Source organism: Deltaproteobacteria bacterium, assembly GCA_026388415.1.
Classification (GTDB): domain Bacteria; phylum Desulfobacterota; class Syntrophia; order Syntrophales; family JACQWR01; genus JAPLJV01.
This window is the reverse complement of the sequence record JAPLJV010000021.1, coordinates 1-40,870: the sequence shown is the minus strand read 5'-3', so window position 1 is coordinate 40,870 and position 40,870 is coordinate 1. Positions and strand designations below refer to the sequence as shown.

Below are 40,870 nucleotides of genomic sequence, written 5' to 3'. Positions count from 1 at the left end.
GTCGTCAGATTTGCTGACAGCAAAATTCAATCACCGGCCCGGAGGTGTTCCTGCAGATAAACCTTCAGTTTATCGTAGTCGTTGTCAATGGGGAGGGCCACTCCCGTTTTACTTTCCAGCTCCTGCATACTGGGTGGGAGCTCGGGCAGGATATTCAGCAGTGACTTGATTTCTTCGGGGAACTTGGCCGGATGGGCGGTCTCCAGGGAGACGCAAGGCGATTCACCGCCGTATGCGGCCAGATAAAGTTCCAATCCCTTCCAACCCACGGCGCCATGGGGTTCCAGAATAGTGCCGTAACTTTCATAAATCCTTTTTATGGTTTTCCTTGTTTCCTCATCCGAGATGCCCGCGGAGAAGATGTGCCTCCGCATCTCATCGAGATCGGGGTATTTATGAACCTTACCCAGCCGGTCCACGGTGCCGCCGAATAAATCAAAAAAACGTGCCAGGTTGCTCGGATGGCCCACATTCATCGCATTGGAAAGACAGGCGCGGGAAGGGGATACCTTTTCGTAAACGCCGGTCTGCAAAAAGCGCGGGAATTCGTCATTTTCATTGGTGGGCATGATAAGCTTTTTGACCGGCAAGCCCATCCGTCGGGCGTACTCGCAACCCAGGGCATCGCCGAAATTTCCGGAGGGAACGGAAAAAATTATCTCTTCCCCGGCCTCGGCAAGCTGGGCATAGGCATAGACGTAGTAGATGATCTGAGGCATAATACGGCCGAAATTGATTGAATTGGCAGAAGAAACATTCATCCCGGCAAAGTCCGGATCGGCAAATACCCGTTTGACAAGGTTCTGACAGTCATCGAATTTTCCTGCGACCGACAGGGCCCGCACGTTGTCGCCGATGGTGTCAAGCTGCTTTTTCTGCATGCCGCTTACCTCTTCATCGGGATAAAGAATGTAAACATCCACGCCCGGTACGCCATGAAAGGCATCTCCTACAGCGCCGCCCGTGTCGCCCGAGGTGGCGACGAGGATGTTCAACCGCTCCCCGGGGTTCAGGAAATGACTCATCAGGCGGGCCATCAGGCGGGCGGCAAAATCCTTGAAAGAGGCCGTCGGTCCCTGATCCAGGCGCATGATATATTGCCTCTTCCGCACCAATTCGAGGGGCACAGCGAAATTATAAGAATCGTCAACAATTCTGCGTAAATCCTCTTTGGTTATTTCGTCTTTCAAAAATGACTCGGCGATCAGCATGGCCGTATCGGCATAGGGAGCGCCTTGCAGTGACTTGAGATCGGGCAGCGATAAGTGCGGGATTTGATCAGGCATAAAAAGACCCTCATCGGGCGCTTGTCCCATCAGCAGCGCCTCCTGAAAGGAAACCAGCTTTTGAAATGGTTCAATGCCGGAAGAGGCGTCCAAGTTTCTGTTTGTACTGTAGTAACGGATCATTGTCATTATATTCGCTCACCAATTTTATATGAAAATCCCCCCCATCCCCCCTTTACCAAAGGGGGGTTAAGGGGGGATTTTCATGTTTCGTTGTGCCCGCGCCGAGCATGGGCGTTATTTGATATTTGAAGACGCTCTTGCAAATACTACAATTTCCGGATACGATCAACCAAATTAAACGAAGGGTGAATATTCCATGATCGAGAACGTTACGAAACGTCTGACAGAAACAGTGCACGGCGCTGGTTGAGCATGCAAGATAGGTCCGGGCGACCTGAAGGAAGCATTGCGCGACTTGCCGCTAATTGCTGATCCGAATCTGATTGTCGGTATGGAGCATGCCGAAGATGCGGGCGTCTACAAACTCCGCGATGACCTTGCAATTGTGCAAACGATTGATTTTTTTACACCTATTGTTGATGACCCCTTTACTTTCGGCCAGATTGCCGTGACTAATGCGCTCAGCGACGTCTATGCCATGGGTGGCAAACCCCTGACCGCCATGAATGTGGTCTGCTTCCCCATCGGCAAGATGGACATTTCGATTCTGCGCGATATATTGCGCGGCGGGTTGGAAAAAATGCGGGAAGCCGGAGTATTACTGGTCGGTGGTCATAGTGTGGATGATGCTGAACTGAAATACGGCCTTTCTGTTACCGGTGTGATTCATCCGGACAAGGTCTTGCTGAACAGGGGAGCGAAAGCAGGGGATAAGCTGATTCTTACCAAGGCCCTGGGGACGGGCATTGTTTCTACGGCGCTGAAGCGGGGTATGGTCGAGGATGAATTGGCGGCTATATCGGTAAGCTCCATGACACGATTGAATAAACAGGCGGCCGAGCTGATGATTGAAGCCGGCAATGTCCATGCCGCCACAGACATCACTGGTTTTGGCTTCCTCGGTCATGCCTGCGAGATGATGGAGGGGAGCGGTCTTTCGATGATTATATCCGCCTCCCAAGTCCCATTTTTCCCCGGGGTACAGAGGCTGGCGGAAAGCGGCATCGTACCGGGCGGTCTCCACCGCAATAAACAGTTCCGCTTACCGATGATCGCTGTTGATTCCGCCTGTCCTCCCTGGTTGCTGGATATCCTTTTTGACCCGCAGACGGCAGGAGGATTGCTTATCGCTTTGCCTGCAGATGACGCGGAGCAATTGCTTGAAAAAATGCATCAGAAAGGCATCACAGAAGCCGCCATTGTCGGGGAAGTCGTCGCTGCGGCGGACGGGGTCATAAGAGTCCTCGCTTAGCTGACATTCCGACAAGATAATAAAAATCTCCCCGAACCCCTCTTTGTCAAAGAGGGGAATAATAATAAAACTCTTCCCTCTGCCGAAGAGGGGAATAATTATGAAATTCTTCCCTCTGTCGAAGAGGGGGATAATTATGAAATTCCCCCTTTAGTAAAGGGGGATTAAGGGGGATTTGTGCATGATAATCTTGTAGAATCAAGCGGCCTTGGCTTTATTGTCCGTCGCTGTCGCTGTAGTCGCGGCAGATGCAGCAGGAGTGGCTGTGGAATCGGTGCTTGCTGGTTTGGAATCTGCGGCGACCGTCTCTTTTTTACCTTCACTTACGCCGGACTTGTCATCTCTTACATTAGGTTTTTTCCCAGCATAATCAGTTACATACCAGCCTGATCCCTGGAGCTGGAAGGAGGAAAGAGACATTAGTTTATTGACGGGACCGTGACAAAACTTGCAGCTCTTGGCATCGGCCTCAGTAATCTTTTGGAAAACCTCAAATTCACTCCCGCATTTCTTGCACTTATATTCATAAATCGGCATATTAGCCCTCCCGTAATAATATCAATTCAAGAGATCGTCCAAACGATGGCGATCGCTAAAGCAATCCATAACTATTTTTAAATCGGGAAATGATATTGAAGACAGCATCTCCCCCGTAATGGCACGTACCCGTTGTTCCTCCTGGTCTTTTTCTGCGGGCGACGCCTCAAAATTTTCATCACCCGCAACAAAGCGGATTACATGAACGATTTCGTGGGCGGCAATGTAAAGCAACAAAGGCGGCAACTTAATGAAGGCCGCTGTTCTTTCCACCGCATCCAGTATCCGGTCGTCCTGCAGGCATATCCGGTAAAAATAGAAGCCGGTTTCATCCTCGGCGCTGCGCTCAGTTCGATAATGATAGCGGCACAAATGGGCGAACGCGTGTTCATTTATCTCATGCTGGTCAAGATGGGCCAGAGTTTTTACATCGTAGCGCAGGCCCTTCAGCTGGTCGCCGCTCAGGCGATAATGCCGGGCCGCCATTTTCTCCGCCTGGTCGAAGGCCCGGGTTGCCAGAGATATCTGGGACGCATCAAAATACATATAACCCGCAACTCCCATTGTTATCAACGCCGTGCCTAATATAGTGATATTTATCCTTCTGTCAATAATAAAATGCTGTCCGGTGTGACATTTCGTGAGATGGCGGGCGGCTGCGGGGAACAATTGCCGTTGACAATTGGTTTGCTAATGAATATATACAACAAGGCATTGCAGCTTCGCGAGAGTGGCGGAAATGGCAGACGCACTGGACTTAGGATCCAGCCCGCGCGAGCGGTTAGGGGTTCAACTCCCCTCTCTCGCACCAGAATAGTGTTTTTTACCGGGATCAGGAAAATTATATGACGAGGAGTGAGATATTGTGAGTGAGACGATAATGGCGGTGAAGGTGGAAGATGTCAATCCTGTTAAAAAGAAGTTGTCTTTTGACGTTCCCTGGGATGATGTAAAAAAGGAAATGGACGCGGTTTATCGGGAGGTCAGCAGGACGGCCAAGGTTAAAGGGTTCAGAAAGGGCAAGGTTCCCCGCAATATTTTAGAAACTCTCTATAAAGAATATGCTGAGACTGAGACGATTACCAAGCTCATAGAAAGATTATACTTTGAGGCTTTGCAGGCTAACGCCATAATGGCCGTCAACCATCCGGATATTGAACAGGGGCAGGGCATTGAACACGAGAAAAACTTTACCTTTGTGGCCACGGTGGAAGTGGCGCCCGTTATCGAGCCCAGAGGTTATACCGATCTGGCTTTGGAAAAAATTGAGCGGGACGTGACCGAGAAAGATGTGGAAGCCAAGCTGGAAGAGTACCGCCGCATGTTTGCCACCATGGATGAGATTCAGGAAGACAGGGGCATCAAAGAGGGTGATTTTATCACCCTGGATTTTGCTGGTAAAATTGATGGCGTAAGCAAGAAGGAACTGTCTGCGGAAGGTTTTTTTCTCGAAGTCGGCGCGAAAAGATTTATCCCTGGCTTTGAGGAGCAGTTGATCGGTGTGGTGAGAGGTGAACCAAAAGAGATTAACCTGAAGTTCCCCGACGATTATTATGCCAAGGATGTGGCCGGAAAAGATGCTGTCTTCAACTTTACGGTAAAAAATATCAAGGAGCAGAAGCTTCCGCCGTTAGACTCCAGTTTCATAGAAAATTTCGATACATTCGGTTCTATTGAGGAACTTAAAGATGATATCCGTCAGAAACTGACGGAACAAAACAAGGCCAGATCGCAAAATGACCTGCGCAATCTGACCGTTACTGAACTCCTGAAAGTAAATGAATTCGAGGTTCCGGAGTGCTATGTGGAACGTGAGTACCAGTATATGATGGCTGATACAAAAAGAAGGATGGCCATGGAGGGATTGGATAAGGACGCGGCAGCCGGATTACAAGCGAAATTTCAGGATCAATACCGGCAGGGAGCTATCCGGATGGTGAAGGTGGCCAGTTTATTAGACAGCATTGCCCGCAAGGAAGGTATTACAGTTGAAGATAGCGAGCTTCAGGCCAGGATTGACGAGATGGCCACGCAGTCACGGAATTATGACACTACGAAAAAGTATCTGGAAAAAGAGGAAATTAAAGCTAACCTCTCCAGAGAGATATTGCATAACAAGATATTCAAATTTATAGAAGATCATGCGCAAATTAAAGTAGTCAAGGAAGATAAGGACATGGATACGAAAGGGGTTGAAACAACATGACGCTCATTCCGATGGTGGTGGAACAGGATGGCCGGGGAGAGCGTGCCTATGATATATATTCGCGGCTTTTAAAGGATCGCATTATCTTTCTCGGAACGGCCATAGACGACAACGTGTCCAATCTGGTTGTGGCCCAGATGCTTTTTCTCGAGGCGGAAGACCCGGACCGGGAAATCTTCTTCTACATCAACAGCCCCGGCGGGCATGTAAGTTCCGGGCTGGCCATTTATGACACGATGCAATACATCAGATCGCCGATCTCTACGTTCTGCATGGGTCAGGCGGCCAGTATGGGGGCGCTGCTGCTTTGCGCCGGTAATAAAGGCAAGCGGTTCGCCTTGCCCCATGCCCGCATTCTCATCCACCAACCCCTGGGCGGCTTTCAGGGACAGGCGACCGACATTGATATTCAGGCGCGCGAGATATTGAGATTAAAGGACGAATTGAACCGCATTCTGGCCAATTTGACCGATCAATCCCTGGAGAAGATTCAATCGGATACGGAACGGGATTATTACATGACCAGCGAACAAGCTAAGGCCTATGGATTGATAGACGAGATTATCGTAAAAAAACCATTAAAGACTTCAACATAAGTATATGAACAAACAAAGAGGTATTGCTGATGACAAAGAAATTTGACAATCACAGAGACATACAGGGAATGCTGTTTTGTTCTTTTTGTGGCAAGTCGCAGGAGGAAGTCAGAAAACTTGTGGCTGGTCCTTCCGCCTATATTTGTGACGAATGTATAGATCTGTGCAAGTCTATCGTTGAGGAGCAAAATATACCCTCCGTGAACGAAGGCGTCAAGAGGGGCACACCGGAGCCTAAGGATATAAAGTTATTTTTAGATCAGTACGTTATAAGTCAGGAGCGCACCAAGAAAGTCCTTTCGGTAGCCGTTTATAATCACTATAGCCGTCTATTTTCCGGAGTAAAAAATGATGATGTAGAAATTCAGAAGAGCAACGTATTGCTGATCGGTCCCACGGGATCGGGTAAGACATTGCTGGCGAAAACTCTGGCCAAACTATTGAAGGTTCCCTTTACCATAGCCGATGCTACGACCTTGACGGAGGCCGGATATGTGGGCGAGGATGTCGAAAATATCATCCTGAGCCTGTTGCAGAACGCCGATTATGACGCGGAAAAGGCCTCCCGCGGGATCGTGTATATTGATGAAATTGACAAAATTGCCAAGAAATCCGGGAACCCTTCTATTACCCGGGATGTATCTGGTGAGGGCGTGCAACAGGCGCTGTTGAAAATTATGGAAGGCACCATAGCCAACGTTCCCCCCAAGGGAGGAAGAAAACATCCCCAGCAGGAATTTATTCAAGTCAACACAAATAATATTTTATTCATTTGCGGGGGGGCCTTCAATGACCTGGACAAGATTATTGCCCAGCGCGTGGGACATAACAGCATGGGGTTTGGCGCCGATATAATAAGTAAAAAGGAGAAAAATGTTGGTGAACTACTTTCAAAAATCCAATCCGAGGATCTTCTGAAATATGGCCTGATCCCGGAGTTTGTGGGCCGCCTGCCCGTGATAACGACCTTGAACGAGTTGGAAGAGGAGGAGATGGTAAGGATTCTGATAGAACCCAAGGATGCCATTATCAAGCAATACAAGAAGCTTTTTGAACTCATCAAGGTGAAATTGAAATTTACCGATGGCGCCCTGACCGCGATAGCCAAGTTGTCGGTGGAACGGAAATCAGGCGCCCGGGGGCTGCGTTCCATCATTGAAAACACGATGCTGGACATAATGTATGACCTGCCATCGCGCCATGATGTGCGAGAATGCGTGATTACGGAGGATGTCGTTATTAACGGCGCCCAGCCGATTTTACTTTTCGAACCGCAATCAGAAACGGCATAAGACAATGCTGAATTAGTAAGTTAAAAATTTGCCCGTTTATTAGGGGTCAGGATACAGGTAGGAAACTATGGTTGATTTCATTAACAAAGATGAACAGGATAAGATTACAGCTATGCCACTTTTACCTTTAAGGGACGTGGTTGTATTTCCCCACATGATTGTGCCGCTTTTCGTAGGCCGCGAGAGATCCATTTTCGCGCTGGAATCGGCCATGAAGTTTGAAAAAAGCATTTTTTTAGTGGCCCAGAAAAATGCCAAGAAGGATGAGCCGCACGAGGAAGATATTTACAATGTTGGTACCATTGGCACAATAATTCAGTTATTGCGCCTGCCTGATAGAACAGTCAAGGTTCTTGTTGAAGGACGTGTCCGGGGCGTAATTAAGGAATATCTACACGATGAAGAATTTTTCTATGCCAATGTGGAAGAGATTGCCGAGCTGCCGGATCCCGACCTGCAAATGACCGACGCCCTGATGAGGAGCATCAAGGAGGCCTTCGAGGCCTATTTGAAGCTGAGCAAGAAGGTGCATGTCGAAATATCGGGCACCGTTGCGGCCATGGATAATCCTTCCAAATTTGCGGATATCGTAATTTCCAACATTAACGTCAAACTCGAGGACAGGCAGAAAATACTCGAGATATTCAATATCAATGAGCGGATGGAAGCCATCTATGCCATGATCGTTGCGGAGAACGAAATCCTGCAGGTGGAGGAAAAGATCAAGCGCCGCGTCAAAAAGCAGATGGAAAAGACGCAGAAGGACTATTATCTAAACGAGCAGATGCGCGCCATCCAGAAAGAGATGGGGGATAAGGATGATATTAAAAATGAAATAGCCGAACTGGAAAAACGTCTAAAAGCGAAGAAATTATCAGAAGAGGCGAGTAAAAAGGTCAAGCAGGAAATAAAAAAGCTGCAGATGATGGCTCCCATGTCGGCTGAATCCACGGTGGTCAGAAACTATATAGAATGGCTGCTGGATATGCCCTGGGAGGAGAAAACCGAAAATACGCATAACTTGCTGGAATCGGAAGCCATGCTTGAGGAAGATCATCATGGTCTGAAGAAGGTGAAGGAGCGGATAATAGAATATCTGGCCGTACAGAGTCTGGTCAAAAAGAATAAAAGTTCCATCCTCTGCCTGGTAGGACCGCCGGGTGTTGGCAAGACCTCCATCGCGAAATCTGTCGCTCGCGCCACCAATAGAAAATTTGTCCGCATGTCGCTCGGGGGTGTCCGGGACGAGGCCGAGATCAGGGGGCACCGGCGAACTTACATCGGCGCTATGCCGGGCAAGATCATTCAGTTATTAAAAAAAGCCGGTTCCAATAACCCCGTTTTCTGCCTGGACGAGGTTGATAAATTAACCTCTGATTTCCGCGGTGATCCATCCTCCGCGCTGTTGGAGGTTCTTGATCCGGAGCAGAATAATGCCTTCAATGACAACTACCTGGAGGTAGATTATGACCTTTCCGACGTAATGTTTATCACGACGGCCAATGTCCTGCAAACCATACCGGCGCCATTGCAGGACCGGATGGAAGTGATCCGTATTGCGGGATATACGGAACCGGAAAAATTGAGTATTGCCCAGCGGTTTCTGGTGGCCAAGGAATTGGAAGCCAATGGCTTGACCAGCGCCAATCTGGTGTTTACAGATGGCGCCCTCCTGGCCATTATCCGCCAGTATACCCGGGAGGCTGGCGTCAGAAATCTGGAGCGGGAAATTGCCTCCATTTGTCGCAAAATTGCCCGCGAGATTGTTGCCAATGGTTTTCAAAATCAGTTTAAAATATCATCCAAATCTGTGGCGAAATATCTGGGCGTGCCGAAGCACCGGCATGGTGAAACAGAAGGCAAGGACGAAATTGGCTTGACGATAGGTCTGGCCTGGACGGAAGTAGGAGGTGAATTGCTGGTAGTGGAAACCTCCGTCATGAAGGGTAACGGGAAGATGACCCTGACGGGCAAACTGGGCGACGTGATGCAGGAATCGGCTCAGGCGGCTTTGACTTATGTGCGGGCCAGGGCGGAGCAGTTTGGCTTGGAGGACAATTTTTACAAGGAAATGGACATCCACGTCCATGTTCCCGAAGGCGCGATACCAAAGGATGGTCCCTCGGCGGGGATTGCTATTGCCACCTCCATTGCTTCGGTACTTACCAAAAGAAAGGTTCGCGCCGACCTGGCCATGACCGGGGAAATTACCCTGCGTGGCAGAGTCCTCCCGATCGGAGGATTAAAGGAGAAGCTGCTGGCGGCGCATCGCGGCAATATTAAAACGGTTATAATTCCCGAGGATAACGAAAAGGATCTGGCGGATGTTCCGGCCAATATATTAAAGGCCTTGAATATAGTTTTTGTTGGCAACGTGGACGATGTGCTAAAGGTCGCCTTGCTACCTGCGGCCGGAGAAATTGCCCGGAAGGAAACAGGCGCCGATGAATTACCGCTGATTGTTTTGCCAGCCGCGCAGGGTGCTACCCAGTTGCAAATAAATCATTAAATGGTATCTCGCCGCGATATTATTTCATTTATTGCTTGACAAAAAAGGGCGTAATTGTTAGACAGGCGCCCGTGAGGAAGGTTGATGGGGGCGGGTAGCTCAGCCGGGAGAGCGCCACGCTTACACCGTGGATGTCACAGGTTCAAGTCCTGTTCCGCCTACCAGGAAAGACAAGGTCGGACTGTCCTGTCAGCAAAGGGAGAGTTTTTGCATAAGAGTATTGCGGGGTCGTAGTTAAGTTGGTTATAACGCCGGCCTGTCACGTCGGAGGGCGTGGGTTCAAGTCCCATCGGCCCCGCCATTAATAAGAAAAAGGGGTTACGGTTAAATTCGTGACCCCTTTTTCTTTGCCTTAAAATCCATTTCCAATCCTGCGAAAGCGTCAAACGGTCGCGCAAACAATACGCTTTTAATATTGGTCATTATTGTGATATTCATTACAATCGTCAGCTATCAATGTTGGTCATTTTTTTCATAAAATAGTACCATGGGGAGGTGGAACCTGCATTATAAAAAGAGATTATTATTGGCATTTATTTCGGGTGGCTTGCTCTTTCTTTCCTTTCCCAAATACGGGGTAGGCAATGTTGCCTGGATTGCTTTGGTTCCTCTTTTATTGGCCCTGCAAAAGGAGTCAGTTAAGTCCGCCTTAATAACAGGTTTCGGCGCGGGTCTGGTATTCAATGTAGGGCTTATATACTGGATATCCTTAGTCATTGTAAACTACGGTTATTTACCTTTGGCGGCAGGTTTGGTCGCCATGTTGTTTTTGGCTGCCTACTTGAGCATTTATGTAGCCCTTTTTGCCGGCGGTATAGCATACTTGAGAGAGAAGGGCATCAACCAGATTATTGCCGCCCCTCTTTTATGGACTTGCCTGGAATATCTCAAGTCTCACCTGCTGACCGGTTTTCCCTGGGAAAATCTGGCCTACTCACAGTATCTTAATCTGCACGTTATCCAGATAGCAGATATTGCAGGCATCTACGGAATTACTTTTGTTATTGTTTTCATCAATGTCGTAATTGGCAACCTCCTTAATTACTTGCTGCCCGGCGATGATGGCAGGCGTTGGCAGCGTCCCGTCATGGAGGTTACCGGCGCCCTGCTGTTGCTGATTGCCATTTTTGTTTACGGCGAGCTGCGCATCAAAGAAGTCCGGGCACAACTCAAAACCGCGCCGTATATGGATGTTGCGCTTATTCAGGGTAACATTGATCAGAGCATCAAATGGAATCCACAAAATCAGCAGGAAACCTTGACGACTTATAAATCCCTTTCCAATCTGAAGCCGGCGTCAGGTTCCAGGCTTATTGTCTGGCCGGAAACGGCCGTGCCTTTCTACTTCCAGGATATGGATGACCGGTCCCGACAGGTTTACCAGGTGGCCAAAGAGACGGGCAATTGGCTTTTATTTGGCAGCCCCAGTTACATAAAGGAGCCGGGCGGCAGTGCTTCCTATTTAAACAGCGCCTTTCTCATCTCGCCTGCGGGGGCTGTTGCGGGACGTTACGATAAGGTGCATCTGGTGCCCTATGGCGAATATGTCCCCTTGCGGAGCTTGTTTCCCTTTATCGGCAAATTAGTCGTAGGCGTCGGAGACTTCCGTGCCGGGGAGGGCTATCATCCCCTGGCGATGAATAATCGTCAGCTTGGCGTGCTCATCTGTTATGAGGCAATTTTACCGGAGGCAAGTCGTATTTATAAGAGCAAGGGTGCAGAATTACTGGTAAATATTACGAACGATGCCTGGTTCGGCTTTTCGTCGGCGCCTTATCAGCATTTATCCATGACGGCGTTCCGGGCTGTGGAAAACAGGCTCTATGTTGTTCGTGCGGCCAATACAGGTATCAGCGCCATTGTTGATCCGGCCGGTAAAATAGTTGCCCGGACGGCATTATTCGTCGAGACGTCACTGTCAGGGCAGGTAAGATTTATTGACACCAGGACATTTTATATGGCATATGGTGACGCCTTTGTCTACCTGTGCCTTATTTCCCTGGCAGCGATATTGCTTAATTTCCGGAGGGGGAGAAAATTATGATCGAAGATTTAGCAGTAGCCGTAAAAGACCTGCAGAACAGGATTGCACAACTCAAGGACTATCTTTGACATAGCTAATAAAGAATATGTCATAAAAGAGCTGGAAAAGACCTCACTTAAGGATGATTTCTGGGGCGACGCCGATAAGGCCAGGGATACTCTGAAAGAAAAGAACAAGCTCCTAAATGAGGTGCATAGTTGGAGGCAGTATAAAAAGCTTATAGATGATCTCGTGCAGCTTTATGAGTTGGCGATAGAAGAAACGGATAATAATACCATAGAGGTCATCAGGGAAGAACTGTCTGATCTCGACAAGTCGGTCCGGGAAATGGAAATGAAAAGGATGCTGGGCAGCGACCAGGATCCTTTGAATGCCATAATATCCATTCATGCGGGCGCCGGCGGCACTGAAGCCCAGGACTGGGCGGAGATGCTGTTGCGTATGTATCTCCGGTGGGTGGACAGGAGGGGGTTTAAGGCAACCATCATAGATTATCAGCCCGGTGATGAGGCCGGTATCAAGAGTGTTTCTCTGACGATAGAAGGTACTTATGTTTACGGGTATAGCAAGGCGGAGATCGGTATCCACCGTCTCGTCCGCATCTCGCCTTTTGATGCCGCGGCCCGCCGGCACACTTCCTTTGCTTCCGTTTTTGTTTATCCGCAGATAGATGATAGTATCGTAATCGAAATAGATGAAAAGGATTTGCGCATTGATACCTTCAGATCGAGCGGCGCCGGCGGACAGCATGTCAATAAAACGGACTCTGCCGTGCGGATTACCCACTTGCCGACGGGAATTGTCGTGCAATGTCAGAACGAACGCTCCCAGCACAAGAACAAGTCTATGGCCATGAAGTACCTGAAATCACGTCTTTATGAGAAGAAACTGCGGGAACAGAATGAAACGCTGGCAGAGATAAATAAGTCGAAAAAAGACATTGCCTGGGGCAGCCAGATCCGTTCTTATGTCCTGCACCCCTATAAAATGGTGAAAGATCATCGCACCAATTTGGAGGTAGGAAACGTGACCCGTGTTCTGGATGGGGACATAGATGATTTCATTGAGTCCTACCTTTTGCAGGCTCAGAAGTGATAATCGCTGGAGAGTATAGAGGTGAAACGAGCCTGACGGTGCGCCGTCACAAACGATAACGAAAATCTCCCCTAACCCCTCTTTGCCAAAGAGGGGAACAACAAATTCCCCCTTTAGAAAAGGGGGATGAAGGGGGATTTGAAGAGCATTTTCGAGTGAAAGGTGGCGTTGAAAATCATAGGGGAAAAGGCAAAATTATGGTATGGGACGAAACGATTGTGATAATTTCCTGAAAATATGAAGTCAGTGAAAAAGGAGCCCAGGCAAATGATAAGACGAGGAAGCTTTATTGGACTGGTATCACCTTTAATTTTTATTATTTTATTGGCCGTTTTCATCCCCGGTAAATCTGCGGTTGCAGCGGAAAGTGAAAGTCAAACCAATGATATCCAATCCCAGGAAAAACTCGACAGCAAGCTGGCAGGGGAACAGGATATCATGGAGAAGGCCTTGGAATTGCTAAACAGTTCTCATGAATTCTGGGTCAAAGGCGACATAGAATACGCTCTGGAGGCATTAGATCAGGCCTATGCCATTCTTTTGGATACCAATGGCGATGCCGATATTGCCCGTCAAAAAGATGATCTGCGTCTCTTGATATCCAAGAAAATCTTGGCCATCTATACGTCCCGGCAATCGGTCACCACCGGTCGGCGCGGCGAAATACCCCTGGTGATGAATACTGAAGTAGAGAGAGAAATCCATAGCTTTCAAACAATAGAAAGGGATTTCTTCATCTCGTCTTATCAGCGGGCTGCATTTTTCCGTCCTGTTGTTGTGACGGCCTTGAAGAAAGCCGGCTTGCCTGAGGAACTATCCTGGCTTCCTCTCGTGGAAAGCGGCTTCAAGATTCGCGCTCTTTCGCGGGCACGGGCTTTGGGCTTATGGCAATTCATCCCCTCGACGGGTTACAAATATGGTTTGAATCGCGATGACTGGGTGGACGAAAGGATGGATGTAGAAAAATCTACCCAGGGGGCTATCGGCTACCTGAAAGACCTGCATGATATGTTTGGCGACTGGCTGACGGTTCTGGCCGGTTATAATTGCGGCGAAGGTCGGGTGCTGAGGATTATATCGGGACAGCACATTAATTATCTGGATCGCTTCTGGGATTTGTACAACCAGTTGCCCAGAGAAACTGCGCGTTATGTCCCGCGTTTTTTAGCAACCCTGCATATTATTAAAGATCCTAAAAAATACGGTATGGACCTTGAGGTTATCCAGGCAGAAAAGCAACCAGCTTTTGTCTATGCGAAAGTTAAAACCTCCAAAGTAATGAATTTGCAAGATATTGCTTCACGTCTGGACATTTCGGAAGAGCATTTGAGCACTCTGAATGCCGAGCTGAGGCATAAAAAAACACCTGATAAGGACTATATACTCAAAGTACCACCGGAATCGTTGGAGAAATTCGTTCAGGTGATAGATGAAATCCCTCAGGCGGAGAAGCCGCGGAACACCGAATCGCGTCGTCCCGCGACCATCAAGCATAAGGTAAAGGCAGGCGAAACGATAGCCTCCATTGCCAATAGATACAGAACCACCTCCGGCGCCATCAGGAAGCAAAACCGGTTTCTGGCCAAAAGTAACCTTAAGGCCGGTCAGACGCTGGCAATCGCCGTTCGCGACTCCCAGCCGGTGAAAACTTCCGGAAACAGGGAAAAGAGCGCCGATGTGTCGGGCGGGTCAAATGCTACTGTAATGTACAGGGTAAAAAAGGGCGATAGCATATTCGCCTTGGCAAAACGTTTTGACACCAGTGTTGATGAAATTAAAAAAACGAATAATTTGAAAAGTTTAACCCTGAAAGTTGGCCAGAAACTGAAATTGGAGAAGAAAGCTGTCACGCAAGATGAGGGCAAGCAGAAAGGGGAAAACCGTTCCGCCAAGAAGTCGTCAAAGGGGCGAACGGTTAAAAAGCAGTGAACCAGAATCAGGGGAGGGTAAAAAGAACTATTGTAAAAAATCGGCAAGTGAGCTAAAGATGACGCAAAGTGTGTTAATATTTCAAGTTACCATATAAAACATACAGGTGATTTTTTTGATAGACATGTATATATGCAAAAAAAGGGGGCAACGGATCGCTGATATTTGCGAAGATGTAGCCTGTGAGTGGCGTCTGAGAAATGAAAATTTTCTTAACTGCACCTGGGTAGCCTGTAATTACGGTCCCTTTACGTTGGAAGAAGTGGGAGAGATGATGGGGGTGACGAGGGAACGGATAAGGCAGATAGAGGCAAAGGCGTTGAAGAAACTACAGCATAAAAAGAGAAGAGATCAACTGCGGGATTTTGCTTCCCCTGATACGGACTGGGAAAAACAGAATTTTATATAGACCTGTTCTTCTTATTTTTTTTCAATTCATCCAGGTACTCAGTCATATGTTCCCGCTGCTCGGTTCTGGTAAAAAGCTGGGCCGTTAAGCCGCATTCAATATCCAACAGCGACGCCGTATCCATTTTCTGGCTGAGATGGGAAATCTTCTTGACGGCTTCAAGCGCTCGCACCGATCTCTTTGAAAGTTCTTCTGCCATAATTATGGCCTCGGTCATCAATTTGTCCGGTGAAACCACTTTGTTAGCCAGGCCGATACGCAGGGCCTCCTTGGCGGCGATAGGCTCGCCAAACATGGAGATTTCTTTTGCCTTGGCGGTACCGACAAGCTCCTTTAAGGGTGCGAAGAGAGGATTCATTCCAAACTTTAGTTCGGGGTGACTGAAAATCGCGCTTTCCGAGGCGATAATAATATCGCAGACAGTTGCCATGTTAAAGCCGCCGCCTAACGCTATACCGCCCACGGCGGCGATAACAGGTTTATTGAAGTTGTATATTTGTTTAAAGTACTCGCTGAGTGCCTTGAAATAGTCATCAACAGCATCGCTGGTCAGAAGCATCATTTCTTTGATGTCCATGCCGGCCGAAAAGATGTAATCTCCTCCCGTCAGAATGACTGCCGAGATCTCCCTATCGGAGGCGAGTGAGGCAAAACAGCCCTGAATCTCCAGACGCATTTCCCGGGAAAGAGCATTCATTTCGCGGGGGCGATTCATGGTTATGATTGTATAGCCCTGTCGTTGCTCTACAATAATAGTCTTATAATCCATATTCATAAATTAAATTAAGCCCTTGGGGCATAGTGGGAACATTGTTTTTCAGGGCGGTCGCGAAAGAGGCGGCCGTACTCTGCAGGATGAAATCCCAGAAAGTTACATCCTTTTTCTTGGGATAGACAAAGTCGGGAGTCCCTTTTATGCCGGCCATTTTCCCTGCCAGTTGCAGTGCGAATGACTTGTCTCCCAAAAAATCAACCAGTTTTTGCTGGAGAGCTTGTCTACCGGAAAAAACCCGGCCATCGGCTATTTTCTTCACCTCTTCCAGGGGAATTTTTCTGTCCTGGGCGATAACATCTATAAATTGAAAATAAATATCATCAACGAGGACCTGAAGGATCTGTTTTTCTTCGTCCGACATGCCCCTCGTCGGTGAGCCGATATCCTTGTATTTGCCGCTTTTAATGACGGAGGGTTTAAGGCCGATTTTCTTCAGCAGGTCTTCAGCGTTGGCAAAGTACATAATTGCCGAAATACTGCCCGTAACCGTACCGGGGTTGGCCACAATTTTATTGGCGGCACAGGCAACCATATACCCTCCGGAAGCGGCAACGGAGCCGAGAGAGGCGACAACTATTTTATTTTTTCGTATTCTCTTCACGGCGGCATAGATTTCCTGAGAGGCGGCGACGCCACCGCCGGGGGAATCTATGCGCACGACAACAGCTTTAATGTTGCTATCCTTGCCGAATTCATCAAGTTGCTCGACTGCCTCCTGCGAACTCGAGATGACGCCGCGGATGCTGACAATTCCAACCTTCTCCGGGCTGTTAAATAATTTAGCGTCGCCCGTTAAAGCATTGAAGCCATATAAAAGGATGATGGATCCCAAGCCTAATAGAAAAATCAGGCAGAAACCATATATGACGGGATGCTTTCTCATGACAGGCCATTTGCCGCTTTCAATTCTCGGCGCTTATAATCCTGATATCAGCCAAGGCTTTGCCAAGATTTGAACCCACACTCTCCCGGTTGTTGATATAGTGGTTGGCCGAGTGTCCTTCCGTTTCCGCCTCGCCATCCTTTAAACTCAGCCGGATTTTCTTGTTCTTGACGTCAATATTTTTAATCGTGGCCGTGACCGTATCTCCGACTGAGAAAAGTTCGGTCGTTGATTTTACCCTTTTGTTACTAAGCTCAGAAATGTGAACCAACCCTTCAATGCCATCCTCTATCTCCACGAACATACCGAAATCGGTGATATTCGTCACTTTTCCCGAGACAATGGCGCCCGGAGCATATTTGGAACTGAGCTGCTCCCAGGGATTTGGTTCGATCTGCTTCAAACCCAGCGAAAATTTTTCATTCTCCACATCCACATGGAGCACCATGGCCTCTACTTCTTGACCCTTGACATAAAGCTCCGCCGGATTAGTCACCCGCTGTTTCCAGGAAATATCGGACACATGTATCAAGCCGTCAATGCCTTCCTCAACGCCCACAAAGATGCCAAAGTTGGTAATATTTCTAATGACGCCTCTTATGACGGTTCCTTCGGGGTATTTTTCTTTAATGGCTTCCCATGGATTGGGTGTTGTTTGCTTTAAACCAAGAGAAATGCGCTTGTTCTCCTGATTTATGTCAATGACCATAACCTTGATAGTATTCCCGACTGACAAGAGTTTGGAAGGATGTTTAATCTCTCTGGTCCAGAACATTTCCGAGACGTGGATCAGACCCTCTACCCCTGGTTCGATCTCGATAAAAGCGCCGTAATCGGCAATGCTGACAATTTTCCCTTCTATAATTGAGCCGATGGGATATTTTTCGGCAATGGAGAGCCAGGGATTGTCGGCCAGTTGCTTGAGCCCTAAGGAAACTCTTTCCTTTTCCCGATCGAAGGAAAGCACAACGACCTTGATCTTGCTGCCCTTGGTAAAGTGATCAGCGGGACGGGTAATTCTTCCCCACGATATGTCTGTTACATGGAGCAAACCGTCAATACCGCCCAAATCAATAAATATGCCGTAATCAGTGATATTTTTGACTATTCCCTCAACTATCTTGCCTTCCGCGAGGTTCTCCAGCGTATTCGTCTTTTCCATTTCCCGTTCTTTTTCCAGGATAGTCCGCCTGGATAAGACAATATTGCTTCTTCTGCGGTCGTATTTGAGGACGTGAAAAAGCATCGTTTTACCGACAAACTTGTCCAGGTCTCGGACTGGCCTAAGGTCAACCTGAGAACCGGGTAGAAACGCGGGCACGCCGACGTCAACGGAAAGCCCACCCTTTACCCTCTCCTTGACCAGGCCCTTGATGGCCTCATTTTGTTCGCAGGCTATTTTTATATCATCCCATACCCTTATTTTGGCGGCCTTATCTCTGGATAAAACGAGGCTGCCTTCTTCGTCCTTCCTGTCAATAAAAACCTCGATGTTATCAGCGACTGAAAAAGTAACTATGCCATTTTCATCTCTCAGTTCCCTGATCGGGATGTAGCCTTCCGTTTTCCAGCCCACATCTACCATGGCGACGTCATTAGTTATTTGCACGATCTTCCCCGTAACAATTTCGCCAAACTGCACATTCTGAAGACTTTGCTCATAAAGATCTTTAAAACAAAAATCCGCATCCCTCGCCGGTGAGGGATGGTTCGACAGTTCCTTTGCCAGGAAATTACTGTCTGCATCCGGTTCTGAAACATGGTTATCATCGTTGACCATTAAACAAGTACCCCCTAAAAAATTGTAAATGCTTGATAAATTCAGTCGCGAATAACACATCAATCACGAAATATCAAGATAATAAAAGCTCGGAATTGACACAGGGGAATGATTATTTTGTCAGTCTATGACATAACCCCGATAAACGGGATAAGTAAGTTTACGACATTATTTTCTGCCAGAAATATGCAGGAAATAATGTCTAACTTACTAAAATTAACCCGGCCATTTTATCCACGACATCCTGGACCGTCATATTGGTGGAATCAATAATATAGGCATCAGCAGCGGGTTTAAGCGGCGCTGTCTCGCGTTCTCTGTCCTGCCTGTCTCTGAGCAGGAGAGCGCTTGCCACTTTTTCGTAGTTCCCATCAGCGTCAGCGTTCCTGGCAAAAAGCTCCTGATAGCGCCGTTGGGCACGTTCCGAAGTCGTTGCATCTAAGTAAAACTTAAAATCAGCCTCGGGAAAGACGACTGTTCCCATGTCTCGGCCTTCGGCAACGATTCCTCCTGGGGATCCCACTTTTCTTTGAATTTCAAGCAGGGCTTGCCTGACACAGGGGCGCGCCGATATGGTGGAAGCAAGGATGCTGATTTCCTCCGTCCGGATTTTTTCCGTTACATCCTCGCCATCCACAAAGACAAGAAAAATGCCCCCCCTGTTCTCGGTGTGGATTTTTATGCTTCGGCCTATCTGGGCTAATTGTTCATCATTTTCGGGTAATATGCCATTTTGTTTTGCCTGATAGGCGTAAGCTCGGTAATAGGCGCCGGTGTCCAGGTATAGATAGCCAAGTTTTGCCGCTAAGGCTTTACTCACCGTGCTTTTCCCTGCCCCACCAGGGCCGTCTATCGTGACTACCAGCTTTTTCTCCATCATGTGGCCTCCGCAGTTATCGCATTGATAACAGTAAATATAAGTTACTCATCTGGCGAGCATGCTATCACAACTGCCGGAGGTCCACAACAGTAAACCGCAGCATTAACTACTTGTATTAATATGGCAAAATGGTTATTTTATCGAAGTCGTGATCGGCGACTGATGCGCTTGTATAGCAGCTTTCTTTTGGTAATAATCGAGAAGTCCTTCAGAAGAATATAGATGTACCCGAAAATGTCTCCACGAGTCAGCACCTTTGAGTTCAGAATTGACGAGATGATTACCACTTCAACTAATGGATTTTGCTCTGCCATCGAAACATCGTTCCGTCACGGGGATGTGCCAATGGGGATGAATTCCAGGAAATCGCCGAACGTTCGCATGGCGATGAAGGCTCCGGGCATGTATTTGTTCCGCGGAACCGCCTCCTGGATAAAGACCTTCCTCAGCCTTTCCAGATATATAGGTCTTGATGAAACACCTATTAACCTTCGGACGTTGTTTGTACGTAACGGGAAAAACAGTGCAGGAGCCTTCACACAGGGTCAGGCGGCGGCATTTTCTTCCGGTTCGATCCAGACGATATGGTTCTTGTTGACGATCATGACCTTGCTTTCCCCGCTCTGGCTAAATACGTCAGACAGAACGATGAAAGTATTGAGCGATTTGGTAAAGATATCGGACACCCTATTTTCATCCCCCAGATTGATCTTTCCTCGCAGCAGAGAACCGTCAACGGTTTTAATGGACACCATGCTTTCTGTGATTTTTTTTACGGTATTCTTCGCACTGGATTGCATGACTAACCTCCTTTTTTTTAAATGCTTGATAAAAGTTCACCCAAGTATTTCAGACCTTTTAAGATGCAGTAAAGCCCTTTCCAAATCACTCATTTCCATTCGAAATCCAGCATTTTCTTCAAGGGCGACGTTTTACTGCAGGAAGCGCACCTGCACTCTACAGAACTGGAAATCCGCTGTCAAGCATTTCCACCTTTCATCCCGAGTGAATGAATCAACGAACCCTCTTGTTGTAACGACGATCAGAGATTTGTTGTTTGGAAACATTTCCAGTAAGGTTTCAGGATGTTCTTAATTTGAGCTGCAACCAGTTTGATCCGATCAAAAGCGGGATCTTTGCCGGATGCTTGTGACGCGGTTCCAATATCTTCAACATCAATATTCCAGCCTGCAAGGCCTGATATCAATGCAAGCCAGCAGTAAGGAAGGATGTGTTCGTTATAGCCGGAGGCAATCAGGTCTAATTCCCTGCCCTGACACATTTCGTCCGCCAGGCACCTGACCTTCTCGCCGATCATCCGGAAACCGCGTATGGGAAGGTCAAGGTTGGTCAGACTATCATCGCGGTGTGGATCGGAACCGCCATTACGGATAATGAACTGGGGTTTAAATGCCCGTACCAGTGGCTCGACGATTTCATCGAAAATGTGGCAATAGGAATCGTATCCCGCATCTGGCGGTAGGGGAACGTTGACGGTATATCCCTTCCCGTTACCGGTACCGATATCTTCGGCGAAGCCGGTACCCGGGTAGAGTGTACGAGGGTCCTGGTGCAGGTCTATGAAAAGCACTCTGGGGTCATCGTAGAAATAATCGCAAGTGCCGTTGCCGGCATGGGCATCCGTATCTATGATCAGTACGCGCTCGAGCTTGTAGGCGCTTATCAGGTAACGCGCTGCATAGGCAACATCATTATAAAGACAAAACCCCTCACCATAAGAGGCTGTTGCGTGATGTACGCCACCTCCAATAGAAACCGCTTTCTGATAAGCGCCTTGCTGAATAAGATCGCATCCGAGTTTGGCTTGGCCGATGATGAGCCTGGCCGCCTCTTCCAATTTTCCGGGAGTATCAAACGGCATATTGTCCATGCTCTGGTAGCGGCCAAAATCACCGTGAAATGTCGTTCCTGCATGGGCAGCCTTGTAGAACTCACGGGTAAAATCTATGTAGTTTTTGCTACAGATTAGGAGAAGATCACTGTCGGTTGCAGGTATTGCCTTTATTATTCGGTAATTGTCTTCTTCCGGGACTCTTTCCTTGAGAAAGTTGGGGAATATTTCATATCGGTCACCGCGAAAGGGATGGCCAGGTCCAAAATCATATTCCCGCAACTCATCGCGGTATAGTATGGCAATAGTCATAGCTGGTTCCTTATCCCTTCTATTTCCCGACTCATGGCTTGCCAATGGGTGCCTTGCCAGTAGAGGCGGCGGCAGGCCGGGCATTCGGCAAAATACTCTTGGGTTTGGTACACATAGGGCGGCACACGGCCCTTGATCGCTTCTTTAAATCGTTCCTCTAACCTCTGGTTGCATTCGAGGCAAATGGTAAAAGGGCGGAAGCGGCTTTTATCCAATCTCAGGGTGCTGATGACCTGCTGCACCTGTGCCTTGAAACGGTCACTCTCAATGAGGATAGCTTTAATACGGCCACCGACGATATCACGACGTTTCATAATCCGTCGGTCGCGGGTCAGCAGGATGCGATTTTCGGCCAAGGCAGCGGCAATTATCGCGGCATCGTCAGCACCCGTAAATAGTTGGGCATCAAAGCCTGCCATGCGCAGCCACTTCGCCATTTTGCCCACATTATGGTCAATAATAAATTTAAGCTCTGTGTATCTCATGGCTTTCTAATCACGGGAACAAACCTGACTGGGACTAAAACTACACCACTACATTGTCATTTCAACTGGTGAAATATGCCGTCGTCTGTGTCACAGCTTTAATTCCCACCGATATTTTGCTCCCATCGGATTTTTTGCCATGTACGACAAATTCACTCAGTCCCACGACGTTGTTTTCCCAGATGAGGTCATTGTTGTCAGGTGTGATTGCTGTCAGGTTTCTGGATATTTTTTCTGGCGTCACAATTGCGGCGTCTGCACACGCTTTCGCGTATTCGGCTTGAGGGTCGTAAGCCGTGGAATTATTCCCACAACCCGTAAGTGTTAACGATGAAATAAAAAGAAAAAATAACGCCCAGGACGCTAAGGGGAAAGACTTGCCATGAAATTTCATTTCGTCCTCCATTATTTTGATAAGATATTGCTATTTCAGAGGAGAAGTATAAGTAAAGCGGAACCGTATGTCAATGAAATAGTTCCGTAAAATGTTGTTTTGGAGGTGCTGTTTAAGAGGATATCAAGCAATAGACGGGATGGCCAGAGAAGCGCGGCACTGTAAAAGTGGTGGTTGAATAGCGGATGATGTATCTTTCATCCCGAATTTGCGCCGACGGTCAATAGCTTCACATTTCGATTGGTTATCAATAGGGCCGATCGTAATCAAATATCAGTGAAGCCGCGCGCCTAACACAAAGCAGCAAGCAGGGTGGATGACATATTTTGAGGATTTGCGGTTGAAATGATCGGTTTATATCCCCTACTGAGCCGCATTAGATTTTCAAGCTTATGACGCCGGCACGGTTTGTTTTACATTGCCTGGTTTCATTGCCCCCTGTGTTGCGCCTTGAGCGTGTGGCATGCAACTTGCTGTTAAATATAATATTAAATACCGGAAAGGAGTTTGCCATGCAAGTTTCTACTATTGATCAGATCGGAAATACCCTGCCAAGCCACGCGAAGGCTTCTGGTGCGCGGGCAAGAGCGAGTAACCAGTTCATGAATGTTCCGTCCAGCGTTTTTGACAGTGACAGTAAGGAAGGCAATAGCAGCCGGCAAGATTTTCCTATCGAGACCCACAAGATTGATGGAGCGGAGCGTGGAAGACCGCTGACGGCTCCGGCAGGGTTGACGCAGGCGTTTGAAAAACTAACTGAACGAAGCGCTGAGCACCCTGATAGCAAAGGCCTGTCTGTTGCCCAAGAGAGAATTCAGAGCAACATAGAGCGTTATATGGCGCAGATCTCTGTCGCAATGCCTCCGGCGCCTGATGTGCCCAGTGTGGAAACTACCGCCTGAGTATTTCTACAATAGTACCTCAGGCAGTAGCCACATGCCTGGGGTATATTACCTATTAAAGATTATCTGAGTATTCCGACGCAAGCCGCCACCAGAATATGATCGAAAGGACTGCTCGGCCCCCGCTCATCCGAAAAATCACCCTTCCAAAACTGCTCATTACGGGCGATTATACGCAACCCCAAAATAGTCCAACTAATGTTTTTATCAGGGGGGAGAAAGACATCTTGCTTAACTACCCGGAAATGGGTAGAATTATAGACTGAGAAGGAGAGTTGCATATTTTTCCTGTTGAGGTATCAGTTTGGATAAGTATATGGGGCGAACCAAAAGTTTTCTGTTTGTTAATATTTGTTTCATCATCTTTTCCTGCGGCCTCGCTTATGGGTCCTTGACAATCGAGGAAGAAAAGAAACTGGGGAGTGAATTTTATGATAAAATGGAAAAGAGCAATATCATCTATCACAATTTGCGAGTTGATGAATATATTACCAAATTAGGCGGGCAAATTGTCGCCAAGATTCCCTATTCTCTCTTCGAATATCGTTTTTCCGTCATCAACAGTCCTACTATCAATGCCTTTGCTACCCCGGGTGGGTACGTCTATGTTAACATGGGTCTAATCACCTTGGCGGAAAATGAAAGCGAGCTGGCTGGCGTGCTGGCCCATGAAATAGCCCACGTCAGTGCCAGGCATATTGCTGATATTGTTGCTAAATCTGCTAAAATCAACATTGCCACACTGGCAGCCATCCTGGCCGGAGCTTTTCTGGGTGGTGGTGGCGATATGACTGCTGCCGTGGCCAGTTTTTCTCTGGCTACGGCCACGAGTTTGAATTTAAAATACAGCCGGGAGCATGAAGAAGATGCCGATCGCCTGGGTTTGTCCTATTTGATTAAAGCCGGCTACGACGGCAACGCCATGCTTGATTTCTTGAAAATCATGAGACAATACGAGTTTTATTCCAGCAACGTGCCTTCATATTTCTTAACCCATCCGGGGACAGATGAGAGGATCAGGTATCTCGATGCTTTGTTGCAGAGCCGATACGCCGGCGGTAGTTCAAAAAGCTTGTCCGGCCAGTTTAAACGCATCCAGACGGTTTTGCTGTTTGAGAAAAAAGATTTTAATGAGAATTTAAAATTCTTTCAGTCGGCGTTAGCCAAGAATAATGATGACCTGGATTCCCTTTATGGCTTGGCGGTATCGCAAGACAAGCTGGGTCTTACCGCAGCATCCCTGGAGAGCTTCCAGAAGGCCATAAAGTTGGCGCCTGACGATAGTGATATTTTACGGGATTTCGGCATTGTCTATCTTAAGAGCGGTAATCCCGGTGAAGCCACGCAATACCTCAGGAAGGCGGTGGAACTTGACGGTAATGATGCCATTGCCCTGTCTTACCTTGGTAAGTCGTACGAGGCAGACGGCAATTATCTGGCGGCAATTCCAATTTACAGACGATTGGCAGCGAAAAATCCAACCGATGTAGAGGTCTTTTACAGCCTGGCTTTTGCCTATGGCAAGACGAACAATGCCGGCGAGTCCCATTATAACTTCGGAATTTATTTTAAGAAAAAAGCCAAGTTGACGAGCGCCTTGTTCCACTTCAAGGAGGCCCTCAAGTATTTCCCTCCTAATAGTCCCCAGGCGAAAGACATTGCGAACCAGATGAAGCCGCAGGCCCCCCCGGATATCCAGAATGAATTAAAGCCGCCGGAACCAGGTAGAAGCCCCCGGGGAGTTAAGAAATATCTACATTATCTATCTGTTGGGGTAACAACTCCTTCTTGGCGTAATCAAGATAAATCTTTTCCTTGGTAAAAAGGTCGAAAAGATCTTTGTCTATATGCCCGTCTTTTACCATGAAGGACATAATTTTCAGTGCTTCCGACAGCGTCTTGGCCTTCCTGTAGGGACGGTCGCAGGCCGTCAGCGCTTCAAATATATCGGCGATGGCCAGGATGCGTGATTGCAGGGAAATCTCTGCGTCTTTCAACCCAAAAGGATAGCCGGTGCCGTTAAGCTTTTCATGATGGGTGGCGGCATAGCGGGGGACATTTCTCAGGTGTTTGGGAAAGGGTAATTGAGAAAGCATCTTATGGGTTACGATGGCATGTTTGTTGATGATCTCCCGCTCTTCGTTGGTCAAGGTGCCTCGGCCGATAGTCAAGTTATATATCTCATTATCCGTCAGGAGGGCAATTTCCTGGCCATCACAAATCCATGTCCGCAGCCCGATATCTTTTACCCTGGCGATCATTTCATTGGCCATAAATTCATCGCCAGTGTTTGCAGTAACCAGGAAATTAAAATCAGCGGCCAAACTCTTCAAGCGTTCATCTGCCTGTTCACTATCTTGTATCTCCGGGCGCGAGGTTTCGGATGCTTTCTTCCCGGACATTCCAGATGCATCATCGCTGATCCCCCCTCGACAAGTTTCTAGTTGACGATCCCGCTTGAGTACCTCAAAGCGCACCTTTAACGTTTCTATCCGGTCGTAAATGGTTTCCAGCTTCGTGGCTTTATCAACGACGTATTCCGGCGTCGTGATCTTGCCTATGTCGTGCAGCCAGGCGGCCATTCGCAGTTCTTCCAGAAGCTTGTCATCAAAATGCGTACTGGCATAAGGGCCGGCAGTAATATCATTTATTATTTTCGCAATAGTAACAGTTAGCTCCGCGACACGCTTAACATGGCCACCGGTATAAGGTGATTTTTCGTCAACAGCCGTGGCTATGGACTTGATAAATGAGTTCAAAAGATTTTCCAGATTACGGATCAGGAGGTTGTTGGAAAGGGCTACCGCAGCCTGAGAGGCTAATGATTCGGTCATCTGTTGGCATTCATGAGAGAAATTAACGACAGTATTCTCGACGCTCTCCTGGGCATTTAGCAACTGCAAGACGCCGATAATATCATTTTCGTGATTTTTCAGTGGGACCACCAGCATGGATTGGGATCGGTAGCCGGTATCGGCATCGAATTTGCGGGTGCCTCGAAAATCGAAGCCATGCGCATCATAAACATCAGTAATGTTGACTACTTTACCTGAAATGGCGGCGTAGGCGGAAACATTGGTAAAGTTGGGGCTTCCATCGGCATTTTTCAGCATTACGGGCGGCCAGGTAATTTTACTGCCGGTCCCACCCATGCGAATGTTTAGTTTGGTGTTTTGTACGATAGCAAATTGCAGCGCCGTTTCGTCGTCCGACATGATGTAAAGAGTACCCCCATCGGCCTGGGTAAAATTACGCGCCTCGTCCACAATTAATTCCAGAAGACGGTCAATATTTTTTTCCGCCGACAGGGCGACCCCTATCTGGGTAAGTTTACGGATTAATTCCAGTTGATGTTCTGTATATCCCTTCACTTCACGCACCAAGGTACTCAGGAGACGATTGATCTGGGTGTCTTCGGTATATTCTGTCATTTCGTTTTCCCCCTTAGCTTTCATGGTTTTTCCGTTAAAAGAGATGTTAATTCATGCCCAAACCTTTTCAGCCAGGCAGTCAGAGTTTTTGAACATTGCGGCAACTTCATCCTCAGTCATACCGGCGCCGCGAGCTATATTTTGTGCCTGGCTTCGTGAGACAATATCATCAGGGGAATGGGTGTCCGTATTTAAAACAAGCTTGGCCCCGCATTGGCGGGCTGTTTTTAATACATGTCCGTTAGTCAAACTATGTCCGCGGCGGGTGGTGATTTCTAAATATATGCCCTTCTCGCCTGCCAGCGAGGCTTCTGCTTCGGTTATCAGGCCGGGATGGGCCAGAATATCAATGTCTGATTGCAGTGCGGCCAGATTTGTCCCCGGCGCTACCGGCTCGGCAATTGTCTCACCATGCACTAAAACGATCCGGGCGCCCAAACCGCGAACTTCTTTAGCCAGTTCGGCGATATATATGGGCGGGACGTGCGTCAATTCAATGCCCGGAATGACCTTGATGTCGTAGGCCTCCGACAATTTACGGCAGACTTTTACGATGCGGGGGATAACAAAATCCACATTGGACTGATCGCCATGATCCGTAATGGCAATGGCTCTGTAACCGGCGACTTTGGCGCGCCGGATCAGCTCCGAAGGGATCAGTTCTCCATCGCTGAAAATAGAATGGGTGTGCAAATCAAACACTGGCGACTCCTATCGTGTTAAAGTCATTATTTGTTCAGCCATTTTCCCATGCGCGGAAGTTCCTCCTTCTCCCATTGGGGGGAATGACGCAGGCGGAAGAAGGCGGCAAAAAGCCGGTCCATCGTTTCTATGGCTGTTTCAACAAGGTAAATCCTCTCCATATTTTGCCCTTCCCGATCCGGCTCGTCTTCGCTGTCCGTAGTCGTCGGCAATTTTAAAGACTGGTACTGGAAATAATCGGCCTTGAAAGTAAACTCCCATTTGGTAGCGTCATTGGTCAGCCTCAGTCGGGCTTCGGTAATTTTTTTCCCCTGACGGAGTGCTTCCCTGGCTTCCTTCATGTCGGAGTGTAATCCCTGACAGACGACGGTTTCCGAATATTCCCCATCGCCCGAGGTCAGAACCAGTCTTTGCAGAAATATGAGTTCAATCTCATACTTGTCAGGGATAGCAATAATGCCGTTCCGTTCTTCGCTTTTGAACCATAACCAGGTAAGAAATTCTCTGCCCCAGAAAACAGGATTCGTTGCGGCGTTGGCATCCGGGTGTTGTTGATTGACGATTTCATTGCTTGCCGCGTCCGCGATCTTTTCTTGCTTCCCCCCGGCGGGATAGGATTCCCAGGGCAAAAAGGGCAGCAAGGTAAGCTGGAAGGATTCCTTGAAGTATGTTCCAAATTCTTCAATAACCTTAGGCGCCAGGGAACCAAATATTATGCTTTTTTTCTCCGGTGACCAGCAAAGCTCATAAAAAGAGGGAACGTTAAGGGCCTTGGTTTGCAGTTCCAGTTGCACCCTTTCCTTAATTTCTTCACGTTCATGGCGGTAGAGCCTTTTCTTGTCGCTCCCGGCAAGCTTTTTCTTTTCGGCCTCCATCACTTTAAGTTTCAGGAGGGAGGGAGGAACGGGGCGGCGGTCGGAACGTAGGGAAAATATGAGGTGTTCACCGCACTTATATTTTGCATAGGTGAAATCGGTATCCAGCACGTTTTCCAAGCTCGTCCAGCCCATATTTTTTTCCAGGGCCTCTCCTGCCATGCTGGAGAAGGCATACTGTTTAAGGCGCTCGTCAATGAAATCATTGAATTGTTCAGGCATCTTGCCGATTATATGGTAGCGTGAGAAGCTCCAGGTTCCCTTCAGTAGTCCCATTGATATTCTCCTTTGAGGCGAAGCTAACGCAGTTTGGCGAGGCTGTCAAGAGAATAGGGGGCTGTCAACAAGAGTCTGACACAATATGCTGTGAAAAAATCTTCTTGACATATTTTCTTGACATACAAGTCCGTTCTGCTTATAGTTTTCCCGTCAAAAAGCAATGCCTGATCAAAACAAAGAAAGGATGACCATCATGATAAAAGAAAATTGTTACTTGCTGTGCTGCCACAAGTTTTTCCGGTTTTTCTGGGTCATGCCGTTGTTGCTTCTCTTGCCGTCAGTCTCACTTATGGCGGCCGAGGGTACCGCTCATCTTAGCTTTCAAAAAGCGGCTCCCGGTAATGACAATAAACAAGCCTACGTTATCAGAAGCGGGGACTCGATTTCCCGTATCGTCCAGAAACTGGGCTGGACAACCCCGAATTACAAGATGATCAGGCGGTTAAACCCCCATATCACTGATTTAAACCGAATTTATCCCGGGCAGAAGCTCATCCTGACGCTTCCGGGAGAAAAAAGCGGTCTATCGGAGGTCGGTAATTACACGGCCAAAGAGGGTGATTCCATAACCAGCATCATCATCTCTGAGCTGAATACGTCGCCATCCGAGGCGGTAAAAGTATTAAGGTTGATTAAACAGTTGAATCCGGAAGTTACTGACTTCAACAAGATTTATCCCGGTCAGGTTATAAAAATTCCGCGTAGCAAGCTTTCTCCTTCCGCCCCGGCCATGCCCCCCCCCGCTACTGAGAAATATCTGCACGTTCTCCGTAAGGTAATTGAGCAGTTATATGGCAAGGTAATTACCAGTGGCAACCATTATATTCCCCTGCCCGAATCCGGTCAGATCATCGTTGACCGCGCAATAGTCCCGGTCGTAGAACTGGAAGACGGGACGACCATCATGCTGGATCACGCAGGACGTATGCCCGATGTTCTGGCCGACATTATCCAGTCGAACGGGAAGAATTATCACGTGGTGAAGATCGTCAGCGGTCAGAGTATCGCTTCTGTATTGCAGAAAATAATTCTTTTATCCTCATCCTTGCAGATGGTGAAGGTGGAGAAGCCGTTATCTTTCGACAATACCCCTCAAGGTAAGCTATCCCTGGACTGGTTAATCACTAAGAAGTCCCTTTCCGGGAGTGCGTTTTATCAGTTGGGCCTGATTTTTACCGCCGACAAATCAAAAATGCGGCCCAGTGCTCCAATAGTAAATTGCGCGCTGAAAAAAGGCATCAATGTCTGCGAGATTCTGGAGGATAAGGTGCGGATCAATATCCTGGATCCGGCTCAAATCCGCCCGCTTCGCTGATCAAGGAACCAAACGATCAGAACAATTATTACTTGGTAAAATCGAACCTCGATAAACGGGATTCGTAAGTGAGGATTTCCTTGTGGTGCGATCATGGAGATAAAAAAAATCGGCATTGTGGCGAATGTCAAAAAGGAGAAAGCACCGGATTATACCCTGGCACTGCGCGATTGGCTCAGAAAGCGGGGTATTGAGGTATTACTGGAAAAGGGGATTGCCGCAAGGCTCTGCGATGAACAGGGCTTGGAACGCAAGACGCTGGCCGCCAACGTTGATCTGCTCATAGTCTTTGGCGGTGACGGCACGATCCTGCGCACGGCACGTTTCACACTGGGATACGCTACGCCTATCGTCGGTATTAACCTGGGCGGGTTTGGATACCTTACCGAGGTTAACCTCAATGAGATGTATGAAGCCCTGGAAATCATTCTTAGAGGAGATTTCGAGGCTGATCAAAGAATGATGCTCGACGCCGCGTTAAACGATCAGGAGGGGGATGAAAAGATCTACACGGTCCTCAACGATGTTGTTTTGAATCGAGCCCATCTCTCCCGGATAATCTCCCTGGAGACGTATGTAGACGGTCGTTATCTCATAACTTACAAGGCTGACGGGCTTATCGTTGCCACACCCACGGGATCAACGGCTTATTCCCTTTCGGCCGGCGGGCCGATTGTTTTTCCCCAGCAGAACGTCATCATCATTAATCCGATCTGCCCCCACACCCTGACCAACCGTCCGATCATCCTGCCGGCCGATGTTTGCGTGCAGGTAATTCTGCGCACCAAAGAGCAGGGGGCGATGTTAACCCTGGACGGACAGGTTTCCTTATCATTAAAATCCGGCGACACCTTGAAAATAAAAAAATCACAGCACGTAACTACCCTTGTTTCTTCTCCCCACCGCGACTATCTGGAGATTTTACGCACCAAGCTCGGCTGGGTTGGCCTCGTAAACGCAGGAGCGACGCATGCGTCGCCCCTGCCTGAGCGGACTCCTTATGTTGACTGACTTGTTGATCAGAAACTTCGCGATCATTGACGAGCTGCAAGTTTCCTTCGGCGACGGTCTGAATTTAATATCCGGAGAAACCGGTGCCGGTAAGTCAATTATTATCGGCGCGATAAGTCTGTTGCTGGGAGATCGGGCGTCAACAGACATGATCCGGTCTACCGAAGAGACGGCGCTGGTGGAGGCCTGTTTTCATATTGCCGGGATGGAACCCCTCCAGGAAAAGCTGCAAGAACTTGGTCTTGATGGCGGCGATCAATTAATCATCAAAAGGACAATCTCGCGCTCCGGGAAAAACAAGGTTTTTATCAACGGCAGTATCGGCAACCTGGGAATGCTGTCTTCCGTATGCGAGTTATTGGTAAATATTTGTGGTCAGCGCGAACATCAGGTGCTTCTCAATAAGGAAAACCATATTGATATTCTGGATGACTTCGGTGGTCTGCGGGCCGTCCGGCAGGAGTATGAAGGATTCTATGGCGACTACTTGTCCTTGAAGTCCAGCCTGGCGGAGCTTGAATCTCAGCAAGCCGGTAACAAGGCATTGGAAGAACTGCACCGGTTTCAGCTTAGGGATATCGTGGATGCTGCTGTCAGTCCGGGGGAAGATGAATTATTGCAGGACGAAAAGAGAGTTATTACCCACACGCAGAAATTAATCGCCTATGCCGATACGGCCCATGATAAGCTTTACGGCAGCCAGGGCTCCGTGCTGGAAGGACTCCGCTTTGTCTTTAATAATATCAGGGAGATAAAAAAGATTGATGCGGGAATGAGGATAGCGGAACAGGACCTGGACGGTATATATTATCAATTGGAGGATATAGCGTTAGGCCTGCGCGATTACGGAAAAAATCTATCTATTGATCCGCGCCGTCTGGAGGCAATTGAGGAGCGCCTGGAGCTTTTAAGCCTGTTGAAACGTAAATATGGAGGAACGCTTGCGGCTGTTTTAAAAAGTAAAGCGGATTTGGAAAAATCACTGGGGGATAAATCCGCGCTTCATGAGGAGGTCGAACAAAAAAAGAAATCGTTGCTTGAGATTAAATCCAGGCTGCAAGACCAGGCACACCTTCTTTCCGGGCAAAGACGGCAGACGGCAGCGCGGCTCCAGTCGGCCATCGAGGCCGAAATTCATACCTTGAAAATGGATAAGGCTGCCTTTGAGGTGTTACTGCAAAAGTTACCGGCAGGTGGAGAACAGTTTCTGAACGCAAAGGGCATGGATGACGTCGAGTTTTACCTTTCCACGAATCGGGGCGAAGAATTGAAACCCCTGGCGCGGATCGCCTCCGGCGGCGAACTCTCGCGGATAGTGTTGGCCATGAAGAAGGTTTTGGCCGGCAGCGGTTCGGTAGGGACAATTATATTTGATGAAGTGGATAGCGGCATCGGCGGAGCGGTCGCCGAGATCGTCGGAGAAAAGCTCAGAGACGTGTCCGGACATTACCAGGTCATCTGTATTACCCATTTGCCTCAGATTGCCTGCTTTGCGAACCGCCACTTTCTCGTTGCCAAGCAGGAAACGGCCGGGCGCACGATGACGATCATTCGTTCCCTGACGGAAGAGGAGCGCCTTGAGGAAATAGCCCGAATGCTGGCCGGTGTCGAACTAACGGATAAAGCGAGGGAACACGCACGGGAAATGCTGAATGCGTCAAAACCAGATCCCCGATAGAAGCACTCGGGGATGACAAAAAGCGTCTCGAGCCAAGGTGAGGGAGATTTGCAATGTTAAGAAAAGCCTGCATCGGTGATGTAAAAACAATTCATCGGATGATCAACGTGTCGGCCGGCCGGGAGGAGATGTTGCACCGCTCCCTCATGGACATCTACGGCAGTCTGCGGGATTTTTTTGTTTACTGCGACGAAGAAAGCCGTCATATTCAGGGCATTTGCGCCATGAATATCATATGGGAAAACCTGGCCGAAATCCGTTCCCTCTATGTTGATGAGCCGTACAGGGGGAAGGGGATTGCCAGAAATCTCGTGGAGGCCTGCGTCTCGGAAGCCATTACCCTCGAACTGTACCGGATATTTACCTTAACCTACCAAAAAGAGTTTTTTTCTCACCTTGGTTTTAAGGTGGTGGACCGCTCCTCCCTCTCGGAAAAAATATGGTCGGATTGCTTTCGCTGTTCAAAATATCCCGATTACTGTGACGAAGTGGCAATGATCATAGAGTTATGAAGGAAATTAGATGCTTAAAGTAAAAGCTGTTGGCCTGTCCTTCCTTTTGATCTTTCTGGTGTCGGGATGCGGAGGGAAAGCGGTGCAGCAGATTTCAGGCAGGATTATTTCCCAACCCGCTTCTTTTCTTGAGCTTGTACCGAGCAGCAGCATTGACTCCCTGACGGATGACCTGGACGTCGCTTCCCTGTCCCTGGCCATTGATCGTAGTCTCCAGTATTTCAGCCGGTTTAATGATGCGGACGTTTATTATGTGGGCGCCCGCCAAAGTACTATAGCGGAAATGGAGGAAACACTGAAAGTCTTCCGGGATATTGTCAGCGGGGCCGAAGCGGATCAGGCAAAACAGAAAAAAATCAGGGATACTTTCGATTTCTACAGGTCCCGGGGAGATGATAATAATGGGCGGGTCATCTTTACGGGTTATTATGAACCGATCCTGAACGGGTCCCTTTCGAAAACGACGCAGTACCGATATCCGCTTTACCGCGCTCCGGATGAGACGGTCGCGCTTAATGCAGGCAAGTCTGTGGGGAGAATGGTCAAGGGAGAGGTCTTGCCGCATTATAAGCGTGCGGATATAGACAGCGACAAGTCTTTGGCTGGAAGGAATCTGGAGATTGTCTGGGTGGATGACTTTGTCGCCCTGTTTTTTTTACAGATTCAGGGATCGGGAAAAGTGCGCCTGCCCGATGGCAGTTTGATCCAGATCGGCTATGCACAGTCCAACGGTTACCCTTATCGCAGTATATCCAATTATATGGTGGATAAGTGTATGTTATCAAAAAACGATACTTCCCTGCCGGCGATCAAAAAGTACCTGCGGGAACATCCGGACGAGATGGAACGGATTTTCAACTACAATGAGCGGTATGTTTTTTTCCGCCTGTTGGACAAGGGGCCGATTGGCTCTTTGGGCATTCCTGTGACGGGTGGCAGGACCATCGCCTCGGACCCGGGAGTATTTCCTAAAGGGGCTTTAGCCTTTATAAGGACGCGCAAGCCGTTAATTGATAAAGGGGAAGTAGCTAAATGGATTACATTTTCCAGGTTTGTCTTAAATCAGGATACCGGCGCCGCCATCATCGGCGCGGGCCGCATAGACATTTTTTGTGGCGGCGGTGCTGAGGCAGAAGGCATGGCGGGCAGATTGAAAGAGGGGGGGGAATTGATTTTTCTGTTAAAAAAGAAGTAATTCCGGCCAACAATCAACAAAAATTTCTTGATTGTTCAATTTCTTTATGTTAGCGGTATTGCTATATCGGTCTGCAAATGCCCTTGAAGTTTAGATTTTTGAAGCTTTTGATGGTTCTATGGTTGCCGTGCGGCAACTGGGTGGTTTGAATAATAACAACTTGAAAGGGGGACGTGAGAGAATGACGAAAGCAGAGTTAGTTACAGTAATGGCAGGGGGCGCAGGTATTACCAAGGCAGCAGCGGCATTGGCTCTGGAGACCTACGTGGCCACCATTGCCAAGGAACTAAAGAAAAACGGTAAGATCGGTTTGGTAGGTTTTGGTACTTTTTCCGTAGTGAAGAGAAAGGCCAGAGAGGGAAGGAACCCGCAGACTGGTAAAGCAATCAAGATTCCGGCCAAAAAAGTGGTAAAATTTAAGGCAGGCAAGGCGCTTTCCGAAAAAGCGAAATAATAAAACGCAAGTATTACGATTTATTAAGGCCTCCGTTTGTCTCTGAGAGCGGAGGCCTTCTTGCATTCATATAATACTCCCCATCCCCCCTTTAGCAAAGGGGGGTTAAGGGGGGATTATAATTATTGACTGGGAGATGTTTTGAAAAAACGTATCGCGAGCGGCATGCGCCCGACGGGTAAGCTGCATTTGGGCAACCTGCACGGGGCGCTTGATAATTGGGTAAGACTGCAGAATCAGGGTGATTATGACTGTCATTATTTTATTGCCGACTGGCACGCTTTAACCAGCGATTACTCCGATACCGGTCTCATGAGAGAAAATATAACCGATATGGTTATTGACTGGCTGAGTGTCGGACTGGATCCGGATAAAAGCACGCTCTTCGTTCAGTCCCATATTAAAGAGCATGCCGAGCTCTTCCTGCTGCTCGCCATGATTACTCCCCTGGTGTGGTTAGAAAGAAATCCTACCTATAAAGAAGTTAAAAGTGAACTGGTGGAAAAGGACCTGGCGACTTTTGGTTTTTTGGGTTATCCGGTGCTAATGGCCGCCGACATTATTATGTACAAGGCCTACGGAGTCCCGGTGGGCGTGGATCAGCTTCCCCATGTAGAACTCACGCGGGAGATTGCCCGGCGGTTTAATTATTTTTACGGGGAAGTATTTCCTATCCCGGAGACCTTGTTGACTGTTGTACCCAAGCTCATGGGAATAGATGGCAGGAAAATGAGCAAATCGTACGATAACTCGATTTTTCTGAGCGACCGGGGCGAGCAGCTCCGTCAAAAGGTGGCCTCCATGTTCACCGATCCCCAACGCCAGAGAAAAAGTGATCCTGGCCGCCCCGATCTATGCAATGTTTTTGCCTATCACGGACTCTATTCTCCTGAGGATGATGTCCGGCAGATATCCGCAGCCTGCCGAACGGCCGGGATCGGTTGTACCGATTGCAAGGGAAAGCTTGCCGGGAAATTGGCCGCCAGCCTGCAACCTGTTCATGAACGTCAGGATTATTATCGGGCGCATTCCGGGCAAGTGCAGGAAATCCTCGCCGCAGGAGAAGCAAAGGCCATGGTAATTGCCGCAAACACTATGGCCGAGGTGCGAGAAGCCCTGAAGGTATAAGCATGGCTTATGAGATAAAACTGGATGTTTTCGAAGGACCGCTCGACCTCCTGCTCTATCTGATCAAGAAAAACGAGATAGATATCTACAATATTCCCATCGCCCTCATCACGGATCAGTATCTTGATTATCTCGAAATCATGCGTTCTCTGAATCTTGACCTGGTCGGTGAATACCTGGTCCTGGCCTCAACGCTGATTCACATAAAATCGCGGCTGCTGCTGCCGCGCGAAGAAGATGACGAAGCGGAAGATGGACAGGATCCCCGGGTGGAACTGGTCCAGCAACTGCTTGAATACAAGTCCTACAAGGAAGCGGCATTGCGCCTGGATGGGCGGCTGCTGCTGGAAAGGGACGTCTTTAAAAGGGCTTATTCCCTCCCGGAAATGCAGTCAGCAGATGATGGCGACACCCAGGACATCGAACTGAATCTCTTCGATCTTGTTGCCGCCTTTCAAAAAATGGTCGCTCAACTGGGCAAGGAAGAATATCTGGAGATTGAGGGCGAGCATCTGTCCCTGGCCGACCGGATAAATGAAATAATGGACAGGCTGACGCAGGCGGGGAATCTTGTTTTTGAAGACCTCTTTGATAGACTTGCGGACAGGAGAATGATCATATATACTTTGCTGGCAATTTTAGAACTCATGAAATTAAGAATGATTAAAGCCTATCAGACGGGACCGTTCGGCGTAATCAGAATTTTCAGGGCCGTTGAGGAAATACATAGTGCCGAGGACTGAGTGAGAGCTTTGAATTTCTACCTTTTTTGTCACCCCGGCGAAAGCCGGGGTCCAGAAGGTATTGAAAAGACTGGATACCGGCTTTCGCCGGTATGACGATTTGCCGCGTTTTAGGAGAAATTCAAACGTATCGAAGAGGTATGCAGGTGGATGAAATACGGAGCATCATGGAGGCGCTGATTTTGGCCTCGGAAAGCCCTATCTCGGTGGACAAAATAGCCGCGGTCATCGGTGCCGCCGATAAAAAGGAAATAGAATGCCAACTGCAGGCAATAGTGCGTGATTTCGAGGAAAGAAGGGGAGGCCTGTGCCTGCAAGAGGTGGCCGGGGGTTTTCAGTTCAGAACGAGGAGCGATCTCGGTCCCTGGATCAAGAAGCTAAAGGGCCTGCGATCCCTCCTGACTCCGACGTCTTTAGAGACGCTGGCCGTAATCGCATACCGCCAACCCGTAGTCAAATCGGATATAGACAGTATCCGTGGTGTTGATGCCGGGGGAGCAATCAAGAAGCTGCTGGAAAAAAAACTGATCCGGATTATGGGTCGGAAAGATGTTCCGGGCAAACCCATGATCTACGGCACAACGAAAAAATTTCTCGAGGTTTATAATCTCCAGGACCTTTCTGATCTGCCTACATTGCAGGAATTAAAGGAACTTCAAGAGTGAGGACAAGGGTGGAAGAAAGATTGCAGAAGGTCATCGCCCAAGCCGGATTGGCCTCGCGCCGCGACGCGGAAAAAATGATCGTCGCCGGGCGGGTCAGTATAAACAATCAGGTCGTTAAACAGTTGGGAAGCAAGGCGGATATTGAAAAAGATGAGATCCGTGTGGACGGGATGCTTATTTATGCAGAACTGGAAAAGGTATATGTCATGCTTAATAAGCCCAGCGGCTACGTGACAACCCTGCGTGACCCGCAAGGGAGGCCGATTGTGTCCGATCTTTTACCCACTGATGTGGTCAGGGTTTTCCCGGCCGGCCGACTCGATTATGATTCGCAGGGCTTGCTCTTGCTGACCAATGACGGCGATCTTGCCCAGCGGCTGATTCATCCCCGTTTCCGCATTCCCAAAGTTTATCATGTAAAAATTAAAGGCAGACTATCGAATTCTGAATTTCGTGCCTTGCAGGCCGGCATCGAATTGGACGATGGCAAATTCAAGCCTGAGGACGTGCAGGTGGTAAAGGTAAATGAAAAAAGCACACGGCTGTCAATTACCTTGCGATCGGGTAAAAATAGAATAATCAGAAGGGCTTTTGAAGCTCTTGGCCATGATGTTGTGGAGCTTGTACGCATCCGTATCGGCGACCTGGAACTGGGTAATTTGAAAACAGGCGCCCATCGCTTTTTAACAAAAGCAGAAACCCAAAAACTTTTTTCTTTTGCCAAATGAAGAAAATCTGTAAAAATTTCTGTAAAAATTTCTTGACTAACGAACTAAAATAAATAATAGTTCAGAAAACTTGAACAAGGAACTGCCATAATACCCTTAATAAATTCTAAATAGCACAGGCGCGAACCAGGAGGAAAGAGTATGAATAAATCAGAACTTATTGAAGAGTTGAGTAAAAAAGAAAATCTGACAGAAAAAAAAGCCATTGACGTTGTAAACCTGATATTTAGAGGCTTTGCAGATGAACTAAAGAATGGCGGCCGCATTGAAATTCGCGGCTTCGGAAGCTTTGTGGTGAGAAAATACGGCGCCTATACGGGCAGGAATCCGAAGACGGGCGATAATATCAAGGTTCTACCCAAGAAATTGCCTTTTTTCAAAGTGGGCAAAGAACTCAAAGAAATGGTTGACAAACGCAAGTAGCATTAATCGCTTACTCGTTAATCCTGCCGATCTGACAGGAGGCCAGATTTACACGGGTGGCGCTCACGAGCCGCCCGTGCAACTGATTGCGGATAAATACCATACAGACAGAGATGCTTCCTTCAGAAGATTATTCCCTCTTCCCGAAAACTGAATGTCGCGTTGTCGCCGATGATAATGTGGTCATGGACAGCGATATCCATTACTTTTGCCGTGTCTTGAATCAGCTTGGTTAATCTGATGTCCGCCTCAGACGGCCGGACGTGGCCCGACGGGTGGTTGTGGACCAGGATGATGGAAGAGGCCTTTCTTTTGAGGCAGCACTCCAGGACTTTGCGCGGATAAACAATGGCCTGGTTAACAATACCCTCCTGAATAATATCCATCTCAATGACGCGGTTCTGGGCGTTCAGGCTGATGATGCAAAACCGCTCATCCTGAAGACCGCCGAAGGACATCTTGCAGTAGTTCAACAGTTCTGCGGTACAGCTTATTTGAATCTTTTCCCCGGCCTTGTCTTTGAGATAAAGAGCGCCAATATCTTTGGCCAGTTTTATCAAAATAGCCGTGTGCATGGTGATGCCTTTTATCCCGGTGAGCGCCGATAACCCGGCGTCCATGACGCCCTTGATAGAGCCGAATTCCCTCAACAGATCCTTGGCCAATGGCTTGACATCCCTGCGCAGGATGGAGAAAGACAACAGCAACTCCAAGGCTTCGTAATCGAGCAGGGCGTCCAGGCCGGAGTCAATAAATTTACTTTTCAGGCGTTCGCGGTGCTTAAGGTAATCGGGTTCCCTGATCTCCATGCCTTATACGGTCTCCCTGGTTTATATGAAAATCCCCCCCATCCCGCCTTTACCAAAGGGGGGAATCGTAAAGTCCCCCTTTAGCAAAAGGGGAGTAAGGGGGATTTGATATGTATTTTCATGTTTCGTTGTGCCTGCCTCGAGCGTAGGGGTTAATTTGTTTTGCCGCAAGTCTTCTTTTATTCTTTCTCATAACTGATCATTCAGGTCAAGCCGTCATATTGGAACCTTAAACTGTTGCAAAAAGTCACGCAATATGACAGAGGAGGAGCATGATTTTATTTGATGTTTTCTTAGAGACGCTGACGCGCGTGTTTTATATTGCTCTTGTTGTTATTTCCCTGCTCTTTGTTGTCGAATGGTCAAATCATAAATATGGCGACAGGTTAGTATCTTTTTTTGAAAGACGGAAAAGACTTATCCCTTTATGGGCGGCCCTGCTCGCCCTTCTGCCTGGTTGCAACGTAGCCGCTGCAGTTGCTCTTCTTTATGCCAAGGGATTAGTTTCGGCAGGCACATTAATCGCGGCGATGATGGCAACTTCCGATGAAGCAATTTATGTTTTTATTCCCGCTGGTTATAATTTTATCCCTTTGTATGTGGCAAAATTTAGTTTGGCTGTGGCAACCGGAATATTGTTTGATTTATTTTCCCAGCGCGTAGTTACGGCATTCAAGCTGGAAATTTTTCAGGTGGACTATTGTTGCAGCATCCATCATCATATTCACGATCTGCGGGGAATGGCAAAACACGTTTTAATCCATGGGGCAAAGATTACCGGGCTCGTTTTCGTGATTCTTCTGGCCTTCAACTTCATAAAAGATTTTTATGGTTTTGAAGCAATTTCAATGACTATTTTATCAACCGGCATTTATCAGCCGTTTTTAGCGGGCATTATCGGTCTTGTACCGGGCTGTGGAACTTCGGTTGTGATTGCGACGCTCTTTACTCAAGGCTTGATTTCATTTTACGCGGCATTTTCCGGTCTTTCTATTGCCGCAGGTGATGCAGTTTTGGTCCTTATTGCCAACAAAGTTCCCACGCGGGAAATCATCATTATTCTTTCTTTAATTTTTACGATCGTTGTTTCGGCTTCGTATCTTTTACTGTTCTTTAAAATACCGTTTTTTTCATAACCGAGCCCTCACCATCAACTTAATTGTTTTACCCGCTCTAAATCACCTCTGACCGGAGGTCCAGACCACGACTTGCCCATTGTGCTAAATTTATTATCAGACATTAGAGCCTCTTGCAAAATGAGCATTGTTACGAGGGTTATCACGATTCCCTTGCTGTTTTTCTGCCGTTCTCACTTCAGAGAGGGTGACTGGTTATTATTTACCCGTATTTTCGCAAATAGCCCATATTGATGGGCGCACCT

37 protein-coding genes, 3 tRNA genes and 1 pseudogene are annotated in these 40,870 nt (G+C 48.0%); 26 read left to right on the top strand and 15 right to left on the bottom strand.

Going from position 1 to position 40,870, the window contains the following annotated elements; genetic code table 11:
• Positions 1-26: 26 nt before the first annotated feature.
• Positions 27-1,415 carry a threonine synthase gene (gene thrC, locus NT140_05240; protein ID MCX5831277.1) on the bottom strand — a complete coding sequence of 463 codons (1,389 nt, stop codon included), beginning with the start codon at positions 1,413-1,415 and terminating at the stop codon, positions 27-29.
• Between the two features lie 190 nt (positions 1,416-1,605).
• Here thrC and selD point away from each other — a divergent pair, with 190 nt between their 5' ends.
• Complete coding sequence (selD, locus tag NT140_05235) at positions 1,606-2,661, top strand: selenide, water dikinase SelD (protein ID MCX5831276.1); 1,056 nt, start codon at positions 1,606-1,608, stop codon at positions 2,659-2,661.
• A gap of 198 nt (positions 2,662-2,859) precedes the next feature.
• Here the strand turns inward: selD and NT140_05230 are convergent, their stop codons facing one another.
• Positions 2,860-3,198, bottom strand: coding sequence for a zinc ribbon domain-containing protein (locus NT140_05230; protein ID MCX5831275.1), 339 nt, complete (start codon positions 3,196-3,198; stop codon positions 2,860-2,862).
• A 21-nt stretch (positions 3,199-3,219) separates the two neighbouring features.
• The gene (locus tag NT140_05225) at positions 3,220-3,744 is read right to left on the bottom strand and encodes a hypothetical protein (GenBank protein ID MCX5831274.1); all 525 of its coding nucleotides are present in this window, start codon (positions 3,742-3,744) and stop codon (positions 3,220-3,222) included.
• Positions 3,745-3,922: 178 nt separating this feature from the next.
• Between NT140_05225 and NT140_05220 the strand changes: the two genes are divergently transcribed.
• The 11 genes and pseudogenes from NT140_05220 (at position 3,923) to NT140_05170 (ending at position 15,278) form a co-directional block, all read left to right on the top strand.
• A tRNA-Leu gene (locus NT140_05220) sits at positions 3,923-4,009 on the top strand.
• Between the two features lie 54 nt (positions 4,010-4,063).
• Positions 4,064-5,404 carry a trigger factor gene (tig, locus tag NT140_05215; GenBank protein MCX5831273.1) on the top strand — a complete coding sequence of 447 codons (1,341 nt, stop codon included), beginning with the start codon at positions 4,064-4,066 and terminating at the stop codon, positions 5,402-5,404.
• A complete protein-coding gene (gene clpP / locus NT140_05210; protein ID MCX5831272.1) occupies positions 5,401-6,000 on the top strand; it encodes an ATP-dependent Clp endopeptidase proteolytic subunit ClpP in 600 nt (199 codons plus the stop codon). Before tig ends, clpP begins: the two co-directional genes overlap by 4 nt.
• Before the next feature lie 29 nt (positions 6,001-6,029).
• Positions 6,030-7,292 carry an ATP-dependent Clp protease ATP-binding subunit ClpX gene (gene clpX / locus NT140_05205; protein ID MCX5831271.1) on the top strand — a complete coding sequence of 421 codons (1,263 nt, stop codon included), beginning with the start codon at positions 6,030-6,032 and terminating at the stop codon, positions 7,290-7,292.
• A gap of 67 nt (positions 7,293-7,359) precedes the next feature.
• Positions 7,360-9,801 (top strand): endopeptidase La, encoded by a 2,442-nt coding sequence (gene lon / locus NT140_05200; protein MCX5831270.1) that lies wholly within the window; start codon positions 7,360-7,362, stop codon positions 9,799-9,801.
• Between the two features lie 88 nt (positions 9,802-9,889).
• A tRNA-Val gene (locus NT140_05195) sits at positions 9,890-9,965 on the top strand.
• Between the two features lie 60 nt (positions 9,966-10,025).
• Positions 10,026-10,102: transfer RNA gene (locus NT140_05190), tRNA-Asp, on the top strand.
• 225 nt (positions 10,103-10,327) lie between these two features.
• Entirely contained in the window at positions 10,328-11,845 is a 1,518-nt protein-coding gene (lnt, locus tag NT140_05185; protein ID MCX5831269.1) for an apolipoprotein N-acyltransferase, read from the top strand.
• Positions 11,842-12,940 (top strand): peptide chain release factor 2 gene (prfB, locus tag NT140_05180; protein ID MCX5831268.1). Its coding sequence is split into 2 segments (ribosomal slippage): positions 11,842-11,910 and positions 11,912-12,940, totalling 1,098 coding nucleotides; the frame shifts between segments, so codons are not numbered across the junction. Before lnt ends, prfB begins: the two co-directional genes overlap by 4 nt.
• 267 nt (positions 12,941-13,207) lie before the next feature.
• Positions 13,208-14,869, top strand: a complete 1,662-nt coding sequence (locus tag NT140_05175) for a LysM peptidoglycan-binding domain-containing protein (GenBank protein MCX5831267.1) — start codon at positions 13,208-13,210, stop codon at positions 14,867-14,869.
• 250 nt (positions 14,870-15,119) lie between these two features.
• Positions 15,120-15,278, top strand: a pseudogene (locus NT140_05170) (hypothetical protein).
• Here NT140_05170 and NT140_05165 read toward each other — a convergent pair.
• From NT140_05165 to NT140_05130, 8 genes are all read right to left on the bottom strand, one after another.
• Positions 15,271-16,053 carry an enoyl-CoA hydratase/isomerase family protein gene (locus NT140_05165; GenBank protein MCX5831266.1) on the bottom strand — a complete coding sequence of 261 codons (783 nt, stop codon included), beginning with the start codon at positions 16,051-16,053 and terminating at the stop codon, positions 15,271-15,273. The pseudogene NT140_05170 and the gene NT140_05165 sit on opposite strands and share 8 nt — an antisense overlap.
• On the bottom strand, positions 16,037-16,936 hold the full coding sequence (gene sppA, locus NT140_05160; protein ID MCX5831265.1) for a signal peptide peptidase SppA: 900 nt from the start codon (positions 16,934-16,936) through the stop codon (positions 16,037-16,039). The genes NT140_05165 and sppA overlap by 17 nt, the downstream gene beginning before the upstream one ends.
• Positions 16,937-16,955: 19 nt before the next feature.
• A complete protein-coding gene (locus NT140_05155; GenBank protein MCX5831264.1) occupies positions 16,956-18,716 on the bottom strand; it encodes a 30S ribosomal protein S1 in 1,761 nt (586 codons plus the stop codon).
• A 202-nt stretch (positions 18,717-18,918) separates the two neighbouring features.
• Positions 18,919-19,596, bottom strand: coding sequence for a (d)CMP kinase (gene cmk, locus NT140_05150; GenBank protein ID MCX5831263.1), 678 nt, complete (start codon positions 19,594-19,596; stop codon positions 18,919-18,921).
• A gap of 545 nt (positions 19,597-20,141) precedes the next feature.
• Positions 20,142-20,396: a hypothetical protein gene (locus NT140_05145; GenBank protein MCX5831262.1), complete on the bottom strand. Its 255-nt coding sequence runs from the start codon at positions 20,394-20,396 to the stop codon at positions 20,142-20,144.
• Positions 20,397-20,638: 242 nt separating this feature from the next.
• A complete protein-coding gene (locus NT140_05140) occupies positions 20,639-21,760 on the bottom strand; it encodes a hypothetical protein (GenBank protein MCX5831261.1) in 1,122 nt (373 codons plus the stop codon).
• Positions 21,757-22,245 carry a Mut7-C RNAse domain-containing protein gene (locus NT140_05135; protein MCX5831260.1) on the bottom strand — a complete coding sequence of 163 codons (489 nt, stop codon included), beginning with the start codon at positions 22,243-22,245 and terminating at the stop codon, positions 21,757-21,759. The genes NT140_05140 and NT140_05135 overlap by 4 nt, the downstream gene beginning before the upstream one ends.
• A gap of 61 nt (positions 22,246-22,306) precedes the next feature.
• The gene (locus NT140_05130; protein MCX5831259.1) at positions 22,307-22,639 is read right to left on the bottom strand and encodes a hypothetical protein; all 333 of its coding nucleotides are present in this window, start codon (positions 22,637-22,639) and stop codon (positions 22,307-22,309) included.
• Between the two features lie 512 nt (positions 22,640-23,151).
• On the opposite strand from NT140_05130, the gene NT140_05125 reads away from it, so the two are divergent.
• Positions 23,152-23,541, top strand: coding sequence for a hypothetical protein (locus NT140_05125; protein MCX5831258.1), 390 nt, complete (start codon positions 23,152-23,154; stop codon positions 23,539-23,541).
• 316 nt (positions 23,542-23,857) lie between these two features.
• A complete protein-coding gene (locus NT140_05120) occupies positions 23,858-25,363 on the top strand; it encodes a M48 family metalloprotease (protein ID MCX5831257.1) in 1,506 nt (501 codons plus the stop codon).
• On the opposite strand, the gene NT140_05115 is transcribed toward NT140_05120, so the two are convergent.
• The 3 genes from NT140_05115 to rdgC are packed head-to-tail and all read right to left on the bottom strand — an operon-like array spanning position 25,284 to position 28,825.
• A complete protein-coding gene (locus tag NT140_05115) occupies positions 25,284-26,972 on the bottom strand; it encodes a GAF domain-containing protein (protein MCX5831256.1) in 1,689 nt (562 codons plus the stop codon). The genes NT140_05120 and NT140_05115 overlap by 80 nt on opposite strands.
• A gap of 51 nt (positions 26,973-27,023) precedes the next feature.
• Positions 27,024-27,674 carry a histidinol phosphate phosphatase domain-containing protein gene (locus tag NT140_05110; protein MCX5831255.1) on the bottom strand — a complete coding sequence of 217 codons (651 nt, stop codon included), beginning with the start codon at positions 27,672-27,674 and terminating at the stop codon, positions 27,024-27,026.
• A 26-nt stretch (positions 27,675-27,700) separates the two neighbouring features.
• Positions 27,701-28,825, bottom strand: coding sequence for a recombination-associated protein RdgC (gene rdgC, locus NT140_05105; GenBank protein MCX5831254.1), 1,125 nt, complete (start codon positions 28,823-28,825; stop codon positions 27,701-27,703).
• Between the two features lie 196 nt (positions 28,826-29,021).
• On the opposite strand from rdgC, the gene NT140_05100 reads away from it, so the two are divergent.
• From NT140_05100 to NT140_05050, 11 genes are all read left to right on the top strand, one after another.
• Positions 29,022-30,143, top strand: a complete 1,122-nt coding sequence (locus NT140_05100) for a LysM domain-containing protein (GenBank protein MCX5831253.1) — start codon at positions 29,022-29,024, stop codon at positions 30,141-30,143.
• Positions 30,144-30,236: 93 nt separating this feature from the next.
• Positions 30,237-31,154 carry an NAD(+)/NADH kinase gene (locus NT140_05095; protein MCX5831252.1) on the top strand — a complete coding sequence of 306 codons (918 nt, stop codon included), beginning with the start codon at positions 30,237-30,239 and terminating at the stop codon, positions 31,152-31,154.
• Positions 31,114-32,832, top strand: coding sequence for a DNA repair protein RecN (gene recN, locus NT140_05090; GenBank protein MCX5831251.1), 1,719 nt, complete (start codon positions 31,114-31,116; stop codon positions 32,830-32,832). Before NT140_05095 ends, recN begins: the two co-directional genes overlap by 41 nt.
• A 53-nt stretch (positions 32,833-32,885) precedes the next feature.
• Entirely contained in the window at positions 32,886-33,344 is a 459-nt protein-coding gene (locus NT140_05085; GenBank protein MCX5831250.1) for an N-acetyltransferase, read from the top strand.
• A gap of 10 nt (positions 33,345-33,354) precedes the next feature.
• Positions 33,355-34,539 (top strand): MltA domain-containing protein, encoded by a 1,185-nt coding sequence (locus NT140_05080; protein ID MCX5831249.1) that lies wholly within the window; start codon positions 33,355-33,357, stop codon positions 34,537-34,539.
• A gap of 181 nt (positions 34,540-34,720) precedes the next feature.
• The gene (locus tag NT140_05075) at positions 34,721-34,993 is read left to right on the top strand and encodes an HU family DNA-binding protein (protein ID MCX5831248.1); all 273 of its coding nucleotides are present in this window, start codon (positions 34,721-34,723) and stop codon (positions 34,991-34,993) included.
• A gap of 141 nt (positions 34,994-35,134) precedes the next feature.
• Positions 35,135-36,121: a tryptophan--tRNA ligase gene (gene trpS, locus NT140_05070; protein ID MCX5831247.1), complete on the top strand. Its 987-nt coding sequence runs from the start codon at positions 35,135-35,137 to the stop codon at positions 36,119-36,121.
• Positions 36,122-36,123: 2 nt separating this feature from the next.
• Positions 36,124-36,864 (top strand): segregation/condensation protein A, encoded by a 741-nt coding sequence (locus NT140_05065; GenBank protein ID MCX5831246.1) that lies wholly within the window; start codon positions 36,124-36,126, stop codon positions 36,862-36,864.
• Between the two features lie 146 nt (positions 36,865-37,010).
• Complete coding sequence (gene scpB / locus NT140_05060; protein ID MCX5831245.1) at positions 37,011-37,529, top strand: SMC-Scp complex subunit ScpB; 519 nt, start codon at positions 37,011-37,013, stop codon at positions 37,527-37,529.
• Between the two features lie 8 nt (positions 37,530-37,537).
• On the top strand, positions 37,538-38,257 hold the full coding sequence (locus NT140_05055; GenBank protein ID MCX5831244.1) for a pseudouridine synthase: 720 nt from the start codon (positions 37,538-37,540) through the stop codon (positions 38,255-38,257).
• A gap of 141 nt (positions 38,258-38,398) precedes the next feature.
• Complete coding sequence (locus tag NT140_05050) at positions 38,399-38,680, top strand: integration host factor subunit beta (protein MCX5831243.1); 282 nt, start codon at positions 38,399-38,401, stop codon at positions 38,678-38,680.
• 122 nt (positions 38,681-38,802) lie between these two features.
• On the opposite strand, the gene radC is transcribed toward NT140_05050, so the two are convergent.
• A complete protein-coding gene (gene radC / locus NT140_05045) occupies positions 38,803-39,489 on the bottom strand; it encodes a DNA repair protein RadC (protein MCX5831242.1) in 687 nt (228 codons plus the stop codon).
• A 272-nt stretch (positions 39,490-39,761) separates the two neighbouring features.
• On the opposite strand from radC, the gene NT140_05040 reads away from it, so the two are divergent.
• Positions 39,762-40,625: an arsenic efflux protein gene (locus tag NT140_05040; protein MCX5831241.1), complete on the top strand. Its 864-nt coding sequence runs from the start codon at positions 39,762-39,764 to the stop codon at positions 40,623-40,625.
• Positions 40,626-40,870 lie beyond the last annotated feature (245 nt).

Coding starts and splice junctions, on each gene's coding strand:
- NT140_05080 (MCX5831249.1), top strand. CDS start 33,355: ATGCTTAAAGTAAAAGCTGTTGGCCTGTCCTTCCTTTTGATCTTTCTG.
- NT140_05225 (MCX5831274.1), bottom strand. CDS start 3,744: ATGTATTTTGATGCGTCCCAGATATCTCTGGCAACCCGGGCCTTCGAC.
- NT140_05125 (MCX5831258.1), top strand. CDS start 23,152: ATGCAAGTTTCTACTATTGATCAGATCGGAAATACCCTGCCAAGCCAC.
- NT140_05230 (MCX5831275.1), bottom strand. CDS start 3,198: ATGCCGATTTATGAATATAAGTGCAAGAAATGCGGGAGTGAATTTGAG.
- NT140_05140 (MCX5831261.1), bottom strand. CDS start 21,760: ATGACTATTGCCATACTATACCGCGATGAGTTGCGGGAATATGATTTT.
- NT140_05165 (MCX5831266.1), bottom strand. CDS start 16,053: ATGAATATGGATTATAAGACTATTATTGTAGAGCAACGACAGGGCTAT.
- NT140_05065 (MCX5831246.1), top strand. CDS start 36,124: ATGGCTTATGAGATAAAACTGGATGTTTTCGAAGGACCGCTCGACCTC.
- NT140_05085 (MCX5831250.1), top strand. CDS start 32,886: ATGTTAAGAAAAGCCTGCATCGGTGATGTAAAAACAATTCATCGGATG.
- lon (MCX5831270.1), top strand. CDS start 7,360: ATGGTTGATTTCATTAACAAAGATGAACAGGATAAGATTACAGCTATG.
- NT140_05100 (MCX5831253.1), top strand. CDS start 29,022: ATGATAAAAGAAAATTGTTACTTGCTGTGCTGCCACAAGTTTTTCCGG.
- clpP (MCX5831272.1), top strand. CDS start 5,401: ATGACGCTCATTCCGATGGTGGTGGAACAGGATGGCCGGGGAGAGCGT.
- thrC (MCX5831277.1), bottom strand. CDS start 1,415: ATGACAATGATCCGTTACTACAGTACAAACAGAAACTTGGACGCCTCT.
- NT140_05115 (MCX5831256.1), bottom strand. CDS start 26,972: ATGACAGAATATACCGAAGACACCCAGATCAATCGTCTCCTGAGTACC.
- NT140_05095 (MCX5831252.1), top strand. CDS start 30,237: ATGGAGATAAAAAAAATCGGCATTGTGGCGAATGTCAAAAAGGAGAAA.
- NT140_05175 (MCX5831267.1), top strand. CDS start 13,208: ATGATAAGACGAGGAAGCTTTATTGGACTGGTATCACCTTTAATTTTT.
- NT140_05135 (MCX5831260.1), bottom strand. CDS start 22,245: ATGAGATACACAGAGCTTAAATTTATTATTGACCATAATGTGGGCAAA.
- NT140_05145 (MCX5831262.1), bottom strand. CDS start 20,396: ATGCAATCCAGTGCGAAGAATACCGTAAAAAAAATCACAGAAAGCATG.
- NT140_05120 (MCX5831257.1), top strand. CDS start 23,858: ATGGGGCGAACCAAAAGTTTTCTGTTTGTTAATATTTGTTTCATCATC.
- sppA (MCX5831265.1), bottom strand. CDS start 16,936: ATGAGAAAGCATCCCGTCATATATGGTTTCTGCCTGATTTTTCTATTA.
- NT140_05130 (MCX5831259.1), bottom strand. CDS start 22,639: ATGAAATTTCATGGCAAGTCTTTCCCCTTAGCGTCCTGGGCGTTATTT.
- recN (MCX5831251.1), top strand. CDS start 31,114: ATGCGTCGCCCCTGCCTGAGCGGACTCCTTATGTTGACTGACTTGTTG.
- cmk (MCX5831263.1), bottom strand. CDS start 19,596: ATGATGGAGAAAAAGCTGGTAGTCACGATAGACGGCCCTGGTGGGGCA.
- NT140_05075 (MCX5831248.1), top strand. CDS start 34,721: ATGACGAAAGCAGAGTTAGTTACAGTAATGGCAGGGGGCGCAGGTATT.
- NT140_05050 (MCX5831243.1), top strand. CDS start 38,399: ATGAATAAATCAGAACTTATTGAAGAGTTGAGTAAAAAAGAAAATCTG.
- NT140_05040 (MCX5831241.1), top strand. CDS start 39,762: ATGATTTTATTTGATGTTTTCTTAGAGACGCTGACGCGCGTGTTTTAT.
- NT140_05155 (MCX5831264.1), bottom strand. CDS start 18,716: ATGGTCAACGATGATAACCATGTTTCAGAACCGGATGCAGACAGTAAT.
- clpX (MCX5831271.1), top strand. CDS start 6,030: ATGACAAAGAAATTTGACAATCACAGAGACATACAGGGAATGCTGTTT.
- rdgC (MCX5831254.1), bottom strand. CDS start 28,825: ATGGGACTACTGAAGGGAACCTGGAGCTTCTCACGCTACCATATAATC.
- radC (MCX5831242.1), bottom strand. CDS start 39,489: ATGGAGATCAGGGAACCCGATTACCTTAAGCACCGCGAACGCCTGAAA.